Genomic DNA, 57,671 nt, shown 5'->3' on the forward strand with positions numbered 1-57,671 from the left:
TTTTAAAGTAATACTTTTAAATCAAGCTAACAAAGTGTTGGGTGTACATAATTTGAGTTCTGGTGGTATAGATGGGACTTATGCAGACGTGAGACAAATTCTACAGATTGCAATTCTTAGTAATGCCGTCGGAATTATAATATCACATAACCATCCGTCTGGAAACACTTCTCCAAGCGTAAACGATAGGAAGTTAACTACTACGATTAAGCAAGCCTGTGATATTATGAATATTCGCCTGCTTGATCATATAATCGTGACTAAGGATGAAGGCTATTATTCATTTACAGATGAAGGAGAGCTACTATGAAGACTATATTATCTATTATACTTCCGTTTCTTATGGCAATACTGTTTATCTGTCCCCTTACATGGATTTACTTAGCATATAAAGTTCCTTATGACGAAAGAAGAAGAATTGAGCAAATGACGGGTAAGAAATAATAATCAAAGTTCATATAACATAGAGAATCGGTTCTTCGGAATCGGTTCTTTTTCATTCACTTACATAAGCTGAACGACCGTTGAGCATGTGTAACTAAACACCCGAATTCATTATGAAAATATACATATCATATCTAAGACAGTCCACGCAGAAGCAAGAAGCATCTGGTCTAGGGATAGAAGCACAAAAAGAGATTATTTGTAACCACATCAAAGAGGGAAGCATCCTAAAAGAGTATATAGAGACTGAAAGCGGAAAACGGAATGACAGACCGAAGCTACAGGAAGCATTGAAGATGTGTCGTAGGACTAATTCAATATTAATCGTGGCTAAGTTAGATAGGTTGAGCAGAAACGTTGCATTTACATCTAAATTGTTGGAATCGGATGTGGAGATTACTTTCTGTGACTTCCCAAGTGCTAACAGGCTGATATTACATATAATTTCATCTATTGCGGAATATGAAGCCGGATTAATCTCTACAAGAACAAAACAGTCTCTTCATGCAAAGAAAGCCAGAGGAATGCAACTTGGAAAGCCGGATAACTTAATGAAGAAGCATAAGCAAGCTATAGAAAACAGTTCTACCACTAATAGAGCGAAAGCAGAATCCAATCCGAATAACATGCGTGCGGTCGCTTTGCTTAGGTCTATGGTTAACGAGGGGAAATCACCCTCTGAAATGACTAAGTTGTTAAATGAGCAGGGATTTGTAACCTCTAAGGGTAATAAATTTCAAATAACGCAGGTCAACCGATTATTACAGCGTTATGGCATCGTGTAACGTAATATTTTGTTTAGGATTTTACTAATACGAACGCTTTTCTTAACTTTGCGTTGATTCTAATCTACTATAGTGTTGGAGATTGGATGTCTACATTGTTAATAAGAGCGTTTATAATATCATTCCAGTTCTCAAACTTCGCAACTTTGGATACCTCTTGGAATGGTGGCAATAAGCGCTCACCTAGATGATATATCGTTACCTTTGGGTAAGCAATATNNNGTTTAGCGTGAGTGGCTGTTGCTTATCTAAGAGGTGGGCAATGCGAAGGCCTGAGAACTAGATAAGTGATAAGTTCTCACGCTTTTTTATTGTTTAACCCAGCTAACTCACGTTAGCACTAACGCCATGCGATGAAATATTACATACTTAGTACTATCGAACGAATCAAACAGTATAGTGGACAGCTTGATGCAGAATCTATATTATACAATCGCTCATGGGAAGTTCTTAATGAGGAGAATAGCAAAGAAGTCTTCATATTCAGACCGAATAATGAGCTGTTATTGTCTATTAACGGGAAGGTTCAGAGAGGCAGATGGGAATTACTGCCAAATCGCAGCCTTTTGATAGATATTAATAATGAAACCTACCTGCTAAGACCACAGTTCGTTAATAATCAATACCTCTCTTTACAGTTAAGCGGAAATGAAGGCTCACTGATACTTATTGATGAAGATGTTAAAGAACAACTTCTACTTAATACTGTACAAGCTTTGGAACAGCACCTACTTTCAATATATCAAAAGGAAGAAGAGATGCCCGAGGAACAACCAGAAGACAAAGAGGAACATGCTGGAGAATATTTCATGGGCTGTTTAATTATTGTATCGGTATTTGTCATATTAGGATTTCTAATAATCACTCAAAGTTAACATAGCATGTGACCTTACGGGTGTTCCTTCGCATGCTTACATCTCAATATCTGTTACAGAGGAACTGGCAGAAGTAATAAATTTATTTACAAATGAAAACATTTAGATTATTAAGCTACCTACTGGTCGCTGTGTTAAGTTTTAGCTTCGTATCATGTTCAGACGATGATGACGATGTGAGTTATTCTACTTCAATCCTTGGTACATGGCAGATTTCTCATTCAAAAGGTTCGGAAGTCTATAATGGAAACGAGTATACTTGGGATGATGCAGAAGATGAAGACTTCTGGGTATTCAATTCTGATGGTACTGGTTACAACTATTATTCTAATGAAACTGGTAAGTATTATTTTGACTGGAGTATTAAAGGTGACGTGATGACATTCCAAGGAGACATAGATATGGATAAGTGCATTATTAAGCAGTTGACATCTGATAAGCTGGTCGTATTTCATACATGGAGCAGTGTAGAGTATGAAGGAGAAGGTGAATGTACAGATACTTATCGAAGGATAAAGTAGATTATTAATAATTGGCAGGCGGGTCATCCGCTTGCTACTTTGAAACTAAAATATCTTATGAAGAATATTGCAATATTAATTCTTTTATCGCTCACGATGTTGAGTTGCAGCAGCGATAAGAATGAAGAATCAGAAGTAAAAGAAACTCGTACAGTTATGGCAGTTTGCCAATATCAAGATGTATCCAAGAGTGAGATAATTGGAACTATAGGAATGAATATTCAGTGGACTACTATTAGTATTGAATATGTAAATGATGTACCAACCAGAACTATCGGAGTGGTTCCTGTATGGGATACGTCTAAATATTCTATTGAAAGTCTGTCAGATCCATACAAGGCATCTTCAAGCATGTATCGAGGTACACTATCAGAACTAATTTCTTATCAGGCTGATATACCTTCTGATATTAATAGGTTCGTCCCTCAATATGCGATTACAATAATGTACTATGGTGGGAATGGAGCGTATAGAATATATTTCTAAAGCAATGCAGCAAGTGAAGCGGTTCGTTTGCTGCCCTGTTAATTAAATGAGAGATTGATAATATTATTTACACTTGTTACACTCTTGGAGAGGTCACCGTACCGTAAACCGTCACTTGCACCCAAAAGAAAAAGGCACCCAGAAGTGGAAGCCTCCCAAATGCCTTATTCTATCTGAAGTAGCGGGACCGAGAATTGAACTCGGGACCTCATGATTATGAATCATGCGCTCTAACCGACTGAGCTATCCCGCCATCATTTCTGATTGCGGGTGCAAAGATATGTGTTTCTTCGAATATTCCAAAACATTTCGGGTGATTTTCTGTTTTTTCTTTCAGAGAAGTAGTTCACATATCCAATACCATCGTCGTTTACAGGCGTATGAATGTGGTAAAAAAATAAAGTATGGCAAATATGCTTGGTAGTTTGAAAAAAGTATTTATATTGCCAAACGTAATTTAAAACGAAAACAACTATGAAAAGGGAGAAAATACATTTGGAATACGCTCTGAATGCGACCTCCAAGAACATTATATGGTCGTCTATCAGTACCCCGGCGGGTTTGGAAGAGTGGTTTGCCGATAAAGTTCTGTCTAATGATAAAATTGTGACCTTTTTTTGGGGGAAAACCGAAAGCCGTGAAGCAGAGATCATCGCTATCCGTGCTTATGCCTACATACGCTTCCGCTGGTTGGACGACGAAAATGAAAGGGAATACTTTGAAATCAAAATGTCAAACAACGAACTAACCAACGATTTCGTTCTGGAAGTAACCGATTTTGCCGACGAAGACGAAGCCGACGATCAAAGAGATTTGTGGAACTCACAAATTGAACGCCTGAGGCGAGCCTTCGGCTTTTGAGGGTTTTTGAAACGCAGATTAACATAGATTATCACAGATTTAAGACCAATATTATCTGTGGTAATCTGTCTTAATCTGCGTTTCAAACTTAAAACTTCCTAAGTTTAGCAGGGAAATTATCTACTAATTCTTTTTTTGTACTACTTTTGCATCTTAATTACACAGACTAATTTAGATGCTTCGAATAAAAAAGCTAGATATATTTATTTTAAAGAGTTTCGGAACACTCTTTATCGGCACCTTTTTTATTTGCCTTTTCATCTTCATGCTGCAATTCTTATGGAGATATGTTGATGAACTGGTGGGTAAGGGGTTGGAGATGAGCGTACTTGCTCAATTCTTCTACTACTCCGCGTTAAGTCTGATCCCGGCATCTATGCCATTGGCCATTCTGCTGGCCGCTTTAATCACCTTTGGTAATTTTGGTGAGCGTTATGAACTCCTGGCGATGAAAGCTGCCGGTATCTCCCTGCTCAAAATTATGCGGCCGCTGATTGTGTTTGTTGTCATATTAAGTTGCACTTCATTCTTCTTCCAAAATGTAGTCGGTCCGCAGGCACAGGCCAAACTCTATACCCTGCTTTGGTCCATGCGGCAAAAATCTCCCGAGTTGGACATTCCCGAAGGTGCATTCTACGATGAAATCGACGGTTACAACCTATATGTGAAAAAGAAAGACCGGAAAACCGGCTGGCTATACGATGTAACCATCTATGAACTGTCTAATGGCTTCGAAAATGCCCGTATCATTACGGCCGACTCGGGACGTTTGGAGATGACGGCAGACAAACAGCACCTTTACCTGCATTTATATAGCGGCCATCTCTTCGAGAATCTGAGATCGCAGAATGCAAACGACAAAAACGTACCGTATCGGCGGGAGTCGTTCCGTGAAAAACATTCCCTGATCGATTTTAACTCCGACTTCAATCTGATGGATGCCAGCTTTATGAGCAATCAGTCCAACAGTAAAAACCTGCGAATGCTGCAAGCATCCATCGACTCGATGACTGTAATGAATGACAGTATCGGGCGGAGATATTATACAGATGCCAAAGCCGGGGTGTTCCAGAATATTACAGGCTTGTCCAAGGAAGATACGGTGAAGATAGAAACCGCCAATATGGCCAGCTATAATGTAGATAGCCTCTTCGACCGTTCGACTCTTGCCCAGAAACAGAAAATCATAACGTCGGCAGTAAACCGGACGGATAATCAAAAAAGTGATTGGAACTTCAAAAGCCTGACCATTGGCTCGAACGACCAGAACATCCGTAGGCACCGAACAGAATGGCACCAGAAGTTTACGCTGGCCCTGTCCTGCCTGTTCTTCTTCTTTATCGGCGCCCCATTGGGAGCCATCATCCGTAAAGGAGGGTTGGGAATGCCCGTCGTTATATCCGTCTTGATCTTCATCGTTTATTATGTAATCAACAACATGGGGTACAAAATGGCGCGCGATGGCAAGTGGATTATGTTCATGGGAATGTGGTTAAGCTCCGCTATACTCGGGCCATTGGGCGCCTTCCTTACCTATAAGTCCAATAGAGACTCTGTGGTGCTGAATGCCGATGCCTATATCGGCTGGTTTAAGCGTGTATTGGGTATCCGTAGTGTGCGTAATATCGCTCGTAAGGACGTTATTATTCATGACCCCGATTATGCAGCGCTTCCAAAAGAACTGGATGCTCTTGTTTACGAATGTGAAGCATACATTAAAACACACCAGTTGACCAAAGCCCCGAATTATTATCAACTGTGGATGAATGAAGGCGTTGATCAGGAAATGGTGCAAATAAACGATCATCTGGAAGGTCTGGTAGAACAAATGTCCAATACAAAGTCCTTCAAACTACTGAATGCCTTGAATAATTATCCGATTATACCCGTTGCCGCACATTCCCGCCCATTCAATATTCATTGGTTGAATGTGCTGTTTGGGGCGCTTTTCCCCATAGGATTATTCTTTTATTTCCGGATATGGATCTTTAGAATCCGACTGCAAAAAGACCTGGAACGTGTCATCACTACAAGTAAAGACATACAGGTGTTACTCAACGATAAAATAGATTAATTATGGAAGAAATAAAACTCAATACCATTGATGAGGCGATTGCCGACTTTAAAGAAGGAAAATTTCTGATTGTGGTAGATGATGAGGATCGTGAGAACGAGGGAGACTTCATCATTGCCGCCGAGAAAATAACCCCGGAAGCCGTAAACTTCATGATTACAAACGGTCGTGGCGTTTTGTGCGCTCCGATTACCGAAGAACGTTGTGCCGAACTGGAACTGGAGATGCAAACCTCTGCCAATACCTCTATATACGAAACCCCATTTACTGTAACCGTCGACCTATTGCCGGGTTGCACCACCGGAGTTTCTATGCACGACCGCGCCGCTACCATTCGTGCACTGGCCGATCCGGGTACAAAACCTACAGATCTGGGACGCCCCGGACACCTGAGTCCTCTTCGTGCCCGTTCGCGAGGCGTACTGCGCCGTGCCGGACATACGGAGGCAACGATAGACCTTGCCCGCTTGTCGGGACTTTATCCGGCGGGTGCTCTGATTGAAATAATCAATGAAGACGGTACAATGGCCCGTTTGCCACAACTGATGGAAGTATCGAAGAAGTACGACATCAAGATTATCTCCATTAAAGACCTGATCGCTTACCGGTTGAATATGGAATCTATCGTAGAAAGAGGCGTTGAGGTAGATATGCCAACCGAATACGGACATTTCCACCTGATTCCTTTCCGTCAGAAATCCAATGGCTTGGAACATATCGCCCTGATTAAAGGCGAATGGAAGAAAGACGAACCGATACTTGTGCGTGTTCACTCCTCTTGTATGACCGGAGATATATTCGGTTCCTGTCGTTGCGACTGTGGTGAACAACTGCATAAAGCCATGCAAATGGTACAGGAAGCCGGCAAAGGCGTTATTGTTTATATGAACCAGGAAGGGCGTGGCATTGGGCTGATGAACAAAATGGCGGCTTACAAACTTCAGGAAGAAGGGCTGGATACAGTAGATGCTAATCTGCATTTAGGTTTTGCTGCCGATGAGCGCGACTATGGCGTTGGTGCTCAAATCTTACGTTCGGTAGGGGTGACCAAGATGAAGCTAATGTCCAATAATCCGGTGAAGCGCGTTGGCCTGGAAGCCTATGGATTGGAGATTACAGACACCGTGCCTATTGAGATTGCACCGAATCAATACAATGAACGTTACCTGAAAACAAAGAAAGAAAGAATGGGGCATACGTTGCATTTTAATAAGTAAAATGCATAGTTTGCTTTCATAATTCAAATATAATCGCTTATTTTGCAGCTAAATTTGAGAAACAACCCTAAAAGTATAAACAAAATGAATCAGTTATCAGATCGTTTGAACAGTTTGTCTCCTTCCGAGACGCTTGCGATGTCGCAAAAAAGCAATGAGTTGAAAGCTCAAGGTATTGATGTCATTAACCTCAGTGTAGGTGAACCAGACTTTAATACACCTGACCACATTAAGGAAGCTGCAAAGAAAGCCGTAGACGATAATTATTCTCGTTACTCTCCGGTTCCGGGATATCCTGCGTTGCGTGAAGCGATTGTGAAAAAGCTGAAAGCTGAAAACGATCTTGATTTTAGCGCTGCTCAAATCCTTTGCTCAAACGGTGCAAAGCAATCGGTATGTAATGTGCTGATGGCGCTTATCAACCCGGGCGATGAAGTGATTATTCCTGCTCCATATTGGGTAAGTTACCCTGAAATGGTGAAGTTGGCCGAAGGAACAAGTGTTATTGTACCTGCTGGTATCGAACAGGATTTTAAAATCACTCCTGCGCAATTGGAAGCAGCCATTACACCGAAAACAAAGGCAATCATTCTTTGCTCTCCATCTAACCCGACGGGTTCTGTATATACAAAAGAAGAGCTGGCTGGTTTGGCTGCTGTGTTGGCAAAACATCCGCAGGTGATCATCATTGCCGATGAAATCTACGAACATATCAACTACATTGGCAAGCACCAGAGCATCGCTCAATTCCCGGAAGTACGCGACCGTGTTGTGATCGTAAACGGAGTATCTAAAGCCTATGCAATGACAGGATGGAGAATTGGTTTCATCGCTGGTCCGCAATGGATCGTATCTGCATGTAACAAACTTCAGGGACAATACACCTCAGGTCCTTGCTCTGTATCGCAGAAAGCTGCTGAGGCTGCTTATGTCGGAACGCAGGAACCTGTTGCGGAAATGCGTAAAGCATTTGAGCGTCGTCGCGACCTGATCGTAAAACTGGCGAAGGAAATCCCCGGATTTGAAGTAAACGTACCACAAGGTGCATTCTACCTTTTCCCTAAATGCGACTCTCATTATGGCAAATCTTTTGGTGATCGTAAGATCAATGATGCCGGCGATCTGGCTATGTATCTGTTGGAAGAAGGCCACGTTGCCTGTGTAGGTGGTACTGCATTCGGTGCACCCGACTGCATTCGTATGAGCTACGCTACTTCGGACGAGAATATCGTTGAAGCTATGCGCCGGATTAAGGAAGCGCTAGCTAAATTAAAGTAGTATAAAAAAAGCTGTCTAAAAGTAAATAATTCCCGTAGAGTTGGTTTAAACCAACTCTACGGGAATTGCTTTTTATAGAGCGAACTTCACTCCCTGAACCCTATTCCAATTCCCACGCGTGAAATCCGGAATTTCAACAGGTGCGGAGTTATTATCAAGCGATATTTCTGTTAATGGTATCAGGCAACACCATTCGGCCAGATCATACACATCCATATCAAGTGCAAGACCTTTCTGCAAACAATAAACCAAGCGATAATCCATAATAAAGTCCATACCTCCGTGACCGCCTACTTGTTTGGCTTGTTCTTCTATATCTTTTACAATAGGATGTTTGTACTCTTCCATTAGTGCTTTACGTATATTCTCCGGAATAAACTGATGCGCATTCAGGTCTTCATGGTTTTTGGTCAATGAAGCATCTAAATTTTCACTACTCAAAGCGTAACCCTCTACGGGATATTTATTGGCAAAACCCTTTTCTCCTGTAAGTTGGTACATGCGACTATACGGACGGGGAGAAGTAACATTATGCTCAATAAGTATGGATTTACCATTCTCGGTACTGATAAGTGTATTGGTATGATCCCCGTTACGGAAATTATCGACTTCCTGGCCGTCTCTTTTCTTCAAGAAAGCAGGATTGCCGATTGCCTTAGTATCAACGGATACCAGATAATTCATTTTATCACCGCGGTGTATATTCATTGCCTGACATACCGGGCCAAGTCCATGGGTAGGATAAACGTCGCCACGATGTGTCTTATTAAAATCCATACGCCAATCCTTCCAGTATTCATCCCAGTAGGGTTGAAGACCATGTATGTAAGCGCCTTCTCCATGAATTATTTCTCCTAACAAGCCTTGCTGAACCATGTTCAATGTCGTTAACTCAAAGAAATCATATACACAATTTTCAAGTTGCATACAATGTTTACGCGTTCGCTCTGAAGTATTGATCAACGCCCATATTTCATCCATTGTCATAGCTGCCGGTACTTCTATAGCTACATGTTTGCCGTCATTCATTGCTTGTACACCGATTTTGGCGTGGCTTTTCCAGTCGGTAGCCACATAAATAAGGTCTACATTGGGCAACGCAGTAACCTTGCGCCACACCGAGGTATCTCCATAAAACTCCTGCGCTTTGGGAAGCCCTCTTTCTTCAAGCATTTTATTGACCTTCTCTGTGTTTTTCTGCTCCACATCACACAACGCAATGATTTCTACTCCCGGTATGTGTGTTATGCGGTTTACTGCTCCCGGACCACGCATGCCCAACCCAATAAAAGCAACACGGACTACGGGTAGCGGTTCTGCTCTTAACTCCAATACATCGGTTTGACCAGCAGGGCGTTCAAGAACAGGAGTTTTGATCAGGAAAGACTGTTCTTTATTTGAGGAATTGTTACAACCGAGTAGCAATAAACATGCAGAGAATAATAGAATAAATTTCTTCATAATATAATTACTGTATATTATACTTTTAAAAATATTTTATGCTTATACATAAACCTTATCATTAAGAACAATAGAATAAACTGTCCCAGGGATACAATGAATGGAAACAGGTCTCCCAGGTATTGTTCGGTTCCTCGTAGCAAAAGAGCAGAAACCAGATCAAGCCCCATTACGGTATATAACAAATAAGCAGCAATAGCATTCAGTCCCAAATACCTAAGGGATTTGGTCCACCATGAATTTATCTTAAGCATATCCGTAATCCAATAGAAAAATGCCAGAAGGAGCGTACAAATACCACTGCTAAAGAACACCATTGAAGGCGACCATATTTTTTTAATAATCGGTATTTGCAGGCTTAGCAATAAACCGGCTACGATTAATCCGGCGCCAAGAAGTAACAATATTTTAAGTTTTTGCATAGGATGCATAGGTTTACCCATCAGGTAGCCAACACCATAGCCGGAGAATACGGTTGCACCAAATCCCAAGCTACTTAGTACCCATGTGTATTGAGTGCCATCTCTGAAAGTCCCTAAAAGTAGTGTGTCGATATACATAGACAGATTTCCTTCGGGAGTGAAAACACCACTTCCATAACCGGGAACGGGAACAAATGTAAGCAACCCCCAATACAGTACCAATAGTCCGCAACCCCAATGCATTTGGGTGGATAGTTTATCTGTGTTAAGTACAATGAGTGCCGTTATCAGGTACCCTACGGCAATGGCATGAAGCGTATTGCAATATACATGGAATACATCCGGATTCAAATCGAGCAAATTTCCCTGAACAATCCATCCCAAAAAGAACAGAATGAAAAAGCGCCTGAGCACTTTCTTGTGTAATTGCAGTGTTGTTAATCCTTTCGACCTCTGCTTATCGAAAGAAAAAGACATGGATAAGCCGGATGTAAAAAGGAATAAAGGCATGATAATATCCCATGCGGTGAATCCAATCCATTCTGCATGTTCAAGTTGGTACATTATATAATGAGTAGCATCCGAATCAATGGTTCCCAATAGCCGGCGCAATATATCGCCTACACCTACCAGAAAAAACATATCAAATCCTCTTAGAACGTCTAGTGAAAGTAAACGTTCCTGTTTTATTTCTTGTTTCATCTTTTCTGAATTAATGATTAAAGAATATACTTATCGCCCTGTGCACAAGAGCTTTTTAGTGACTATTTGATCTTTTCAAACCAAGGTAAACGTTCCAACGGAACGTTATTGAAGGTGTACCGTTTTCCTCCCTTATATTTTTTGCCTTCATCATCGCGCCATTGACCTTTTGGCAATTTGACGCTCCGGGAGTTTTCACTAGTCAAAACGGGAGCAACTAAGTATTTGTCGCCTAACATAAACTGGTCCTTACAGTCTTCAAACCCTTCATCAGGGAAAGAATACTCCATATAGCGCACGATTGGCTCGCCTGTTTCGGATGCTTTCTTCGCATAAGAAAGGATATACTCGCCCAACATTTCATGATGTTTTGCAAACTTAACGCAAATATCCAGATGCTTCTTATCTAATATCCTCCAAGGCGCTACAGAGAACTGCATCATTGGCATCATCGCATGAATCTGGCATGAACGGACAATTAATTGCTGATCGAAGCTATTGGAGTCAATATTTAAAAAGCTGGAATATTCTCCTCCACCAATCATATCAGGACAAGCGTACGCATGTCCTAATAAACCGGCGGCAAGCATATCAGGAATCAACAGTTGCATATCTTCCCATGAATAAGATTTATCATGCAAGCGCTGTACAAGTGCTTGTCCGCCCATTTTCCAGCATGCACGATATTCATTGTAGGGAAACTCAGAACCAAGTTTTGCCCATAATTCACTTTGGTAAGCGCCATAAGACTTTCCATCATACACATCTATCTCTTCTTCTCTATACATTTTGGCGTCTCCGGCGTCGAGCTTGAAACCATCTACTTTATACTCTTCGCAAAGCTTCTTTAATGTTGAAAGTAAATAGCCGTAAGCTTTCGGGTTACTTAAATCATAACAGGCGCTGTGACCATTCCACCATTGTATCATAGCCGGTTCGTCGGAACCCTTTCTTTTAATTAAATATCCTTTGCTTTTCAAAGAGCGAAACTCCCGGCTATCCGGACTCACAAAAGGAGATATCCATAGCATTACTTTAAAGCCCATCGTATGAAGTTCGTCTATAAGGTTCTTTGGATCAGGGAAAGTTACTTTCTTGAAATCAAAATTACCGTAGTAATTCTGCCAGTTATCGTCTATCATCAAAACACCCGGAGGCAGTCCGTTCTTTATGATGTTCCTGGCGTATTCGAGCACGCCGGCCTGGCTTTGGTCATACATAAGTTCTATCCAGGTATTGTATTGAGGCTTGCTGAAGAAAATACCGGGAGGCAATTCTCCCGACGGAGGAAAGAAAGCTTTACTGGCTGCCAGATAGGCTTCCTTCAAGGTGCTTCCTGCAACATTGACCTTAACCTGTTCTTCCGGTGAGGTAATATATATGTTATTGTCTTTAAACTGATAAGAAAAAGGAGAATCACTCCAGATATAACGTCCTTTATTGGAAACCAGAAAAGGAGAAGTCTGGTTGTCGAAGTTGTCATACCGCAGGTCGATAACAGGACTTATGGTATAGGGCATATTGCTTCCCCATTTGGTTGCCCCTCCCCACCATTTCTCGTTGGCTAATACCTCAATATTCGAAGTGTATTGGGCTTTCAGATTTACGGATAAAAGAATTAAGATAAAAAAGAGAATTTTCTTCATGGTTATAGTCTTTATTAATTATACTTATTTTTGAAACTCGAAGGCGATATGCCAAACTGAGTCTTGAATGCCCTCGTAAAATAAGAGGGACTTTCTATTCCAACATTGAAGACTACTTCCGTAACCGTCATATTGGTAGTGCTTAGGAGATTGGCCGCTCGCTCAAGGCGTAATTTCAGGATGTACTGTCCCAAAGTCATTTCGGTTATATCCTTAATTGTGCTATATAATTTCGTCCGGTTCAATCCCATCTCCGCACTCAGAAAATCAACAGAAAAATCCGGGTTCGAAAGGTTTCGCTCAACCAGATCCACAAACTTTGCAAACAGATCGCATGTTTCTTTATCTTTTAGTTTTTGCTTTATCCCTTGTTGGAAATGTGTGTTGTCTTTGCTTAGTTCCTGTATCTGCTCCGCCTTTTTGATCAGGTTTCTCACTGTTGCTTTTATAATCCTTAAGTCGAAAGGCTTTGAAATATAGGCATCTGCTCCGCTTTCTATCCCTTCTATCTGGTTTTCTACCATCGCTTTTGCAGTGAGCATCACAACAGGGATCAGGCAAGTCTGCAAGTTGTTTTTTAACCTGGAACATAACTCAACTCCATCCATTCGTGGCATCATCACATCGGTAATGATAAGACTAGGGTAGTGAGAGTTGGATATAAATAAGGCTTCTTCACCATCCTGAGCCGTAAGGATGTTATACTCACTATTCAATGCTGATTTAAGCGCCATAAGTATATCCTTGTTGTCATCTACAAGTAGTATGGTAGGCTTATTATCATCGACAATATCTGTTTCGTCCCTGTTACCGGATTCTTCATATTCGAGTGCAACATTGCACAAATACTCTTCCAGATTAAACCGGCTCATTTCGGACTTATCTACCTCTTTAAGATAAGAATCATCTAGCGGGATTCCTATTATAAATTCAGTTCCCTTATCCGGTTCACTACTTATAATCAAACCTCCACAGTGTACCCGAATGATAGATCTTACCAACGCCAATCCTATGCCGGAACCTCTATCTGCTTGATTGCTAATCCGAAAGAAACGATCGAAAATTAAAGGGAGAAACCGTGCTTCTATTCCTACTCCGTTGTCGCGAACTTTAATGATCAGATGTTTATCTCCATACAAACTTTCGAGATACGAATACGAGTGTTTGAAGTAAGTATCCGCCTTCTTTAGATTGCCTGCCGAAACAGCGATGTTTATCTCAGGTTCTTCCTGCTTTGAGTTCTTTATACTATTTGATATTATATTGGAAATCACCTTACTTAAATGTTCTTCATCCAACCACACATTGATATTGTCCTGAAGGAACTGCGTTTCCATCCTGATTCCTTTCAAATGCGCCCAACCCGAGAACTCGTCAAACAATTGATTGAAATAATCTGTTGCCGATACGTTGGTTGCATTCAATCTGATTCCTTTAATATCAAACCGGTGAAAGTCTAACAATTCATTTATGAGCTTCAATAGTTTATTCGTATTCTTTTTGATCAGCCCAAAGAATTTATCCTCTTTTACCTCTGTATCCGATTCCTCTATCTCGTTAACCCCGGTATTAATCAGAGTCAGAGGCGTTCTGAATTCATGGGCTACATCTGTGAAGAAATCTATTTTCATTTGCATGATCTCTTCGTTTTGCTCTTCACGCTTTTTCTGGATAGCAATAGTCTGTTTCATCTGCAACCATTTGATTAAAGACCTGCTTATGAAATAGACCATCGTGGTGAGAAGAATACAATATATGGTGATAGCCCACCAGGACAACCAAAACGGAGGAAGTATGGTGATACGAATAACAGACCTCTCTTCGTCCCAATCTTCCCATCCCCGCGAATTAACAACGAGTGTATATTTCCCATAAGGCACTTTATGATAAGAGACTTTCAACTCTTCTCCCATTTCTATGTATCGCCAATCCTGGTCGTATCCTTCCAGTTGATATCGATACCTTATATGCTTTCCTTGCTTATAAAGCAGGGGAGAGAAATCGATGGAGAAGTTATTGTTATTGTGCTTCAGAACTACATTTGAAGCATACTCAATGTCGGAGTCGGTCAACTTGCCATTTATGTATATTCTTGAGAAAGAGACAGAAGGGCGAATGGTTTCTTCAATCCGATTTTGCGGAGTAAAGTAATTCATTCCTTCGGCTCCTCCAAAGTATAGATTCGAATCCATATCCTTGCACGAAGAGGATGTGGCGAACATATAGCTTTGAAGCCCATCGCTCATGTCGAACGTATTGAATCTTCTCGAATTCGGGTTAAAACATGTAAGCGAGTACCCTCCACACCATATATTCCCATATTTGTCTATTTCTATACTTTCTATATCGTCGGAAGGTGCTCCGGATTCCATTCCAAAGCATTCGGCATTGTAATCGTAATTCCCATCCGAATCCCTGAATGTCACTTTGTTTAATCCACTTCCCAGTGATCCTACCCAATATACAGAATCGTTCTCTTTGTCAATCGGCCACAGATAATCGCTACTTAAACTACCTTTCCTCCCTTGTTCGGACTTATAATGAACGATGTCTTTTATATCGCCCGATTCGTTGAATAATACCCTGTTGATTCCCGATGCCGAAGTAATGATTAACTCGTTTTTCTTTAGGTCGGAATAGATGCCATGCAAGAGATTCGTAGATAACGGAAGTGGTGATGAGGTTGTAACTGACCATAGTTTCTTATAACCATTACCAACAGGAATAAAGCAATCAAGTCCTTCGGCAGTAGCCGCCCATATACGGTTGTATTTATCAAAAGTTAGGCAGAAGATATAGTTCGAAGCTAACATCTTATGTTCTATCCTTTTGCTCCTTTTATTGATAGTAACTATGTTACTGGAAACGGCGGCATATATGTTTTGATTGTCTGATATAATGCTTGTAACCGAAGGCATTAGTTCTTTTTCATATACGAAAAGCTCTACGTCTTTTGTTCTTATATTGAACCTACTGATACCACCATGCTTGCTTCCTATGTAAACATGGCCGTCGTTGTAATGAAGGGAACTGATAAATTTCGATTTCAATTTACTTGCCGCAGTCTCCGGATCATACTTTACAATTTTGAAATAGTTTATTTCGTTGTTGGTATATGACAGTCCGCTATCCCAGCTGGGCGCCCATATATTTTTATTATTATCAATGTAGATGTTGTTTATGTCGTTACTGATTGAGTTCTTATCCCATGGGATGTTGCTGTATCTTACATAATTGGTACTTTCCCCTTCTTTTTGTACTCTCAGCAATGCATCATTGGTAACTATCCAAACAAACTCCTTGTCTATGCAAAACATTGAGATGGTATATTCGTTAAATGAGATTTCTCTTTCCAGAACAAGATCCAGATCGCTACGCAAGGCATATTTTTGTAACTTATCCGAGGTGCAGACCCATATCTTATTATTATCCATCACCATATTTTGAATCCATAGATCCAGGTCGGCAATTACATAACCCCCAAATACGATTTCTCCCATGCTATTATCAAAATAGTATGAAAGTTTTTCTTTACCGAAGAGGTAGATGTTCCCTTTCTCATCATATACGAATCTGGGTTTTCCTATTTGAGATTTAAACTCAATATCTTCGCCTATCTTTTTAGGTTTTAACAACAAGGTTTCCTGATCCTCACAAACTTCTACAACTCTCACCGCGTTCTGTCGTGAAATCAACCACAATCTGTTTTTATGGTCGGTCTTTATATCATCTACTTGCGAATAAAAGGCCAATTCATTATCCGCCGATTTATAATCGAGAAACTTTTTAGAACAGATGTCGAAGCAAACAAGGCCGGCTTCGGTTGCCATGAACAATATATTCCTGACTATCTCCATAGAATATATCCGGTTCTTATAAACCGAATTTATGTCGCTGGGAGCGTACCTGTACGCATCAATTTTGTATCCATCATACCGGTTGAGGCCACGATGGGTTCCTATCCAGACATAACCCAACGAATCTTGCCTGACACTTGTCACATTATTATGTAACAAACCGTCGTTTCGTGTGAGATGAACGAATGATAGGTCCGAATTATTCTGACTTAGAATAATTCCGGAGAACAATAATGACGCTAGTATAAGTACGTATTTTCTCATGGCATGTTCTTTTATCTAAGAGGATGCCTAAATATAAGCATCCTCTTAAACAAAAAGCTAAAATTCTTTCAATATATCAGATGAATAAGCATTTCCTTTGGAACCGGATACGGTAACCGTATGTATTTTGTTGTACCCTGTGGCGCTATCCCACATATCAAGATTGGCCAACTGGATGCTGAATTGAGGGTTATCTGCTAATGTACCTTTAGGGTCCGGAAGATTTAAATACACATTATACTCACCGTGTGGCATATCGGAAGGAATTCCAAACTTAGTACTGACTTCCTGCTCTTCCTGCGGGTACCATAAACGGGGATCGGCATCTATAGCAACTTTATATCTTTTGCCGTTATCCGATTTGGAGATAAATATAACTTCTACATTACGGGAGTTGACAGGCGAAGCCCAACCTCTGTTTGTAAGTTTCAGGTTCATTTCAAACGCATCACCTGCTCCCACTTGATTTGTATATTGTCCTGAGATAAGAACCAGCCTGTAGCCCAATCGCTTTTTAATTTCAGTCATACAACCATCTACAATCCAGTTGTTTATTACGCTCTGATGATAGTCTATATTGATATAAGACCAATGGTACTTCTCAAACTCCTCCAACGCGTTGAAGCATTCCGAATAAGTAGAAGGTTGGCAGGTTTCACCTCCCATTGATAGGTAGCGGGTTTCATACTGCCAGAAACGTTTGTAGTCTCTGTTGGCTCCGTTGTATGTTCCCCGGTCGTCATTGTCGGCCAGGAAGCAATCGTTATGTCCACCCAGGCGCGACAATTTACTTCCGTTGAATGCCGTGGCCACTGTCACTGTGTCGGCAATAGAAAGTCCGTATGATTTAATCTTTGCTCCCGGGGTGCGGATGGCAACCATTCTTTCCTGGGGAAGTGCATCCAACAATGCTTCCAATACATTCTTACGGGGGAGATAATCTTCCTCTGTTTCGGGTTGGAATATATAATTATCGGTATAATACCATTCGCCCCAAGCTCCAACCAGACCTGCCTGAAGAACATAAATCACATCAACGTATTCGCGGAGAATGGGTTTTAGTTGTTCGATATGTTTCTTCGTCAACTCCCACGGAGCATCCAGCGCCGCACTATTCTGATTGTCCGAGTAGGCAAAGCGTAAAACGGCTTTGCAGCCTCCTGCCCTTAATGCTTCCATATTGGTTTTCACCACTTGCAGATAATCATCCGAGATCAACTTATCTACAAAGTCGGGCATATAATAAACCGTGTATATGAGGCTATACCCTTCGTTGTAGACATTTCTCACAGACTCTGCCGTAAGTGGGGCGGCTCTGCCCGATACAAATTCACGATAGGTATAGAACCCCCTTTCGGGATTCATGATCGCACTACCGTTTTCGATATAATACTTCTCAACGCTTTGTTCTTCCTGAGCATTATTGTCCGACTCATCGCTACACGAACATGCGAAAAACAACAGGAAAGAAAGAATTAAATAACCTATCTGTTTCATACTCATAGCATTATTATTAGGGTAGTTTCACTGTCAAAGGATTGTTTAGGGAACCGTCTTCCAGTTTGGAAGGAAGCAAACCCGATGCACTCCAATCGGAACCTACCAGTGCAACTCCCATTTTAACCGTTCTGCCCAACTCCGGAATATAAGAACGTATGATGCGTCCTTCTACTTCGACTATATCATTTTCTCCTTCTATGAATTCGGATATCTCTATAGTTTTCGCTGCGGGTGCATGGCGCTCTATCCAGCTCCAGTTTGTTCCACCATTTCCATTTTCGTCGTCATATTCGAAGACTGTAGGTGCAAGACCATCATCTTTGGCACCTTCGAGCAGGAATTCAGATCCGATGCCGCTCCAATACCATCCCAGGAACCCGGTATCTGCATCGTTGTTCTTGTCAATATAGAATTGAGCCACCATGAACTTCGTTTTATCGGCCTTCATATAGAAGAACACATAGTCGTCGTTTCCACAAAGTTTCAACTCTTTCAGTGCCACGAGGTCTGTTACATGCGCAGCGATAGTAGAAGTTGCCAGCATAGAAGCAGGAACCTCCAGCCAATCGTTGAACTTACCATCGAGCGTTATGTTCACATCTTCCGGATCGGTAGAGCTACCATCCGACAGGTCAATGGTGACTTTCTTCGAGCTTGTCTTTCCTCTTTCTCCCCTGATGGTGAGCTCAGCCGAATACTTCTTATTTCCTTTATAGAAATGGGTAGGGTTCTGTTCTGTCGAGGTTTCGCCATCTCCAAAGGTCCAGTAGTAGCTGTCAGCGTTTTCAGATTTATCTGTAAATACAACTTTCTTTTCGAAGGCTTCGTACGAGAAGTTAGCCACAGGTAGATACAGCGCTATTTGCACCGGATCATCATCCGAACAGGAAAATAATATGAATGACGTGATGGTCAATAAAATCAGCTTTGATAATGAATTGATATTTTTCATATTTCAATTGTTTTTTAAAAGATTGATATTAAGGATTCTGGGGTATTCCGCTGGTCGTGATCTCATCCAGGGGAATTAAATATTGCAACCTATTGTCTGTATGCTCTACTACTTCCCAGGTTTGTACTCCCGAAAATCTTCTGTCCAGTGAGCGTTTGTTGCGATAAATGTCAAAAGCACGATGCCCTTCGAAGGCTAGTTCAAGTCTCCGTTCATCCAGGACAATATCCAACACATCGGTATACCCCAGCATATTCGTTTTACTGAAAAGCTGATTGCCCGACAAACCGGCACGCATACGGATAGTATTCACATCTTCAAGCGCCTTATCGGTGTTGTTTGTTCTTGCATACGCCTCGGCTCTGTTCAGGATAACCTCGGCCCACCTGAGCATAACCGGCGAACTGAGCATCGGGTCGCCATCCTGATACGAGAACTTTGTTACAAAGTACTTGGGCCACCCGTAGCGATTCTCCATTTTCAAAGAAAGTCTTACCCGTAGCTTCTCTCCATTGAGATTAATATAACTCTGTTCATACCCATTGATTGTTTCTTTTTCTACGAATACCTTAGAAGTGCCTTCCATAAAAAAGTATTTATCTGCACCCGCATCGAACTCAACATCTCTCAGCTCGTTCTGATAAAAGTCATCATCACTGGGGATGGCCCAACGTACCATATATGCTGTTTCGGATATATTCTTTGGCTTAATGAATGAATTCCGTAAATCGTTTTTGTTCCTTTCAAGCAGGTCCAGCATCGGGTCGGATGCATAAATCTCTCCCCAGCCTTGCCCGTCAGTCAGATACATGGAACCGATGGAAGAAGAACCACGCGATTCCCTAGTCGTATGTGCTATAGCCCAAAGTGTTTCTACCGAGTTTAGTGCATTGGCGAAATACATCGGATAGCTGCTTGAGGGTTCCAGCTTTGAGTCAGGAGAGGCTCCTGCCAACATTTCATTCACAAGGGTAATCACCTTGTCGTCTTCTCCCATATACAGGTACACCCGGCTAAGCAGCCCCTGAGCAGCTTCTTTGGAGATGTATCCGGCGTTTCCGCGGCGTGTTCCCTGACTCATTAACCTGATGGCATTTTCGAGGTCGGACACGACCAGATCATACACTTCGCCCACTGTTGCGCGTTTGGTTTCTGTATTGCTCGAACTTTCCCTGAGCACGATACCCATATTGTCGCGACCAAGCGAATAGTGCTTGGACCACAGTGTAGAGAAGTGGAAGTGAACTATCGCACGGATAAAGTAGTTCTCACCCTTTAAGTAATCGGCTTCTGCACTGACGCCATCCTGAACGGACTCGATAACGGAGTTAGTTCCATTAATAATTTTGTATCCGCACCACCACAGATAACTGATATTGTAGAGGTTGGGTGCCCGTTTGTAGGTCAAGGCTTCATACAGGGGGTCGCTGGTGCGTCCGGCAAGGCACGCATTATCGCCTATAAACTCCGACATCTGTAAATAGTGCCGAACGTATGTATTGCCCGAGTATAGCTGACCCATATATTCCATTTGGTCTTTAAACATGGAATAGTTTCCCTCGGTAACATATTCTGCGCTCGCAGGGTCTTGTCCCACTTGTTCGTTGGTTAATTTATCGTTAGGCAAATAATCCATTTCGCATGAGACCATCAATAATGCTATCGCTATTGTGGGTATAATTCTTTTTCTCATAACTGTATTATTCTTTGTTTTTAAAAATTAATATCAACACCAAATATAAACTGGCGACTTGTTGGATAGCTTTCCGTATAAATGCCCGGCAGGCTCCATGTTCCCATTCGCATGTTCACTTCGGGATCTGTTCCCGAGAATTTGGTGAAGGTGAAGGGATTGTCTACCGAAACGAATAGCTTGCACGATTGCATTTTCAGCCTTTCAATCCAGTTCTTTTGCAGGTCGTAGGATAGTGTTATGTTCCTGATCCGTAAGAAACTTCCATCTTCAAGATAGCGCGATGAGGTTTTGTTAGAGTTCTTGTTGCCGTTCATCACCAGCTTGGGGTGTGTGGCAACATCTCCCGGTTTCTCCCAACGGTTCCAGTCCGATTTCAGGCTCATCATGTTGTATCCCAGGTATGCTCCATCCGAGTCATACTTCTCGCGGGTATAATTATACACGTCGTTTCCATACACATAGTTGGCCGTAACACGCAGGCCGATGCCTTTGTATTGGAGGGTGTTAACGAATCCGCCGGTGAACTTCGGGCTGGCTTTACCTACTACTTGCAGGTCGGCCTGGGCATAGTCGTTTGTACCTTCGGCTCCTGTTACGTTTCCGTTTTCATCTCTTATGAGCTTCTCCCAAACCGGGTCTCCGTTTACATAGTCAACTCCAATCCATTTGGGCATGTACCAACTGAAAATATCTTGTCCGTTCTTTACCTGATGAGCTACGGATGTACTTCCGTATTTCTGAAGGAAGCTTTCATTGTCGGGTAGTGACAGCACTTTGTTCCTGTTGAATCCGATATTGAATGAGGTGCTCCACAAGAAATCTTTTGTTTTGATGTTGTCCGAACTTATCTGTATTTCCACTCCCCGGTTGCGTACGCTTCCGGCGTTCTCTAATCTTTCGTAAAAGCCTGTACTTGTGGGTTTGGGCACATTGAGCAGCAAGTCTTTGTTCTCGATATTATATAGGTCGAGGTTTATATGCAATCTTTTCCACAGACTGATGTCTAGTCCAACGCCCGACATATGGGCCTCTTCCCAAGATAAGTTGGGATTCGCCAGACGGTCGGCCACAGCACCCACTTTGTCCTGATAGCTTGAGTTGAGGGTATATATGGCCATTGTCCTGAACATCTCGATATTGGAGTTTCCCGTTACCCCGTAGCTTGCCCTGAGTTTCAGGAAGGAGATAACGTTGTTGGTAGACTGCATGAACTTCTCGTTGCTTATCAGCCAGGATGCCGCAACAGAAGGGAAGTATCCCGTCCGGGTGTCTTTTCCGAACTTCGAATTGGTATCGGCTCTGAACGAGGCTGTAAGAAAATATCTGTCATTATAGCTATATTGAGCTTGGCCGAAGGCCGACCACGAAGCTTCTCTGTACTGATAGCCATCGACAGAGTAGGGAGTAGTTGCGCCCAGTCCGTCCATGCCTCCGGGCATACCTGTTCCGGCTGCTCCGGTGAAACTGCTGGTACCCCGTCCAAACTCAAGTCCCAACATGCCCGAAAGGGAATGGTTGCCAAAGCCGTGATTGGCTTTCAGTAAGTTGGTGGAGCCCCATGACGAGAACATGCCGATGTTGCTGAGTGAGTATCCGTTGGCAAATTCGGGATCTACCGTGCGGGGATCTACGTATCTTGAATACTTATAGTTGCTTCGCGATGCGCGGTTGGATGTGGAGAATGATAGCCAGCTTAGTATGTTCCAATTCAACTGTAGGTCGGCAACGAAGTCTTGCGACTTATTCCTTGCGTAGTTATACTGTTCGTTGTAAAGGAAATTGCGCTTGTCTTGCGTGTACCAGGGCTGATTGTTGTCGGGGCGAGTATCTCCGTTGATCTTTACCAGATTGCCAAGCTCGTCGTACGGGTTATCCCACGGCATGCTGCCATACGCTCCTTCGAGGTTGATGTAGCTTGAGGCTTCGCGACTGTGGTTCTCGGTATAATTGATGCGGATGTTCATCTCGACATTGTCAAATAGTTTGCTATTCAGGTTGAGACGCATGGAGACTTTGTCGAAGTTGGTATTCTTCAGTGTCCCGTCTTCTTTATAGTAGTCGGTACTGGCAAAATACCCTATTTTCCCGGTGCTTCCGGCCACGGAGAGGTAGTAATTCTGTATGGCTCCGGTTTGAAACGCGGCGTCGAGCCAGTCGAAGTTCCGGTCTCTTAGTTCTTCGGGGCGTTGGCTCAGCAAGGTCGATTCGGGGAAGAGCTGTGCATGCACATCGTATATCTCTGCTCCGTTCATCATGCTGAAGTTGCCTTGCAGTGCGTTCTTAAATCCAATGTTTGTTTTGAAGTTTATTTTAGTTGGTTGATTTTGTGACGCTTTTTTTGTTGTAACTACAATCACTCCTCCGGCGGCAGCCGAGCCATATAAGGCGGTTGCTCCGGCATCTTTCAGTACGGTGAGGGTTTCGATGTCGTTCGGATTAAATGATCCGCCCGGTATTCCATCTACCACAAACAGAGGATCGGGGGTGGCCGTGATTGAGCCGGTTCCTCTTATTTGTATCACAGCAGCCGAGCCAGGTTGTCCCGAGGAGTTGGATATCATTACTCCCGCGACTTTTCCCTGTAGCATGTTTCCTACGTCGGACGTTGTAATGTCGGTTACGGCCTCGCCGCTTAACGATACTACGGCACTCGAAAGTTCTGCTTTCTTCATGCTCGAGTATCCCATAACCACTACATCGTCCAGTACATTCGTTTCCGAGACAAGAGCTACGTTGATCCGTTCTCTTCCGCCTACGGCTACTTCCATGCCTTTGAAACTTACATAAGAATAAATTAAGGTTGCTTTCGCATCTGCATCGATAACATAGTTGCCGTCTATGTCCGAAACTGCAAAAACGCTTGTTCCCTTAACGTTTACGGTAGCCCCGATCAGGGGTTCTCTGTCTCCTTCCGAGGTGATCTGGCCTTTGACCTTGATCGTTTGGGCTAGAGACAAAAGAGGTAAACAAGTAAAAAATAAAACCAGTGTTAAATTTTTCATAGAACTGTGTTTTAATATTAGATTAATCAATTAACTGAATGCCAACCCGGGATTGACCTTACTGGTGGACAAAGATAATATCGGAAGTATAACCTGCCTTGCCTTATTATAACTTTTACTTGCTATATTGTACGGCAGCAAGGCACTACGCCTAAGTATACATACGTTTTTCAAAAATATGCAAAAAGTAGCACTCGTTTCGTTCGAACCCTTTATTCATTGGCTGTAGAAGGATGGTACTTACCTCTTTTCGTGCTAGCACTCTGTTAGCACTTGACCAGCACTCGCGCCCAATGCAATTGGATATACTTTTTGCTGATGATTTCTCTGGTTTTGATTACTTGTTTCACATTGTTCTCTCCACCTAGGTGGGGAGGCCTGTCCGACCTAGGTGGGGAAGAGTCGAACACCTAGGTGGGGAAACTGAAATGAAACCGGCAATTAAAATCTCCACAAACAGAACTTCAAACCCGGGCAAACTTCTATCCGATAATCAGATGCTAGCAAGTGCTATATGAGTGCTAGCACGAAAAGTGGTAAGTCTCATCCTTCTACAGCCGATGAATAAGGGCTTCGGTCGAAACGAGTGCTACTTTTTACCCGTTTTTTAATTTTCTATAGGGGCGACTAAATAAAGATCATTCCTTTTTATACTTATCCCCTGGGCTAAACGCAATAAAGGCTGTCTTTTCATTGAAAAGACAGCCTTTATTATTTCTGTTTTGATGTATTATTCGCCTGGGTGAATTGCTTCAGAAGGACAAACATCTGCGCAAGTTCCGCAGTCTGTACATACATCAGCGTTGATTGAATAGATATCGCCTTCAGAGATTGCTTCTACCGGACATTCGTCGATACAAGAACCACAAGCGATACAATCATCTGTAATTACGTAAGCCATTTTCTTAAGTTTTAATCGTTAGTATTACTCTTTGTAACGCAAATGTAAGGGTTTTGTTGAGATTTCATGTGCTTATTCGGCTAAAATAACTTAATTTGTAACCCTTCTAAATAAGGGATTCGTAGCTTTTTAATTCAGTTTCAATCTTTTAAACTATTTCTATAACGGCTTTTTTGCTAATTTTGCAAAGAGAAAGAAATTTATAATAGAAGTTCCTCCCCCTGCCCCCCTCCAAAGGGGGATACGATGCCGCACAGAATCAACGGTCAGCGTAAGCTAAAATTAGGGTACAGCACCTCGATGCCGCAGGGTATCCCCCTTCGGAGGGGGCAGGGGGAGGAGTTTTAAGAAAGAGATTCTATAATATTATGCCTTTAAATTTACCCGATAAGCTTCCGGCGATAGAACTTCTGAAAGAAGAAAATATCTTTGTGATCGACAATTCGCGTGCTACACAGCAGGACATCCGTCCGTTGAAGATTGTGATCCTGAACCTGATGCCGTTGAAGATTACAACAGAAACAGACCTGATCCGTTTGTTGTCCAACACCCCGTTGCAGTTGGAGATCTCGTTTATGAAGATCAAGAGTCATACATCCAAGAACACGCCCGTTGAACATATGCAGGCATTCTATACGGATTTTGAGGATATGCGCAACGAGAAGTATGACGGTATGATTATTACCGGGGCGCCTGTGGAGCAGATGGAGTATGAAGAGGTGACTTACTGGAGTGAGATGATGGAAATCTTCGACTGGTCGCGTACCCATGTCACATCAACGCTTTATATCTGTTGGGCTGCCTTTGCCGGACTATACCATCATTACGGCATACCGAAATATCCGTTGGATAAAAAGAAGTTCGGTGTATTCGAGCATATGGTTTTAGATCCTCTTGCCCAGATCTTTCGTGGGTTCGACGATATATTCTATGTTCCGCACAGCCGCCACACAGAGATACGGAAGGAAGATATCCTGAAACGTCCTGAGCTTACCTTGCTTTCTGAATCGGAAGAGGCGGGTGTTTATCTGGCTATGGCGCGTAATGGGCGCGAGTTCTTTGTGACGGGGCATTCCGAGTATTCACCGTTAACATTGGACACCGAGTATCGCCGTGATGTTGATAAAGGATTGCCAATCGAAGTCCCCAAGAACTATTACAAAGATAATGATCCGGATAAAGGTCCGTTGGTGCGTTGGCGTGGACATGCCAACCTGCTGTTCTCCAACTGGCTGAACTATTACGTTTATCAGGAAACCCCATACAACATCGAAGATATTAAATGATAAGACAGCGCAAGATAGAACTGTTGGCGCCTGCTAAGAACTTGGAATGTGCCATTGCAGCAGTAGATCATGGTGCTGATGCCGTATATATCGGTGCGCCGAAGTTTGGTGCGCGGGCGGCGGCAATAAACTCTTTGGAGGACATTGCAGAGCTGGTAAACTATGCACATCTATATAATGTACGCATCTATGTAACCGTCAACACCATTCTGAAGGAAGAAGAACTGGAAGAAACAGAAAAGCTGATCTGGGAGCTGTATCGCGTGGGAGTTGATGCGCTAATCATACAAGATATGGGAATTCTGGAGCTGAATCTTCCGCCCATCCCCCTGCATGCCAGCACCCAGATGGATAACCGTACCCCGGAGCGGGTTAAGTTTCTGGCCGATGCCGGTTTGCGGCAAGTTGTATTGGCGCGTGAACTCTCTCTGCCCGAAATCCGTAGGATACATGAAGCCACTCCGGTTCCCTTAGAGGTATTTGTTCATGGTGCGTTGTGTGTGAGCTACAGTGGACAATGCTATATCAGCCAGGCTTGCTTCGGACGGAGTGCAAACCGGGGTGAATGTGCGCAGTTTTGTCGTTTAGCTTTCACCATGTTGGATGCCGATGGAAAGATCATCGCTAATAATAAACACTTACTTTCCCTTAAAGACCTCAATCAAAGCGAGGAGTTGGAGCATCTTCTTGATGCAGGTGTATCCTCCTTTAAAATAGAGGGTCGGCTGAAAGATGTGACCTATGTAAAGAACGTAACTGCGGCTTACCGGCAGAAGTTGGATGCGATCTTTGCCCGCCGTTCCGAATATACCCGTGCCTCATCTGGTACGTGCCATTATGAGTTTACTCCCCAACTGGATAAAAGTTTCAGCCGTGGATTCACGAACTATTTCCTGAAAGGGCGCGCCGAAGATATCCACTCGTTTGATACCCCGAAATCATTGGGAGAAGAAATGGGGCGCATGAAAGAAATACGTGGCAATTACCTGACGGTTGCCGGCGTCAAGTCATTCAATAATGGCGATGGCGTTTGTTTTATTGATGAACAGGGACGTTTGCAAGGATTCCGCATCAATAGGGTAGATGGCAATAAGCTATATCCACAGGAGATGCCACGCATCAAACCCCGTACAGTTCTGTACCGTAACTTCGACCAGGAGTTCGAACGCATCCTTTCGCGGAAATCCGCCGACCGGGAGATCGAAGTATCCATGCTGCTTTCGGAGAATAGCTTTGGATTCTTCCTGACGTTGACAGATGAAGATGATAATAGTGTTACGCTGGCTCTGAACCGTGAGAAAGAACAGGCGCGTACTCCGCAGATTGACAATATAAAGAATCAGCTCGGCAAACTGGGCAATACTCCTTTTGAAGCCAAGCGGATTGATGTGGAATTCGCTGATAGCTGGTTCTTACCGGCATCTGTTTTAGCCGATTTCCGCCGGCAGGCCATAGAGAAATTGATCACGGCAAGGAAAATAACCTATCGCCGGGAGTTGGCAGTACTTCGGCCTACTGCACATCCTTATCCTCAAACGGAGTTGACTTACTTAGGTAATGTATACAACGCCCGGGCGGCGTCTTTTTATCATCGTCACGGGGTGAATTCGGTTGCACCTGCATACGAAAAAGAGAAAGCTCCGGATGCGGCACTTATGTTTTGTAAGCACTGCCTGAAATACAGTATGGGATGGTGTAATGTGCATCAGAAAGGGCATTCGCCTTATAACGAGCCTTTCTACTTGCAGGCTACAGATGGAAAACGTTTCCGTCTTTCGTTCGATTGCAAGAACTGTCAAATGAAGGTCTATGCCGTATGAAACATCTGGCCTCACTGCTGTTGCTCCTTATCGGATTGATGTCATGTCATTATCCCCGTCCCGAAGCGGGAGAGGAGGCTTATACTGTTGTTCGGAAGAATGCAAACCTGGAATTGTATGCCGACTCGGCTGTATTGGAGTTGCTGCCGATAAAGGATACGTATATTTCTTTATATAAAGGGGCGCAGGTGGTGGTGGCCGAGTTTGCTATTCATGCCGAAGATAGCGTAGACTCGGTATGGGTTAAGGTTGCACATAGTCAGAAGGCACAAGGGTGGCTGCGGCAAAGTGAGCTGACTTCTTCTTTTGTACCAATAGATGGCATATCGCAGGCTATTTATTTGTTTAGTAATACGCATGTATCTTACTTCATTGTTATTGTAGCTCTTTTTATTGCTGCGTATTTGTTTCGTGCTTTCCGCAAGAAGCAAATCCGGATGGTTTATTTTAATGATATCGATAGCGTTTACCCTTTGTTGCTTTGCCTGCTGATGGCTATTAGCGCTACGCTTTACGAGTCGATACAGCTCTTTGCACCCGAAACCTGGCAACAGTATTTTTATAATCCTACACTTTCGCCGTTTAAGGTTCCCCCGGTTCTTTCGGCTTTTCTAATTAGCCTTTGGCTGATTGTATTGGTTATGCTGGCTGCTTTTGATGATGTATTCGGTCAGCTAACATCATCGGAGGCCTTTTTCTATGTGTTGGGACTGTTGTCTGCTTGCATCTTCTGCTATTTCTTCTTTATTCAGACTACCCGTTACTATGTTGGGTATCCCTTTCTTGGAGTGGCCATTGTTTTGTTTATACTGAAAGCCCGGAGAATCAATGTCTACGTATATCGCTGTGGAAATTGTAAAGGGAAGCTGAAAAGTAAAGGAACGTGTCCGCACTGCGGTGCGGAGAACAAATAGTTGTAGGAGAAGCGGCTCCGGGATAGGAGATACTATCAATAACAAAGTATGATAATGCTATTTACAAGCTGTTGTAACGTCGTTTACAAGCAGTCGTAACGCTGTTTACAAGCAGTTGTAATGCGCTTTACAAGTAGTCGTAAAGGCTTTTACAACATGGTGTGAATGGTGTGTAAATGTAACGTCTTGATAAATAGCTTGATATCCCTGTTTTACTTGTCTGTAAAAAAGCAATTTCCTCCCCTTATTCTTATATTAATTAAGAGATCTCAAAATAGAATAACCCTGCCATTCAGAACGTAGTGAAGGATCTGTAACATGACCATAGAATGGTTTTGGAACAGATCCATAGACAAAATATGCCCGCTAGAAGTTGCAGCGCAGGTCAATACCTATTTGTATGGGACGTCCTTTCTGCATGAATCCGTTGCCCATACTTTCGAAGTAGAACGTAGCATACTTCTTATTTAATGTGTTACGGCTCCAAAGAGCGATCTGACCATTCCCTTTGTTGAAAGCCACACGCGCATTCAATGTCCCATAGAATGGTTGACTGGCATTGTTTTGCTCTGTCCAGTAAATGCGGGCTGCACCATTGTAGTTGGCATCGATCTGGATTTGATCGAGCCAGCAGCGCGAAGCCATGTTGAAAAGGTATTGTGCCCCGAGGTTGAAGGTATGCATTGGAGTAAACGGTACGTAGTTATCTTTGTAGTTCACCGCAACATTATTATTGTCGATGGTTTCATAATCCTTGAACGTAGCATGGGTATAACCGTAAGATGCATTGAGGGTGAGCGCTTTGGTGAGGCTTGCTCTTAATGCGGCTTCTGCACCATAGCTACGACTTTTCCCGGCATTGACGGTGATGCGGCCTGCACCTGATTCCACGAAATGCGAAACTTGTTGATCCCGGGTGTCCATATAGAAAAGGGAAAGGTCGGCTAGAAGTCTGCCATCGAATAGGGTGAGGTGGGAACCTACTTCGTAATTCCAGGTGTATTCGGGTTTGTACATGGATTCTCCTTTGACGTCAATTACTTGAATCTGCTTTTCGACTAACTCCGTGATTGTAGGTAGCATATTGGCCGGAATTTCCTCTCTAGCCAATAATGAATTGATCATTGAGTTTTGAAGCTCTGCACGTACAAGGTCGGAGAACATTTGTACATTATATCCTCCCGAACGGTATCCACGCGAAACTGTAGCATATACGCTATTATTCTTTTTCCATTCATATTGAAGCGCAAACTTAGGAAGAAGCTGGACATAATCATGATCCAGTTTGCCCGTAAGACTTGCCGGAGATGAAATGTTAGGAATAGCTATACCTGGGATCGGTCTTCCCGGAAAAGCTATATTGAAATCATAATCTATACTGCTATTGCAATCGTATTTTATACTGTTCTTTTCATAATCCAGACGTAGTCCGACGGTGAATGATAAACCCTTTGTCAGAATATTGTTGAATGTAGATTGGTGGTATATAGCGCCGTTTAACGTGGGTGTATCCATCCTATCATTAACAAGAAGCGGGTTGTTATTTACAGCCATACCCATCTGCGGAAATGGTATACCGGCAAAGATATTATTTACATTATTCTCAATCATTTGCTCTATTCCATCTCTTTTAAATGTAACCGGTGCATCAGTTTTCAGCCATTGATAAAACCCGAAGGCTCCTGTGGCCCATTGCCAGTTTCTGCCGGGCTTAGATTTGAATACAATCTCCTCTGAGATCGTATTGAGCTTCTGTTTTTGTTCAATATTAAATAAGTCCAGTTCGGTGAAGTCCTGGTCCAGGAACATGCGGTCTTTCATATGCTGATATCCGGTTACGGCACTTAGAATGAAGCTGTTTGCCTGGTATTCAATGTTCAAACCCGTATTCAACAGGTTGCGACGGTAGTTACTGTTGTCCTTGATAGATATCTTGCCGATATATTCAGAACGTTCTTCTTTCGCAGGGTCAACCGTTCCTGTATAAAAGTACGGATATCCGCCTTGGTCACTATATTCGTAGTTTACTGTGAGGTCGATTTTCAGATTCTCAGTAGGGAAGTAGATGGCCCGCATACGTCCGCCTGCTTCATTCACATCGTCTATCTTCTTATTGTTGAAGCTGTTCTTGAAGAATCCACCCGAATAGCCATAGAACCCTCCGGCAGAAAAAGCAAACTTATCGGAAATACGATGGTAGCGAGTCAGTGATGCAGAATACTGATTGTGTGTTCCGGCACTCAACCTTACGTCCGTACCCTGATAACTGAATGGCGATTTGGTGTGTACACGTATTAATCCTGCCATTGTGTTACGTCCGTAAAGCGTTCCTTGCGGTCCACGGAGTACTTCAATACGCTCAATATCTGCATAATTGAAATCGAAAGCAGATTTGTCTATGTAGGGAACATTGTCTACATACAAACCTACCGATGGGGTATTGATACGCGAACCGATTCCACGAATATAGATAGCGGAGGTTAATTTGGAACCATAGTCTGGAATAAATATGTTGGGAACCAAACCGGTCAGGCTTTTGATGGAAGTTACCTGATTGGCTTGCATGTCCTGTTGCGACAACAACGTAACGGCTGTGGGCTGCTCGCGCAGTTTGCGGTTCTCTTTAGGACTGGCAATCACAACAATTTCTTCCACATCGACCACTCGTAGTGTGTCTTTAAGGAGTTCATCTGCTTGTACGTTGCTGGTTAGCAATAATAATGATAAGGCGATTAGGATGCTGTTCTTTTTCATTTGCTTTTGATTATTTAATCGCTGCAAAGTAACGGTAAATGAGGAAAATATGCAATCCTAATTTATGAGGATATGGTAGAATTATATTCTGTCGGCTTCTACATATCCGTTCATTACAGCATACATTGTGAGTCCTGATACGGATTTGATTCCTAGTTTCTCTGTAATATTCTTGCGATGAGTGATAACAGTTGTCAGGCTGATATTGAGTTTATCTGCGATTTCTTTGTTGATATATCCTTTGCTTACGAGTACGAGTACTTCAATTTCGCGGGTAGAGAGGTCTCGGCCTTCTTCCGGAGTAGGAAGAGGTGAGTTGCCGGATAGGAATTTAATCAGTTCTGCTTTTAGCTTTTTCTCAGGCAGAAAGATATTGAGAATATGATTGCTTGCCGGTAGTGCAGTACCACCGACGCCGTGCATCAAGATAACCGTCTTCTCTTTGCGAGGCAGAAAGAAAGCATTATACAGAACATAGGTTTGTGAAGAAACAAAGTACCAGGTATACATATCGGGTGTATCATCGGCAAATGTTCCGAAGTCGGGAAATGTACGGACTGTATTGTTGGGGCCAAGTTCTTTAAGAAGCTCTCTTATTCCTACGGCAGATAGGGTGTCGGGAGTGATTATTGCAATTTCCATAGATATATTTATACGTTTGATTCCATATAAGCGGCCACTGCTTCGGCACACCGTTCGCCATCCATACCAGCCGAGACAATACCTCCTGCATAACCGGCACCCTCTCCGCAGGGAAATAATCCTTTGATAGTGATATGTTGCAACGTCTCCCGGTCGCGTATAATCCGTATCGGGGCCGAAGTGCGGGTTTCCACACCGATCATAACAGCTTCATTCGTAAGAAAACCGTGACTTGTTTTGCCAAACTGCTGGAGTCCGGCAGATAAACGTTTCGTAATAAACTCCGGCATCCAAAAGTGTAGCGGAGAAGATATTAGTCCTGGGCTGTACGAACTGTCCGGTAGGTCGAAACTCAATTTCTTACGTGTAAAGTCGGCCATACGTTGCGCCGGGGCAATCTGCTTCATACCTCCTTGTTGCCAGCAAGATCGTTCAAGTTCTTCCTGGAATTCCAGAACGGAAAGAACTGAAGGATTGTCACTAATATCTTCGGGATGTATCTCCACAACCATGCCGGAGTTGCTCCAACGTGATCCCCGGTTGGATGGAGACATGCCATTGACCACAACCTGTTCGGGCCCACTGGCAGCAGGAACAATAAATCCACCGGGGCACATGCAGAAACTATACACCCCTCTGCCTTCCACCTGAGTGACGAAACTATACTCGGCAGCAGGAAGATACTTACCTCTACCATTCTTATTATGATATTGTATCTGATCAATGATTTCCGCCGGATGCTCCAGGCGAACTCCTATGGCAATGCCTTTGGCTTCTACCTCTACCTGGCTGCTGACTAACCAGCGATAAACATCACGTGCGGAATGTCCGGTAGCAAGAATAACCGGGCCAAAGAAAGTCTTTCCGGTATTCGTTTCAATCCCTTTAACTTCTTTATCTTCGATGATAAGTGCATCCATACGTGTCTCGAAGTGCACCTCTCCACCACATTCTATAATGGTATTACGTATGTTTTCTATCACCCGCGGAAGCTTGTCTGTTCCGATATGCGGATGGGCATCAACCAATATACTTGGTGAAGCGCCATGCTGACAAAACACGTTTAGTATTTTATCGACATTTCCTCTTTTCTTGCTACGGGTGTAGAGTTTTCCATCGGAATAAGCGCCTGCTCCTCCTTCTCCAAAACTATAGTTCGATTCAGGGTTAACCGTATGTTCCCTACTGATAAGTGCAAGGTCTTTCCTGCGGTCACGAACATTCCTGCCACGTTCAACAACTATAGGGCGAAGCCCTAACTCAATGAGCCGTAGCGCAGCAAAAAGTCCCCCAGGTCCAGCACCAACCACAATAACTTGCGGCTTATTCTCAACACTTTTATATACCGTATATTGATACTCATCTTTCTCAGGCATCTCGTTCTGATATACCCGAACCTTCAGATTAATATATATGGTACGCTGACGCGCATCAATACTACGCTTTAAAATGCGTATAGCTGTTATCTCATTAAGACCAATACCCTTCTCACGAGAAATGTACTGTTTGATAGATTGCTCATTGGCTGCCTGCTCGGGCAGAATACGTAATTGGAGTTCTTGTATCATAGCTTATGGTGAATCATCCGAACATAGCCCGGAATGCTTCTTCTACTTTCCTCACCGGTATCAGTTCTATTTTTAGTTTCTTTGTATCTATCCCTTGCAGATTATATTTGGGCATGATAAACTGTTTAAACCCAAGCTTTTCAGCTTCGCCTATGCGTTGCTCAATACGGTTGACCGGGCGAATCTCTCCGGATAATCCGATTTCACCTGCCATACAAACTCCCGGTTCAATCGCTACATCCATATTAGATGAGAGTATAGCACTGATCACAGCCAGGTCTATTGCCGGGTCATTTACCCTTAATCCTCCGGCGATGTTCAGGAACACATCCTTCTGTGCCAGTTTGAATCCCACCCTTTTTTCAAGAACAGCTAATAGCATATTCATCCGGCGAATATCAAAACCTGTTGATGAACGTTGTGGATTACCATACACGGCTGAACTTACCAAAGCCTGCGTTTCTATCAAGAATGGACGTACACCTTCTATTGCCGATGCAATAGCAACACCACTCATACCTTCATGATCTTGCGAAAGTAGTAATTCCGATGGATTACTCACCTGTCGTAAACCATCTTGCCGCATTTCGTATATACCTAATTCTGCCGTACTCCCAAAACGATTCTTGATGCTACGCAGAATACGATACATATAATGCTGATCGCCTTCGAATTGAAGTACCGTATCTACAATATGCTCCAGCACTTTAGGACCTGCTATGCTTCCCTCCTTATTTATATGCCCGATAAGCAATACCGGGGTGTGAGTCTCTTTGGCAAATCGCAGAATAGATGCCGAGCACTCTCGCACCTGCGATATACTGCCCGGCGAAGATTCAATGCTTTCTGTCGATATGGTCTGTATCGAATCTATAATAACTAAATCCGGCTGTGTATTCTTAATATGCACATAAATCTGTTCCAATGACGTTTCGCAAACAATAAGGCAATCGCTTGATTCTTTACTCAGCCGGTCGGCGCGTAGTTTGAGCTGGCGGGCACTTTCTTCGCCGGAAACATAAAGAATCCGTTTGTCCGGCATATGTAATATCGTCTGTAGTACTAATGTTGACTTACCTATTCCGGGTTCACCGCCAATCAAGACTAAAGATCCTGGTACCAACCCTCCTCCCAATACACGGTTTAACTCTTCGTCATGCATATCAATGCGAGGCTCATCTCCCGCTTCAATATCGCTGAGCACAAGAGGTCTGGCTTTGGGAGTCTCAATTCCTGATACCGGCCGTTTATTGGATGCTTCTTTCCGTATGATCTCTTCTACATAGGTATTCCATTCGCCACACGATGCACATTTACCCACCCATTTAGGAGAGTCCTGTCCACAGTTACTGCATACATATACGGTTTTCTCTTTAGCCATTTTGATCTTCTATTGTTTAAGATACAAAGATACATGAAAAAGTAACGACTTATAAGTGCATCGAATAAAAATAGTATCTTTGTGTTTAACTCATCAACAGTCCCCTTTTCCGTATTAAAACATATAAAAACCGACATTTTGACCTGTTTTGGGTTATTTATACAGTGAAATAGAATAATTTTTTCTCTTTTTTCGTTTTTGCATTATATTTCGCTTATATTTGTCGTGCTCTACTTATTCTTGCAATTAGATGAATGTTCAGTCTTTTTGGTAACATGATGATTTTGTTATGTCATGCAAAAGAAAGAGTGGATGTTATTCTAAAAAGAATGCAACTACAAATGTTGGTGTTCTGATTATCGTTGTATCTGGTTTTAGATCCAGGTACGGAAATATGATTGTCAGGAGCGTCTGCCAGGACGTGATAATATCGACAGATATCTCAAATGAAAGTATAGTGGTAATTGTTGCCGTCCGGCTATTGTGTCACGGGAGTGAACTGTATCCGGGTGTGAAGCTTAGTGAACTGTGTTTAAATAGTTCATTTAGGCAGTGGAGCAATTTGCGCGATACTTTAATGTGTCATGCAGTTTTTACGGTTTAAACAATATTTGCAGTAGATCGGTAAAACTGTATGATGATTAACTATATTGTAAAACAGTACGAACGAGAAATGAAAAAAGTATTTTTAACTCAATTTATGGAGAGATTGATTGAGGGACTTGTTCGCGAACAACGTGATGGCACAGCCCACGTTTATCGGAGCACCCTCAATAGGCTCAGCAGTTTTATGGAAGGAAGGGATATAACTTTCCACCAGATGACTCCTGAGTGGTTGATGAGATTTGAGAAAAGACTTCTTGCTGATCAGTTGACGTGGAACACCATTTCAACTTACATGCGAACGCTACGGTCTGTCTACAATCAGGCAATAGATTACGATGTGGCCCCATATGTACCTCGTCTATTTAATAAGGTATATACGGGCGTTGACAGCAAGGTGAAACGTGCCGTTAAGCCTGAAACCATGCGTAAGCTAATGATGGAAGACACCTCATTAGATTCTAAACAGGCTTTCAGTCGTGACATGTTTGTGTTGCTATTCCTTTTCAGGGGTATGTCGTTTGTCGATCTGGCTTATTTGCGGCGGTGTGATTTACAGGGGAATGTAATAACGTACCGCCGTCATAAGACTGGTCGTAGACTCACGGTTGCTGTAAGTAAAGAGGCAATGGAAATCATCCGGCGTAATGAAAATGCAGACCCGGAGTCCCCTTTTCTTTTTCCGATAATTAAACAGCCGGGTAGGGGAGAGTACAAGCAGTATGCAAATATGTTGCGTTCTCTTAATTACCGGTTATCGCAGGTAGCACGCACTCTGAAGCTTAAGGAGCGTATTAGTACGTATGTGGCCCGACATACATGGGCGACTACGGCAGTTAGACAAAATTTCAATCCCAGTCTGATTTGTGATGCGATGGGACATTCATCCGTGAAGGTTACAGAAACCTATTTTAAGTCTTCTAGAGAGGAGGATATAAATAGGATGAATCGTAAGATTGTATCGTTTATTCGGTCTGCGGAAGAGTAAGGTTAAAGAAGTATTCGGTGATGCTAATTCATTGAAAATGAGTGGAAAAACACGTAGTTACTTTGTAAGTAACAGAAGTGATTATTTTGTCGCAAATATAAATATATTTTTTAATGTGCACAATATAAAATCACTTTTTTTACGCTAACGCCCCCAAAAACGCTGTTAGTACCACTAAAACCTAGCGAAAAGATATAAAAAAATCCACATCCCCATGTCTCTTATGAGATGTGGGGAAAACTTCTATTGTCCCAACCGGGCGGTCAGGAACATCCTTTTTTCTTATAAAATGTGCGGAAAGACGCTTCCTTCCCCTCTGATTGACCTTTTCCGTTACTTACAAAGTAACGGGGGAGATACAATGTTTATTTAATGCTATGGCTGACATTCTATCTGATTCAATTATAAGTAAGAGAGAACTATTTATTTAATGGAAAACTAAAACAATGATTTTATGAGAAAAAAAAGTGCTTATGTATGGTCCTTGGTTGCTGCATTGATGATGACGGCCTGTTCCTCGGATCAGAACGATGACGCAGCGAATGTTTCCGGTAAGACGGGAACGTTTGAACTGAGTATTAGATTTGATGACTCAAGCAAGGGAACCAGAGCACCATCTACTGCTATTCCTTCAACAAGCTGGAGTAATATCAAACAAATCCAGTTCTTTTTGTATGATAACACTGGTAAGATTGCCTGGTCGGCAATAGAAGTTCCGGGTAATGGTGCGGAAGCAACAAGAAAATATACTTATGCTACTGTTCCTGCTGCCACTTATACACTTGTTGCTGTGGCTAATGCTCAAAGTGATAATGATGCTGTATTTACAACTACATCAGAAGGACTGAAAAATTGGTCTGTAGCCAATGTGTATCAACAAAATGTTGCAAACCTGGCTATCAAGCATGCAACTGGAAGTTGGACTCCTGCTGTTACAGCCGGTAGTAAAGCAGAGACTGACCTTGCAGGTCTTACTCCACACACACAACCTTCGGAAGTGTTTATGGGTTATCAAACAGGTGTTGTTATAGCTTCTAATGCACCTGCTACTGCCACTTTAGACTTAAAACGCGAAGTATCAATGATGCGTGTACGTCTGGATCAGAAGAGTTATCCCGATGTGGTCGGAAACGTTGATTTCTCTGATGCAAAAGCAGCCGTTATGCTTTACAATCTGCCCGAACAAATGAGTATTCGTGAAGGTGACACTGGAGGTGTTAAAACCAGCGGCGGAAATCCTAATACAGTGGTTTCAATATCTACTAATGCTCTTTCTGTTGTAGGTGCTTATTCGAACGTATCTAATAACAATGATTATCTGAGTGGTAATTATGGATGGTGGAAAGACGTGATTGTATATCCTAACAATGATGGTCGTGCAACTAATGCTACCACTGGGGCTAAGGCTTCTAAACCATATTTCATCGTTATTTGTGGTATTGCGAAAGCTGGTCATCACTATGTTGGTGGTGCTGCAGCTGCTGTTGGCGCTCCTGTATTCTGGTATGGACAGATTAATGAAGTGTTTACTCCGAATAACATTCGTGAAGTTGACGTGATACTTCAAACTGGTGGTCTGCCAGAGCCTCCTCCAGTAATTATAGAGTATGGTGGATTGGAAATCACTGTTAATACTCCTAAGCCTTGGGGACAAAATATTCTGACTTCAGATCCTATTGAACTGTAAGCTACTTAAGTCCTGAATAATTTTCACTTTCCCGGCACTCGGGCAGGTTGTTTTATCTGCCCGGGCACCGGAAAGCTTAATACTAATGAAATAAATTGAAGCATGAGAAAACAATGGCTTCTCATAGTGTTTTTTACAGCATGCATTGCGAGTATATTTTCGTATACAGCATGTACTTATGATTATTTCGTAGACGAAACCAACTATATAGTTTATATTCCAGAAGTAAAAGATAAGACTATTGATGGTTGCCGGGTGATGGTATACGATAAATCGGGTCTGTTGGTGGGCGATAAATCGACCTCAACCTCAACGCATGATACCAAAATTCCCTTAGGTCTTTTTACTTTCCGTCTTCCTGTAGGTGATTATAAAGTATACTGCTATGCAAATACCGATGGGGTTGCATTTTCGGACGAAAATTCATATGAAACTTCTGCTTTTAGTTTGCTTAGTCATGAAACAGGAGACTCCTATTCGCAGCCGTCGGACGTCTTTTTCGATATCCTCGAACATACGGTTAAGCATCCGGGAATTCTGGTTTCCGATACGGCAGCTATCGAACGATATGTGGGGCGGATAACCGTACGTTTTAAGAACTTCCCATTCGATATAACCAATCTTGCAAGTATAGACCTGCTTGCCGAAGGAGTCGCTACCAAACAGTATCTTAAACACGATACGCTGACGACATATATTGCAGAGGGAGACGTTATGAAACATACAAATGATTTGAGCACCATATCCCTTGCGGGAGGAGTGCTGGAAGTGGATCATCGTTATTTCCCTTCAGTAGAAAATAGCTACAAGACCTTGAACTTTATGTTCTTTGATTCAGGCGGAACGCAGATCGCAAGAATACCAGTTGGTGTTGCCGATCCGGACACATATATTCCTTATCGTCTGTATTATGGTAAGCGTCTTATTATTGAAGTAGACCGGTATCTTATTACTACCATTCAGCTTGTAGGCTGGGATGAAGATATTAAGACTGGCGGAGAAGTAGGCGTGTGGTAAAATATAAAAAATAAAGAGAAGTATGAAAATAAAGACAGTCATAAGATATATACTAGGTGTAGCCGTGTTGAGCGCTATGACAACCATAGTCTCAGCTCAAAGCATAAAGATAAATACCCCGTTATGGCTTACCGGTTCTCCTAATGTCGGTTTCGAGTATACACTGACTCGTCAGGTAACCTTAAATGCTGATGTGCTATGGATGCCTTATCTGTTTAAAAAGAACGAAGAGGTGTTTCGTATATTCCAAGGTACTATCGAGGCGCGCTATTATTTAGATCCTCGCAACTACTATACCAACGATTCCTGGGATGGATTCTATGTAGGTCCTTATGCCATGTATGGTAATTTCAACATCGGGTTGCTGAAAAATGACGATATGGCACAAAGTACCCGCCGTAAAGGATGGGGTGTTTCCGGAGGTGTATCAACCGGTTATAAATTTGCTTTTGGAACCCGTTGGGCTTTAGACCTGAATATTGGTTTGGGATATGCTCATCTTCAATACGATAAATACCCTTTGGGTGGAGAGTACGTAAACTATCCTTTAGAGCAGAAGAAAACCCGTAAGTGGATTGGGCCAACGAAATTCGGTGTGCACCTTGTGTACAACATATTCCGTTAATGTTACGAATAAAAATTGCTGAAATGACAAAGAAGAAAACACAGATTTTCCTGTCTGCTATTGCGTTTCTTTTCTTACTCGTGGGAACCATTCCTGCGGTAGCCCAGGAAAGGAACACCAGCCACACCGAAAGGCGGGCGGACCGGAACTTTATCAGGCAGAAGTTTGATAAGGCAATGTCGCAGTATGAAACAGCTATTAAACGTGAAGAGAGCGAGTTGAACAGAGCATCCATGCACATGAAGACCGCACGTTTATATTTCATGCTACGCAATTATGCCAGCTCATCCGAGCACTATGAAAAAGCGTTAGAGATAAACGACGACCTGTTCTCGGTAGACGATTTGTGCAACTATGTAGATGCGCTACGGTTTATCGGAGAAGATAAAAAGGCCGAAGGCATTTGCCTCAACAATGCATATAAGAATATTTATAGCCATTACCAGCGCTATCAAAATACACTGGACGCCCTCGCAATGCGACACGCTATCGTTGAAGATCCGGGATATATTGCAAAGAAACTATCCATCAATGGCCCTAAGTCGGAATTCTGGGTAGGGAATTATGGGAATAAGCCTTTCTATGCAATGAGCTTTAGTGATTTTAATGATCCCGGCAAACTATTCTTCCACCGCACCCACTATTATGCGCTGGATGAAACTGATGAGGAAGAGATGGAAGATGCTGACTCCAAACCGAAAAAGGGTAAAACTCCTCGTTATTATGAATATTTCCGCCGTATACCTGTCGACCTGCAGAACGGGCCTCTTTCTTTCTCGCCCGATATGCGCATGATGGTCACTACAGTACTTGAATATGGCAAGACTAAAACAACTGTTGATGTAGCTGACAAGGCAACACGTCCTTTCCGGACACAACTACTTTACTCGACATTGAAGCATAGAGGAAACAGATACTCTAAGTATCAACCTATTTTCCCACAGGAATCCGGGTTCTCTTATGCTCATCCATATCTTTACAATGATGGTAATTCATTGTTGTTTGCATCCGATATGCCAGGTGGTTACGGAGGGTTCGACCTTTATGTAACTCACTATGATGGATATGCCGGCGAATGGAGTACTCCTGTAAACCTAGGTCCACAGGTAAATACCGAAGGCGATGAGATTTTTCCGGTACTATATGATGACCGTTTAATCTTCTCATCCAACGGACTGCCGGGCTACGGAGGGTACGATTTATTTAGTACGTTCTACGATAAAGATGGAGTTGTTCCTGGGGGAGTGATTCATTTCCCTTATCCGGTGAACTCGGTTTTTAACGATTATTATATGTGCCCGTTAACTCTGCACACTGCCTACTTTGTTTCCGATCGCGACCCTTTATCGCGCGATGATATCTATTTCTTACGCACAATCGAAGAGTTGGGTGCAGAACAAGGCCAACCTTTCTATGGAATGAGCGAAGAGGCAGCGGTAATGGGTGGACAACTATTACTTAGCGGTATGACAGAAACCGTTGTGCCCGAGTCGGTAACGTTGCAAGAACATGCTCCGAAAGGACTGTTGTTGACCCTTTATTTCGATTTTGATTCTTATGTATTGTCTCCTGAATCTATAGATCGTTTAAATCACTTCATCAGTGAAATGGGACACTACGCATTCAACGAACTGGTATTCGATGGCTATGCCGATGAAATCGGTAGCGAGCAATACAACTATCAGTTGTCCGAGCGCAGGGCAATGGCCGTATCCGACTATTTGCGCCAGCACAAAGTAATGGTTCCATTTAGTGTTACCGGTCATGGGCGACTTAAACTCTCCGAAAAGGAAGTGAACGAAGAAATGTCTCGTTATCCCTGGACCGAAGGTGGTGTTGATTGGGTGCGTGTAAACCGCCGTGCCCGCCGTGTTGAAATATATAATAAGTAACAGAATATAATAAAACAATATATGAAAAGGACAAATATTCATAGAGCTTTAGCAGTGTTTGTATTAGGTCTGGTGGCTACGGCACAGGTTTACGCTCAGTATATGCCTGTGGTTTTCGACAAAAAGTATGGAGATAACAATAAGATAGAACATGTATGTCCATTAGTCGGCGATGAAGTAGCTATGGTAGGTAAGGAAGGCCAGAAGTTTAACCTCACCTGGGTTGACCGTGAAGGTGAAGTGGTTTTCTCTATGCCTTTAACAGGATTCGCTTCGGTGAATCAGTTGACCGAATTGGATGATAATCGCTTGTTGATCGTAGGCCAGTCGGCTGTAGTAAATAAAGTAAAGGACAAAAAAGATATAACACTCTGCGGCCGGGTTGTTATCATGAACCGTTCAGGTAATACTGTTACGAATGTGTATGCAGGTTCGCAGGGTAGTGAAATTATGAAAGGCGCTTTGTTAAGAAGTGGCGCGCTGTTAGTATCCGGTTCCGAACCTAAAGCATCGGGCAGACAAGGCTTTATTATGAAAGTTGATAAAGACGGTAAAGTACTATATCAATATAGAAATGTGGAGAGTGGATACTGTGCTCATTTTGAGGTGCTTGGTAATACTACCGAGTATGTATGTGCTGTATTCTCTTCGTCAAAAGATAAGGAAAAATCGGCTATCGTCCGTTTAGATGATAGAGGAAAACCTTACTATATCACTCCGCTTCCCGCTGTTCGTTTTGAGGCTACCGCATTGAGCGCTAATATCAACGATGGTTCTGTTGTGTTGACGGGTAACTCACCTATTGATGGTGGCGTAGTTTATAAAATACGTCCCGAAGGTGATGTCGTTTTCGGTAAAACACTAATCCCTGCTACTGAGAATGCCAAACTTAACCATTTAAATGTGGCCCGTAACGGTAATATCCTTCTGGGTGGAACGGGTAACAAAGGATATTATGCACTGTTGCGTACAGACGGTACCGCCTTATATTCGGGTGTTGGTGCCGGTGTGGTATCAGGCGTAGGCATGAATGCCAGTACAGGAGAGTCTGTTGTGACTACTTACGACCTAAACGCCCGTCGCGGTTCGTTCGTTCGTATCTCCTCTACCGGGAAAGCTGAATTTACCCGCACCATAGAAGGAAACTTCGATAATGTTAAGGTATCCAACAATGGTGAGATCTTGCTTCTTTCTTCTGCCGAAGGGCGTGTAAGCATGTACTCGGCTACCGGAAATAAAGAATTCGATAGATTCATTACAGATAATAAACCAACTATGTATCGTGAGGCGCTGTCGGCTGCATCGGGCGAAGTACTCTTCCTTGGTGCAGGCAGCCGTCTCGTTAAGTTAGGCCACGGTCTTTATGTATCAGATGTAAAAATAACCAAACCTGTTAATGGAATAGCTACGGCAATATTTACTGTAACCCTGACTGGTTACGCCACGACAAAAGAAGGAGCGCCGATTCCTGTAAGTGTAGATTATAAGACAAGAGAAGTATCCGCCACAACAACAAACAATTTCACTCCGGTACAAGGTAAGTTATCGTTTACACCATCTCGTGGAACAGCAGATCGTTATTTAATTAAACAAGATATTGAAGTGGCAGTTAAGGCCAACAACCTGGTCGAAGGAATTAAAGAATTTGATCTGGCTCTTTCGGGTGTTCAACAAAGCTATCTGGTTAAGCCTGTGGGCAAAGCCATTATCGAAGATCACCAGGCTATCGTAAAACTGGTACGTACCGAAAGCGGTATTGAAGGTTCGAAAGACATATTGTATGAATTGGGACTATTCAAAACAGACGGTACTCCTCTGACCAACTCTACAGGTGCTAATATCATTGTTGACGGTACTTATGGTGAGGGTACGGCCGATGCGCTTGACTTCGACATGGGGCTGACTCCCCGTGCCATCTTTACCAACAGTCAGCAGAGGGCTACCTTTAGCGCGAAGACGTTGGAAGATACCCGCTATGAATTGCCCAAAACTGTTGTAATCAATTTCAATAAGATACACAACCTTAGCGGTTCTAATCTTGCATTCGATGGAGATTTGTTAAGTTGTAGTGGCATCGTTGTGGATCAGCCTGCTAAGGTTGCTATAACTTCGTTGGGCGATCATCGTATTAATAACAGTGCGGTATCCGGATTCTTCACCGTTTCGTTGCTTCGTGCGTCGGATGGTGCATTGCAAACCAACGTAACAGGAAATGATATTGTTGTGAATTGTGCCGTAATGCCCGATGCAAGCGCTAAAGAAGGTAAGGACTTTGTCTTTACTAACATCCACGACTTGCGTATCAGTGGTGACGGAAACCACAGTTCGGCCAATATAAATGGTGTGGTACTATATAGTACGGACGCAGTAGAAAAACTGGTTAAGTTGCAGGTGAAATCGGTTAATCACCCTGCTAAGGCGCAACCAATTACTGTTTCGGAAACAGAACGCGTTGCTGAATTTACTATACGGAAATAATGAGACCGGGTCTTCTTCCGGCGTTGTCACACTAGGGTGGTGCGCCGGAGGTAGATCAAATTAATGGGGATAATCGCTGACAATTGTTTGATTATGGCATATTCATCACGTCATTGGCAATCTTCCCGGGTGAAAACAGTGGAAGAGTTGGAATGGGAACGCAAAGAAAGTAGGAAACGTCGTTTACGTCGTTTTGGATTAGTCTTTCTATATACTCTGCTCATTGTCTCTTTTTTCGTGTGATCGGGATAGTGTGATAAGAACCCAAATAGAAAGATAAAAGAAATGAGTGTATCAAAGCTGGCTGATATTCCGGTGATTGAGAGCGTCTATGATCCTCTGAGTCAAAAACGTGATGGAACGATTACACCTTGTGCGCCGGTATTGATTTTCGGACACAACCTGTTGTGCTGGCCCAAAGATCAGGTAGAGTTTTTCTTATGCCCGGCAGAAAAGCCGGAGAGTATGATTCCCGTACTTGAGGTATATAAACATACGGAGAAACAAATACTGATCACACTGCCCGATGTAGAGCGGGGGCATTACTGCCTGGCGTTACAGTTAAAGGAAGAATCCGACGAAGAGCAAGTGTACCGTTTCCCTGTACTATGGCAAGTGAAAGCAATGACTCTGATGGATATATATTGTGAGAGGCGCAACATACCCTCTCCGAGATCATAAACCTATACTTATAACTAGATTGTTACACAAAAAAATAAACTTATGTTTAGAGGCATATACATAAAATTGATTAGTCCGGTTGTGTTTGTGGCATGTTGTATGTCGCTACTATCGTCATGCAGTGATAATGCCGACGGACCCGCAGACCCAAGGCTTGTAACCCTTAAAGTTACATTACCCCAGGATGAGGTATATGATATGAATTCTCCGGCTTCAAGAACGGGCAGCCCTGTTGGTGGTATAGGCGATGAGTCTAAAATAGAATCGGTGAAGTTCTTTATTTATAATGCAGACAACTCGGATCAGTTCGAAGTATATGCTACAAGCGAAAACAATTCGATGTGGGATGATGCCACTAAAACACTTCGTATCACAGTAGCTCAAGGGAATAAAAAGATTTATTGTATAGCCAACTGGGCAGACGACGCTGCCAAGGGAATGGCTGCCATCGCCGGTAATATGACGATTGCAAGTCTGACAAGTAAAACGCGTACGCATACGAATCTCGTTTTAAGTAATCCTCCGGTAATGGCGGGGTCGCTTTCTGTTAATATATTGGGTAGTGAAACAACTCCCTTCGTCATTCCGTTAAGGCGCCAGATTGCGCGGGTGGAACTGGCATTCAAACTGTCTGATGTATTGAGCATTGATAATACGGCAGATATTAAGATTACGGGGGTTAAGTTCCTGAAACTGCCTTCGGCTTCGTATGTTTTTCCTCAGTCGTCCATAGCTTGCCCTAGTGGAACAACGCTTTGGCCTCAAACTACTTTTACAGGTACAACATCGGCTAAATTAACCGGAACTAAGGTTGATTATGCTACGAAGTATTACATTCCGGAGAATGCTCCGGCTGCGGCAAACGCTACGACTATGGTTATAGGTGCTACCTACAATGGAGTTCCGACGTATTATAGTATTGCGATAAATCCGCGTTATAGTACGAATTATCCGCATACGCCGGATTATGTCATTGAGCGTAACCACACCTATCAGTATACCATTACGATAGAGGGCCGGGGTGCTGATACTGCGCCGGCAACGCGTAGTGATGTATCGGATAGTACAAACATTACATACAAACTAGAGATTAAGTAAAAACTACGATATGAGACAATATGTAACAGGAAAAACCGGTTTGGCCAGGTTGTTGACTGTAGCGTTGACTACATCCTTACTTACCGTATTATCGTGTTCGGATGAATTCGAAAAGACTGATGATACGCACAACCTGTCTATGGCCTTCTCGACGCGTGCGGGCGAAACGGCAGCCGAGCAGATACCGACAATGCGATTGTTCACTTTTCATGATGATTTCGGCGGAACTGACGATAAGAAGTTCTATAAAGAGATTCTGAATATGAAGCGTACAACGGATAAGATTACTGCTCAGGTAGAGGCTGGTCATAAATGGAATATGGCTTTGGTGTCTACACCAAACGGTGGAACTATCATTGCACCTGAAGTAGGTAAGCATATATCCGAAATGCCGTTGTATAAATATGAACCAACCTATCCGGTGGGCGGCAAGAGTTCGGATGCGCATGAAATGTATCTGGATAATCAATTAACTCCGACTATATCGGCAAACGCATTGGTCACTATGCCGGCTCAACTTAACCGTACGGTGGCAAAAGTGAATTTGATTATCAAGCAAACAACGCCCAACTTCAAGCTGTCGTCGGCTAAGCATAAGATAAAGCTGCATTACGTTCCGTCGACCATCAGTTATACCGGCGATTTGTTGCCAAGTGCAGCTAATCCCGATACACTGTCCAAAGGCTTGGAAGCACCTGTTACATTGGAGGTTGCCAATAGTACGTCTTATAAAGGAACGGAAGTGATTTCGTTTATCATACCTGCTCACCGGGGAGATGCTTATACATCGGCTACTCCGACTGACCTTGTGGGGGTGAAGATGGGGGTTGAAGTGATCCTTGAACGTACCGGAGGCACAATGTTCGATAAACAAGAAGAGATCTCGATTGTAGCTCAGTGTAATAAAGTACTGGAAGTTGAGATTACTGTGAATGATGGTTTGGAGTTCAAAACAAGCGTTCTGAACTGGGAAGGTGTAGGCATGGAGTCGACCGTTGGTGCAGGATATCAAAACTGGCTATATGTGAAGAAGGATGCTACAGGTAATGGCTTGTCGTGGAGTGATCCGCTTCCTAATATTAATGCAGCGATAACGAAAGCCGGATTGTTGAAAACTGCCGGCAAAACGGTGAATGGTATCCTTGTGGCTGGTGGATCGAGCTTGGTGTACAGTGAAAGTCTGGACATACCTGCCAATATAAAGATATATGGTGGATGGAAAGGCGAAAAAGGAACAGAACTTGCTGCTAGCGATGCAGTTAGTGCAGTTTATGCATCAGCAGGCCGGGATTTGTCGACCTATAAAACACGTCTTACTGTTGGTACGGGAAATGTCAAATTAACTAAAGAGAATACCGTCCTTGATGGATTTATAGTAAGTGGTACCGGAAGTGCAAGCGATGCCCTGGTTGCTGTTTCACACTCTACTGCATGGCTTAATGCGGTTGAAATTGATCAGCAGACATCGTTGGCTGCAACTTATGCATTGTCCGTATCTAATGGAGTTGCTACCAATGTATTGGCTAGTCGTAATAATAAAGGTGTTGCGGTTACTGCTACAGGGAAACTGGTCAATGCAACTATTGCTAATAATACGGCTACAGCTTCTTCTGTATTCTCTGGAACGTTACTTAATAGTATTTACTGGGGTAATGCCGGTAGTGTTTCCACGGCGGGAACGGTTAATTACTGTGCTTTCCAGGGAGCTACTGCTCCTACCGGAACAAACTATCCGTTGAATGCCACAAATAATGCGTGGTTTACAAACGCTACTATTTCTGTTCCGGGACCGCATTTTAATCAAACGACAAATGCTGCTGTGCCTTATTATTCTGTGAATACGTCGACTCCGAATCGTGCTCCCCAGCTGGCTCGTGGTGATCAGGCGTCTTTTGATAATGTTACGCCAGCTATGCTTGCTGTCAATAAACAGGATATCTATGGAAATCCACGTCACCATAACGGTACTGATATTGGGTGTTATGAAAGTACAGGTACACAAAAGGGATTTGAGTTCCGTTGGAATATGACAGATATTTATATTTCTCCAAAAGTATTGATTGAAAGTGACCACTTGGCTCTGCTGTTCGATAACTCGGAAGGTGCGTATGTACAGTGGGAAGCTACTGATTTCGTAATAATCAGCAGTCGTTATTCTGTTGTGGCAGGTACCACTTCCGGTAGTGGAAATACAGTGAATCTGGGTTCTTTCAAATTGAAGTCAAGTGCTACGAAAAACTCGGGTAATGGAGATTTAAACTGTGGCTCGTTAGTCTTTAAATGCAAGAATATAGATAAGTCATATTTCCCTGATGTGCCGATGACGGTTTATCAATCTCCGGCTGAACCCGCGGTTTGGAATGAAGGATATGCAGGATCATTCCATAGGTGGAACGAAACTGAGCCAAGATACATCTTTGGTGAGCATCTTGCCGGTGAAGAGTGGACTGCTCGTATTATTAGTGGTCATGACTGGATTAAGATTGATGGAAAACCACGGCCTGCCAATCCGAATAGTGATACGGAAGTTGAAGAAACTTTTGGAGGTGTGGTAACGGGCACCGGTAATGTTATCTTCCGGATTGGAATGAAGAGCACCTTAGCCAGTGCTTCCAGCCAGCCTCGATATGGGCTGATCTCTATAACTAAGCGTATTAAGGACTATAATAATAATACCTGGACTGCCAACAGGGGTTCTGCTTTGTTCTTCGTTCGTCAGGGTGAGGCTGCCGACTATTTGTATGGACCTGATGATGATAGGGCACTGGGTACCCGTACCGGTGCGGTTAAATTCTCGCCATACAATTTGACGGAGCCTAATGGTGGCTTTAATACCGCTGGAATATCTTTGGGTAAGAATGGAGGGCGCTTTGTCGATTATCCATCGAAAACCGGTTACTTCTTTAAGTGGAACAGCTTTATTGCTTACTATCCGGATAATTCTAAAACAGGAACTTCTATGGGCACTGGTTATAAATCGGGCAATTGGGATGATGCCAATGAACCATGTCCTAGTGGATATTTTACACCTACCGATGAGCAGTTTGTACATAGCTATTTCCTTAACCGTTCGCCGGCAAACAGTGGTTCTGGTAGTGCTGTTGGTACAACCTTTGTGTGGGGACGCCTGGCCGATGGTTATTACGATAAATTAGCAACAATAGGTGTGCGGACGGTAGGATCAGGTCCCGACCGGGCTACCGAAGGATTGTTGATGTATAATGATTATACCAATGCATCTGTATTCTTCCCAATGGCAGGTTACCGATCGACTACGTCTTTCAGTGGCGATTATATTGAATGGACTCAAACAAGTTCGCCAAGAGCTACTAGCACTATGTGGCATACACATAGCTATGGAAGTGGAAATACCGGACATTTAGGTATGTCATGTACAGGAAGACAACGTTATGATGGATTGTCGGTACGTTGTGTGAAAAAATAGTTCATTTAAAGACATTCTCCTCCGGCGCTTTGTCCCTCTTTGCGCCGGAGAGAATTAGACTCCACTATATATGAAACTTCTGCCATCTGATAAGGCAGATGGTTGTCGTGTTAGCATATGAAACATCCATGATGTGATATCACGATGTTTCTAAAAAAGTTGTTTTGTTGCTCCCCGGGAGGGGTCAGGCGTGGCCTGTACCGGGGATTTTTTTCGACAACACGGTAGGGAAGTTTGCATATGATGGGTCGGAGCCGTTAGTCATGAGAGGATATAAGTTATATAAAGATATTTATGGAAGGAACGTAAAAATGTTATTTGTTTTTTTAAGTCATCATTGAAATTAGACTCCACTATATGAAACTACTGCCTGTTATGGGCAGATGGTTGTCGTGTTAGCATAGTGAACATCCATGATGTGATATTATTGATGTCTCCAAAGTTGTTTTGTTGCTCCCCGGGACACCGAGCGAGGTTCATCCCGGGGTTTTTTAAGAAATACATTTATATACAATATATAATAGAAAAAGGCTATTAAAATAGCTTAGTAAACATCCATGATGTGAATCACGATGTTTTCTAAATCTAAATTCCGTTCATATGGTTTTTTCGTCCCAAAAGTATCATTAGTTACACAGAGACGTTAAGTCGCTGATTATTAAGACGGTTTTCTGTACGATTGATGTGTAGAAGTGACAAGCTAATGTCATAAGTATCATTGTGACGCACTTTCATCACTCCTGAAACCTATTCGATGAGATCTTATAAGACGGTTTATTTCGTTTAATCATCTACTTTATTGACTATAAATACACCCGGGTCTTTCACCTCAGAACACCCGGGTCTTTTAGTGTGATACACCCGGGTGTTCCGAGGTGAAAGACCCGGGTGTTTTGGTGCTTATGAAACTTTATGATTGAAGTTCTTCTATAATAGGCAGTTACGAGAAGCGTTTTATCTTGAAACCAGCGCCTATGGCATTAAAGATATTCTGAATAACAACGCGGTGCTCAGCTTTTTGGGGCAATCCGAAAGTCAGGTTGAATTAGTATAGTTTTATTAAAGTTCTGGCGTATTACAGGATGGGAAGGTATGGATTATTGTAGGGGCGGTTCGCGAACCGCCCCTACAGTTAATCATTTACATCAAAACCCTACAAAAAGGAATCAAACCGTATGTAGGATAATCGTTCTACTATTATTAACAACCTGTTTTTCTGTTTGACCCCTATAATACCATCCGCGAAAATATAATAGCCAAACTCAATCGGTTTATTTTCACAAACCTCACTTGTATAGTAAAGGAAGAAAAGTTCTGTATCTTTGGACACCCTTCGGATATATGTGTGTATATCGGAAAACGCTCGGATGGGATGTATACCTATATGCTGGTGCGAAGTGATTTAACGTTCCAGTCCCATCTTTAATTTGTGAGTTCCCCTACCAACGGTTTCTCCATGAGTTGCCTCACCTTTTCCGGTGGAAAACCATGACCTAGTAGAAACATCAACTTTGTTACAGCAGCCTCCGTTGTGCAGTCATATCCGCAAACCACCCCGGCTTGCAGCAATTGGTAGCCGTTGCCGTAGCGTTCCATCTCCACACTGCCCGCACTACATTGGGTTACGTTGACGGTGATAATCCCTTTTTCGGTGGCTTCGCACAAATGGCGGATGAACCACTCCTTTCGCGGTGCATTGCCCGAACCATAGGTTTCGAGCACAACCGCCTTCAACCCTTCGATTCCGAAGACAGCTTTTACAATGTTCTCTTCAATGCCCGGGAAAATCTTCAATATAGCCACATGCGTATCCAACAGGTAATGAGGTTTCAGCACTGCATCTTTCTTGGGACGAAGATGAATGTTTTGGTTGTATTTTATATGTATGCCGGCAGTGGCCAGTACCGGACAGTTGAATGAGCGGAAAGCATTAAAGTTTTCGGCATTCATTTTCGTGGTGCGGTTACCTCGCATCAGGTGGTTCTCGAAGAAGATACATACTTCCGGAATCAACGGGTCGCCATGTTCATCCCGGGCAGCGGCAATCTCAATGCTCGTCATCAGGTTTTCCTTTCCATCCGTGCGCAGCACACCGATAGGCAACTGCGAACCGGTCAGGATAACAGGCTTGTTCAGCCCTTCGAGCATAAAACTCAAAGCCGATGCGGTAAACGCCATCGTGTCGGTTCCATGCAGAATGACAAATCCATTGTAATTATCGTAATTGTTGCTGATGATTTTGACCAGGCTGCGCCATGCCTCCGGGTCCATGTCCGAAGAGTCGCGGGGCGGGTCGAACTGATAAGAGTCGATACGGAAGGCAAAACGGCGCAGTTCGGGTACGTACTTCTGTAGCTGCTCGAAATTAAAATTCTCGAGGGCTCCCGTTTCCGGATTCTCAATCATACCTATGGTTCCGCCTGTGTATATTAACAAAACGGAAGTTGCTCCTGGACTCATACCTAACAATTAAGTGATCTTCTACCGCAAAGATAATAATATATTCCATAATCGCTATCAAAATGATATTTAAACTGCTGTCTTTATTTGTCTTGAATGATTTCGTGTTGACAATCTGTCTTCCGCATAAAACCGGAAAGGCGTTAATTATATGCAAAAAAAATGTCTCAATTGATCAATTGAGATAAGAACGCTGCACCAAGCTTATATATTTGCTTCATTGCATTACTATGTCGTGTTTTAGTGTATAATGGAGTGGGAATGAGTGATTTACTGTAGGGGCGGTTCGCGAACCGCCCAATGCCCAGAATACACAGGAAACCATTTTCGGGCGGTTCGCGAACCGCCCCTACAGCTAATCATTTACACTCATAACTGGATGGAAATGAAGTAAAACTGTGTAGAAACCCTCATAACTAACATCAGTTAAATAAGGGATTTACCCAATCCCTGTTGAACTAAATAAATTAATTCATTAGAAATTAACGTGAGTTCTATATAAGAGATAAAGTAAAAAGATGTATCTTACAGGCTTTCGGCCTTACAGATAGATTCAAATGATGGCTTTTCATATTGAAACTATTTATCCAGATAATGTAAAATAGAGTAAAATGGTGTAAAGTGGTATATGATTGCCTAAACGTTTTAGATAAAACCCTTTTACGGCGGCTCATCCGAGGCCGCCGTTTCGTTTTAATAGGCGTATAAAGAGTTTGTAAGTAGCGCCTTTTTTCTTAAATGCCTCTTTTTATCACAATTTCTTAAGAAAAAGTGATAGATTGCAGATTTTATTATTATTTTTGCAGCACTTATCAAAATAAAGAGAACGAAATAGAAACGATGGTAGAATACTATTCACATATTGTAACGACGACATCTATGTGTACAACCATGACCCCTTGGGGTTAAGGATAGTATTGTGTTTCTACGTGAACCACGCTTATGGAAAGTAAGCAAAATCATTTCAAATCAGAATTTAGAATCTAGTAGTTAGTAGTTAGGCGTTAAAGTTCCATATCGTTTGGTAACTTTCAACTTTCAACTTTCAACTTTCAACTCCAAAACAATATGAAAGTAATGAAATTCGGCGGAACATCCGTAGGTTCCGTGAACAGCATTTTAAGCGTAAAGAAAATCGTAGAGTCGGTCGAAGAACCGGTAATTGTAGTCGTATCCGCTTTGGGAGGCATCACAGACAAACTGATCTATACCTCAAAGATGGCAGCAGCCGGAGACTCCAACTACGAAAATGAATTCCGTGAGATCGTTTACCGTCATGTAGAAATGATAAAAGAAGTTGTGCCCGCCGGTGAGGCGCAAGTGGCACTACAAAAACAAATCGGCGAACTGTTGAATGAACTGAAAGATATATTCCAGGGAATCTATCTGATCAAAGACCTGTCGCCTAAAACCTCGGATACCATTGTTAGTTACGGCGAACGCCTGTCGTCGATCATCGTGGCAGAGGTGATAGAGGATGCCGTATGGTACGACTCGCGCAACTTTATGAAGACCGAAAGGAAATACTCAAAACATATTCTGGATACCGACCTGACCAATCAACTGATAAAGGAAACTTTCAACGAAATTCCACAGGTATCTGTTGTAGGTGGTTTCATCTCTTCCGACAAAGTAAGCGGAAATGTAACCAATCTGGGACGTGGCGGATCGGACTATACTGCCTCTGTTATTGCTGCTGCACTGGATGCTTCCGTATTGGAAATCTGGACCGACGTAGACGGATTTATGACTGCCGATCCCAAAGTTATCTCATCTGCCTATACCATCGAAGAACTAAGCTATGTAGAAGCGATGGAACTTTGCAACTTCGGTGCCAAAGTGGTGTATCCGCCAACCATCTATCCGGTTTGCCATAAAAATATTCCTATTCTGATAAAGAATACCTTCAACCCCGATGCCAAAGGAACGATCATCATCCAGCGGAATGGAGTTGGCGAAGGTAAAGCCATTAAAGGAATCTCTTCCATCAATGATACCAGCCTTATCACCGTACAAGGTTTGGGTATGGTAGGGGTGATCGGGGTAAACTACCGCATCTTCCGCACATTGGCGAAGAGTGGAATCAGTGTATTCCTTGTATCACAGGCTTCATCCGAGAACAGCACCTCAATTGGCGTACGTAACGCCGACGCCGATCTGGCCTGCCTGGTGTTGAACGAAGAATTCTCGAAAGAAATTGAAATGGGCGAGATCACCGAAATCTCGGCAGAAAAAGACCTGGCTACCATTGCCATCGTAGGCGAGAACATGAAACACACCCCGGGTATTGCCGGAAAGCTGTTCGGCACGCTGGGACGTAATGGTATCAGCGTAATTGCTTGTGCCCAGGGAGCATCGGAAACCAATATTTCGTTTGTAGTCGAATCAAAGTTCCTGCGCAAATCGCTGAACGTAATCCACGATTCATTCTTCCTGTCCGAGTATCAGGTATTGAACCTCTTTATCTGCGGAACAGGTACGGTGGGGGGTAGCCTGATCGACCAAATCCGTACGCAACGTCAGAAACTAATGAATGAAAACGGACTGAAACTGAACGTAGTAGGTATTGCCGATAATATAAAAGGACTCTTTACCCGCGAAGGTGTCGATCTGGATAATTATCAGGAAGACCTTTACGCCAAAGGCATTGATAGTACGCCGCAGATATTATGTGATGAGGTAATCGGCATGAATATCTTTAACTCCGTATTTGTGGATTGTACCGCCAGTCCGGATATTGCCGGTCTATACAAAGACCTGTTGTCGCACAATATCTCTGTCGTAGCCGCCAACAAGATCGCCGCATCGTCTGAATACGACAATTACCGTGAACTGAAACAGATTGCCCGCCGCCGTGGTGTGAAATACTTGTTCGAAACCAACGTAGGAGCCGGATTGCCTATCATTAAAACGATCAATGACCTGAGCAACAGTGGCGATAAAGTTCTGAAGATTGAAGCCGTGCTTTCGGGAACATTGAACTATATTTTTAATAAAATCAGCGCAGATATCCCATTCAGCCGCACCATCAAGATGGCACAGGAAGAACGTTACTCGGAACCCGATCCACGTATCGACCTGAGCGGAAAAGACGTAATCCGCAAGTTGGTAATCCTGGCCCGTGAAGCTGGCTATCAGCTTGAACAGGAAGACGTGGAAAAGAACCTTTTCGTTCCCGATTCATTCTTCGAAGGTACACTGGACGACTTTTGGAAACAAGTACCTACGCTGGACGCCGATTTCGAAGCACGCCGCAAGGTACTCGAAAGCGAAAACAAACACTGGCGCTTTGTAGCCAAGCTGGAGAATGGTAAAGGCTCCGTAGGCTTGCAGGAAGTAGACTCTACCCATCCGTTCTACGGACTGGAAGGTAGCAACAACATCATCCTGCTGACCACCGAGCGCTACAAAGAGTATCCGATGATGATTCAGGGATACGGTGCAGGAGCCAGCGTAACTGCCGCCGGTGTATTTGCGGATATCATGAGTATAGCGAACGTTTAATTTAGTTGAAAATTGAAAGTTGAAAGTTGAAAGTTGCCATGCGGTATAACTGGTTCAATTCCTAACTTTTAGCTAGTGCAACTCTTAACTCTTAACTTTCAACTGTCAACTCTCAACTGTCAACTTTAAAAATGAAATTTTTAATAATCTTGGGAGATGGGATGGCCGATTGGCCGGTAAAATCTCTTCAAAACAAAACATTGCTCCAACATGCCAACATTCCATATATGGATATGTTGGCACGGATGGGCAAAAATGGTCTTCTGGCAACAGTGCCCGATGGCTTTCACCCGGGAAGCGAGGTGGCCAATATGTCTGTCCTCGGCTATAACCTTCCGAAAGTTTACGAGGGCCGCGGTCCATTGGAAGCCGCCAGCATTGGCGTTGATCTGAAACCCGGCGAAATGGGAATGCGTTGTAATATCATCTGCATTCAGGGCGATAATATAAAGAACCACTCTGCCGGGCATATCTCCTCCGAAGAAGCCGAAGAATTAATACGGTTTCTGGACGAGAAACTCGGAAATGATCAGGTAAAGTTCTATCCCGGAGTATCCTACCGCCATCTGTTGGTTATTAAGGACGGCAATAAGAACCTCGATTGCACTCCGCCACATGACGTTCCGCTAAAACCTTTCCGCCCATTGATGGTGAAAGCACAGGAACCCGCAGCAGAAGAAACCTCTCAACTTATCAATGACCTCATCCTGAAATCTCAGGAACTCCTCAAAGATCACCCCGTTAATCTGAAACGTATAGCCGAAGGCAAAGACCCGGCAAATAGCATCTGGCCATGGTCGCCGGGCTATCGTCCGCAAATGGAACCGCTTTCCGAGACTTATCCGCAAATAAAAAGCGGGTCGGTAATCTCGGCGGTCGATCTTATTAATGGAATTGGTTATTATGCCGGACTGCGCCGCATTGACGTAGAAGGGGCCACCGGACTATACGATACGAACTATGAAAACAAAGTGGCCGCAGCACTGGAAGCGCTTAAAACCGACGACTTTGTTTATCTGCATATCGAAGCCAGTGACGAGGCCGGGCATGAAGGCGACGTCAACCTGAAACTGAAAACCATAGAAAACCTCGACAGTCGTGCTGTCGGTCCTATCTATGAAGCGGTAAAGAACTGGGATGAACCGGTGGCCATAGCTGTGCTCCCCGATCATCCAACCCCTTGCGAACTGCGTACACATACCAACGAACCTATTCCTTTCCTGATCTGGTATCCCGGTATTGAAGCCGATGCCGTGCAAGTTTATGATGAGGAAGCAGCAAAGGATGGAGAGTATGGAGTACTCAAAGAGGATGAATTTATGAAAACCTTTATGCGGCAAGGTACCGCTGCCAAGTTTCATTCAGATAAATATTAAAATTATGAAAAGAAGTCTTTTCCTTTCCTTGTTTCTGATTAGCGTACTGGCACTTTCGGCAAAGGATCGTGTCATTGAGAACCCACACTTTAGTGTAAGTACACATGGCAATGTTATCGTTACCAAAATCACGCTTGCTAAAGATGCAACCTTGCTCAATATGGAAATAGGGCATAGTCCACGCTCCTGGATTCGTATAGATTCGAAGACCTATATTCAGGTGGATGATAAGAAGTACATAGTCGACTCGGCAGAAGGCATTGAACTGGATAAAGAAGTCTTTTCGGACGAAACCAATAAAACATCTTTTGTACTAAAGTTTCCAGCCATTGACCCGAAAGCAAAGACACTGGATTTTATAGAGTCCGATTGTGAGAGTTGTTTTAAGATATGGGGATTGAATCTGGACCCCAAAACACCATCCGTTTTTGATGAGGTTCCTGAGAGTATTAAGAATCTTGCAGTAATAAAAGATGATGGGAAATCATTGGAAACACCCATATTAAAG

General features: G+C 43.0%; 38 protein-coding genes and 1 tRNA gene (1 of these 39 cut by a window edge). 24 read left to right on the forward strand and 15 right to left on the reverse strand.

Annotated features, from left to right (window positions below):
* The 5 genes from D0T87_RS19000 to D0T87_RS19020 all read left to right on the forward strand — a co-directional run.
* A partial coding sequence (locus tag D0T87_RS19000) for a JAB domain-containing protein (RefSeq protein ID WP_163177005.1) occupies positions 1-310 on the forward strand: 310 nt, incomplete at its 5' end.
* A 247-nt stretch (positions 311-557) separates the two neighbouring features.
* A complete protein-coding gene (locus tag D0T87_RS19005; RefSeq protein ID WP_163177007.1) occupies positions 558-1,229 on the forward strand; it encodes a recombinase family protein in 672 nt (223 codons plus the stop codon).
* A 353-nt stretch (positions 1,230-1,582) separates the two neighbouring features.
* The gene (locus D0T87_RS19010; RefSeq protein WP_163177009.1) at positions 1,583-2,104 is read left to right on the forward strand and encodes a hypothetical protein; all 522 of its coding nucleotides are present in this window, start codon (positions 1,583-1,585) and stop codon (positions 2,102-2,104) included.
* A 92-nt stretch (positions 2,105-2,196) separates the two neighbouring features.
* Positions 2,197-2,625 (forward strand): lipocalin family protein, encoded by a 429-nt coding sequence (locus D0T87_RS19015; protein WP_163177012.1) that lies wholly within the window; start codon positions 2,197-2,199, stop codon positions 2,623-2,625.
* 57 nt (positions 2,626-2,682) lie between these two features.
* Positions 2,683-3,111, forward strand: a complete 429-nt coding sequence (locus tag D0T87_RS19020) for a hypothetical protein (protein ID WP_163177014.1) — start codon at positions 2,683-2,685, stop codon at positions 3,109-3,111.
* 179 nt (positions 3,112-3,290) lie between these two features.
* Here D0T87_RS19020 and D0T87_RS19025 read toward each other — a convergent pair.
* A tRNA-Met gene (locus D0T87_RS19025) sits at positions 3,291-3,364 on the reverse strand.
* Positions 3,365-3,585: 221 nt separating this feature from the next.
* Here D0T87_RS19025 and D0T87_RS19030 point away from each other — a divergent pair.
* The 4 genes from D0T87_RS19030 to D0T87_RS19045 all read left to right on the forward strand — a co-directional run bounded on the left by D0T87_RS19030 (position 3,586) and on the right by D0T87_RS19045 (position 8,541).
* Positions 3,586-3,972 (forward strand): START-like domain-containing protein, encoded by a 387-nt coding sequence (locus D0T87_RS19030; protein ID WP_163177016.1) that lies wholly within the window; start codon positions 3,586-3,588, stop codon positions 3,970-3,972.
* Positions 3,973-4,147: 175 nt separating this feature from the next.
* A complete protein-coding gene (locus tag D0T87_RS19035; RefSeq protein WP_163177018.1) occupies positions 4,148-6,046 on the forward strand; it encodes an LptF/LptG family permease in 1,899 nt (632 codons plus the stop codon).
* Between the two features lie 2 nt (positions 6,047-6,048).
* On the forward strand, positions 6,049-7,263 hold the full coding sequence (locus tag D0T87_RS19040; protein WP_163177020.1) for a bifunctional 3,4-dihydroxy-2-butanone-4-phosphate synthase/GTP cyclohydrolase II: 1,215 nt from the start codon (positions 6,049-6,051) through the stop codon (positions 7,261-7,263).
* A gap of 84 nt (positions 7,264-7,347) precedes the next feature.
* Entirely contained in the window at positions 7,348-8,541 is a 1,194-nt protein-coding gene (locus tag D0T87_RS19045; protein WP_163177022.1) for a pyridoxal phosphate-dependent aminotransferase, read from the forward strand.
* 72 nt (positions 8,542-8,613) lie between these two features.
* On the opposite strand, the gene D0T87_RS19050 is transcribed toward D0T87_RS19045, so the two are convergent.
* The 9 genes from D0T87_RS19050 to D0T87_RS19090 all read right to left on the reverse strand — a co-directional run bounded on the left by D0T87_RS19050 (position 8,614) and on the right by D0T87_RS19090 (position 24,944).
* The gene (locus tag D0T87_RS19050) at positions 8,614-10,002 is read right to left on the reverse strand and encodes a Gfo/Idh/MocA family protein (protein WP_163177024.1); all 1,389 of its coding nucleotides are present in this window, start codon (positions 10,000-10,002) and stop codon (positions 8,614-8,616) included.
* A 17-nt stretch (positions 10,003-10,019) separates the two neighbouring features.
* The gene (locus D0T87_RS19055; protein ID WP_163177026.1) at positions 10,020-11,126 is read right to left on the reverse strand and encodes an acyltransferase family protein; all 1,107 of its coding nucleotides are present in this window, start codon (positions 11,124-11,126) and stop codon (positions 10,020-10,022) included.
* Between the two features lie 62 nt (positions 11,127-11,188).
* Positions 11,189-12,772 (reverse strand): glycoside hydrolase family 31 protein, encoded by a 1,584-nt coding sequence (locus tag D0T87_RS19060; protein WP_163177028.1) that lies wholly within the window; start codon positions 12,770-12,772, stop codon positions 11,189-11,191.
* A gap of 14 nt (positions 12,773-12,786) precedes the next feature.
* On the reverse strand, positions 12,787-16,893 hold the full coding sequence (locus tag D0T87_RS19065; RefSeq protein WP_163177030.1) for a hybrid sensor histidine kinase/response regulator transcription factor: 4,107 nt from the start codon (positions 16,891-16,893) through the stop codon (positions 12,787-12,789).
* 57 nt (positions 16,894-16,950) lie between these two features.
* Complete coding sequence (locus D0T87_RS19070) at positions 16,951-18,390, reverse strand: DUF4832 domain-containing protein (RefSeq protein WP_163177033.1); 1,440 nt, start codon at positions 18,388-18,390, stop codon at positions 16,951-16,953.
* A gap of 16 nt (positions 18,391-18,406) precedes the next feature.
* A complete protein-coding gene (locus tag D0T87_RS19075; RefSeq protein ID WP_163177035.1) occupies positions 18,407-19,345 on the reverse strand; it encodes a PKD domain-containing protein in 939 nt (312 codons plus the stop codon).
* Between the two features lie 28 nt (positions 19,346-19,373).
* Positions 19,374-21,038, reverse strand: coding sequence for a RagB/SusD family nutrient uptake outer membrane protein (locus D0T87_RS19080; RefSeq protein ID WP_163177037.1), 1,665 nt, complete (start codon positions 21,036-21,038; stop codon positions 19,374-19,376).
* Between the two features lie 20 nt (positions 21,039-21,058).
* Positions 21,059-24,043 carry a TonB-dependent receptor gene (locus D0T87_RS19085; protein WP_163177039.1) on the reverse strand — a complete coding sequence of 995 codons (2,985 nt, stop codon included), beginning with the start codon at positions 24,041-24,043 and terminating at the stop codon, positions 21,059-21,061.
* A 730-nt stretch (positions 24,044-24,773) separates the two neighbouring features.
* Positions 24,774-24,944 carry a DUF362 domain-containing protein gene (locus tag D0T87_RS19090; protein WP_163177041.1) on the reverse strand — a complete coding sequence of 57 codons (171 nt, stop codon included), beginning with the start codon at positions 24,942-24,944 and terminating at the stop codon, positions 24,774-24,776.
* 368 nt (positions 24,945-25,312) lie between these two features.
* On the opposite strand from D0T87_RS19090, the gene metA reads away from it, so the two are divergent.
* The 3 genes from metA to D0T87_RS19105 are packed head-to-tail and all read left to right on the forward strand — an operon-like array spanning position 25,313 to position 28,964.
* The gene (metA, locus tag D0T87_RS19095; RefSeq protein WP_163177043.1) at positions 25,313-26,230 is read left to right on the forward strand and encodes a homoserine O-succinyltransferase; all 918 of its coding nucleotides are present in this window, start codon (positions 25,313-25,315) and stop codon (positions 26,228-26,230) included.
* On the forward strand, positions 26,227-28,050 hold the full coding sequence (locus D0T87_RS19100; protein ID WP_163177045.1) for a U32 family peptidase: 1,824 nt from the start codon (positions 26,227-26,229) through the stop codon (positions 28,048-28,050). Before metA ends, D0T87_RS19100 begins: the two co-directional genes overlap by 4 nt.
* The gene (locus D0T87_RS19105; protein ID WP_163177047.1) at positions 28,047-28,964 is read left to right on the forward strand and encodes a hypothetical protein; all 918 of its coding nucleotides are present in this window, start codon (positions 28,047-28,049) and stop codon (positions 28,962-28,964) included. Before D0T87_RS19100 ends, D0T87_RS19105 begins: the two co-directional genes overlap by 4 nt.
* Before the next feature lie 366 nt (positions 28,965-29,330).
* Here D0T87_RS19105 and D0T87_RS19110 read toward each other — a convergent pair whose 3' ends face one another.
* The 4 genes from D0T87_RS19110 to radA form a co-directional block, all read right to left on the reverse strand.
* Positions 29,331-31,718, reverse strand: a complete 2,388-nt coding sequence (locus D0T87_RS19110) for a TonB-dependent receptor (RefSeq protein WP_163177049.1) — start codon at positions 31,716-31,718, stop codon at positions 29,331-29,333.
* A gap of 81 nt (positions 31,719-31,799) precedes the next feature.
* Positions 31,800-32,372, reverse strand: a complete 573-nt coding sequence (locus D0T87_RS19115; protein ID WP_163177118.1) for a LuxR C-terminal-related transcriptional regulator — start codon at positions 32,370-32,372, stop codon at positions 31,800-31,802.
* Positions 32,369-33,928 (reverse strand): NAD(P)/FAD-dependent oxidoreductase, encoded by a 1,560-nt coding sequence (locus tag D0T87_RS19120; RefSeq protein ID WP_163177051.1) that lies wholly within the window; start codon positions 33,926-33,928, stop codon positions 32,369-32,371. Before D0T87_RS19120 ends, D0T87_RS19115 begins: the two co-directional genes overlap by 4 nt.
* A gap of 13 nt (positions 33,929-33,941) precedes the next feature.
* Positions 33,942-35,309 (reverse strand): DNA repair protein RadA, encoded by a 1,368-nt coding sequence (radA, locus tag D0T87_RS19125; protein ID WP_163177053.1) that lies wholly within the window; start codon positions 35,307-35,309, stop codon positions 33,942-33,944.
* 673 nt (positions 35,310-35,982) lie between these two features.
* Here radA and D0T87_RS19130 point away from each other — a divergent pair.
* The 9 genes from D0T87_RS19130 to D0T87_RS19170 all read left to right on the forward strand — a co-directional run bounded on the left by D0T87_RS19130 (position 35,983) and on the right by D0T87_RS19170 (position 49,823).
* A complete protein-coding gene (locus D0T87_RS19130; protein ID WP_163177120.1) occupies positions 35,983-36,900 on the forward strand; it encodes a site-specific integrase in 918 nt (305 codons plus the stop codon).
* 499 nt (positions 36,901-37,399) lie between these two features.
* Positions 37,400-38,587, forward strand: coding sequence for a FimB/Mfa2 family fimbrial subunit (locus D0T87_RS19135; RefSeq protein ID WP_163177056.1), 1,188 nt, complete (start codon positions 37,400-37,402; stop codon positions 38,585-38,587).
* Positions 38,588-38,689: 102 nt separating this feature from the next.
* Entirely contained in the window at positions 38,690-39,604 is a 915-nt protein-coding gene (locus D0T87_RS19140; RefSeq protein ID WP_163177058.1) for a FimB/Mfa2 family fimbrial subunit, read from the forward strand.
* A 28-nt stretch (positions 39,605-39,632) separates the two neighbouring features.
* Positions 39,633-40,229: a DUF3575 domain-containing protein gene (locus D0T87_RS19145; protein WP_163177122.1), complete on the forward strand. Its 597-nt coding sequence runs from the start codon at positions 39,633-39,635 to the stop codon at positions 40,227-40,229.
* A gap of 23 nt (positions 40,230-40,252) precedes the next feature.
* Complete coding sequence (locus tag D0T87_RS19150; protein ID WP_163177060.1) at positions 40,253-42,121, forward strand: OmpA family protein; 1,869 nt, start codon at positions 40,253-40,255, stop codon at positions 42,119-42,121.
* Between the two features lie 21 nt (positions 42,122-42,142).
* The gene (locus D0T87_RS19155) at positions 42,143-44,599 is read left to right on the forward strand and encodes a Calx-beta domain-containing protein (protein ID WP_163177062.1); all 2,457 of its coding nucleotides are present in this window, start codon (positions 42,143-42,145) and stop codon (positions 44,597-44,599) included.
* A gap of 285 nt (positions 44,600-44,884) precedes the next feature.
* On the forward strand, positions 44,885-45,280 hold the full coding sequence (locus tag D0T87_RS19160) for a DUF4469 domain-containing protein (protein ID WP_163177064.1): 396 nt from the start codon (positions 44,885-44,887) through the stop codon (positions 45,278-45,280).
* Between the two features lie 42 nt (positions 45,281-45,322).
* A complete protein-coding gene (locus tag D0T87_RS19165; RefSeq protein WP_163177066.1) occupies positions 45,323-46,378 on the forward strand; it encodes a fimbrial protein in 1,056 nt (351 codons plus the stop codon).
* A gap of 10 nt (positions 46,379-46,388) precedes the next feature.
* Positions 46,389-49,823: a hypothetical protein gene (locus tag D0T87_RS19170; protein WP_163177068.1), complete on the forward strand. Its 3,435-nt coding sequence runs from the start codon at positions 46,389-46,391 to the stop codon at positions 49,821-49,823.
* A gap of 1,422 nt (positions 49,824-51,245) precedes the next feature.
* On the opposite strand, the gene D0T87_RS19175 is transcribed toward D0T87_RS19170, so the two are convergent.
* Positions 51,246-52,283: an asparaginase gene (locus D0T87_RS19175; RefSeq protein WP_163177070.1), complete on the reverse strand. Its 1,038-nt coding sequence runs from the start codon at positions 52,281-52,283 to the stop codon at positions 51,246-51,248.
* 1,068 nt (positions 52,284-53,351) lie between these two features.
* Between D0T87_RS19175 and thrA the strand changes: the two genes are divergently transcribed.
* From thrA to D0T87_RS19190, 3 genes are all read left to right on the forward strand, one after another.
* Entirely contained in the window at positions 53,352-55,787 is a 2,436-nt protein-coding gene (gene thrA, locus D0T87_RS19180; RefSeq protein WP_163177072.1) for a bifunctional aspartate kinase/homoserine dehydrogenase I, read from the forward strand.
* A 131-nt stretch (positions 55,788-55,918) separates the two neighbouring features.
* A complete protein-coding gene (locus tag D0T87_RS19185) occupies positions 55,919-57,163 on the forward strand; it encodes a cofactor-independent phosphoglycerate mutase (RefSeq protein WP_163177074.1) in 1,245 nt (414 codons plus the stop codon).
* Positions 57,164-57,167: 4 nt separating this feature from the next.
* Positions 57,168-57,671, forward strand: the 5' end (the start) of a protein-coding gene (locus D0T87_RS19190; protein WP_163177076.1) for a TlpA disulfide reductase family protein. 1,887 nt of this gene lie beyond the right edge of the window; only the first 504 of its 2,391 coding nucleotides appear in the window; it begins with the start codon at positions 57,168-57,170; its stop codon lies off the right edge, out of view.

Source organism: Bacteroides sp. 51 (assembly GCF_010500965.1).
Lineage (GTDB): Bacteria > Bacteroidota > Bacteroidia > Bacteroidales > Bacteroidaceae > Bacteroides.

What these genes read in the sequence shown, in the direction of transcription:
- D0T87_RS19080 (WP_163177037.1), bottom strand. Translation starts at nt 21,038, where the DNA reads ATGAGAAAAAGAATTATACCCACAATAGCGATAGCATTATTGATGGTC.
- D0T87_RS19030 (WP_163177016.1), top strand. Translation starts at nt 3,586, where the DNA reads ATGAAAAGGGAGAAAATACATTTGGAATACGCTCTGAATGCGACCTCC.
- D0T87_RS19065 (WP_163177030.1), bottom strand. Translation starts at nt 16,893, where the DNA reads ATGAGAAAATACGTACTTATACTAGCGTCATTATTGTTCTCCGGAATT.
- D0T87_RS19085 (WP_163177039.1), bottom strand. Translation starts at nt 24,043, where the DNA reads ATGAAAAATTTAACACTGGTTTTATTTTTTACTTGTTTACCTCTTTTG.
- D0T87_RS19130 (WP_163177120.1), top strand. Translation starts at nt 35,983, where the DNA reads ATGAAAAAAGTATTTTTAACTCAATTTATGGAGAGATTGATTGAGGGA.
- D0T87_RS19185 (WP_163177074.1), top strand. Translation starts at nt 55,919, where the DNA reads ATGAAATTTTTAATAATCTTGGGAGATGGGATGGCCGATTGGCCGGTA.
- D0T87_RS19175 (WP_163177070.1), bottom strand. Translation starts at nt 52,283, where the DNA reads ATGAGTCCAGGAGCAACTTCCGTTTTGTTAATATACACAGGCGGAACC.
- D0T87_RS19045 (WP_163177022.1), top strand. Translation starts at nt 7,348, where the DNA reads ATGAATCAGTTATCAGATCGTTTGAACAGTTTGTCTCCTTCCGAGACG.
- D0T87_RS19005 (WP_163177007.1), top strand. Translation starts at nt 558, where the DNA reads ATGAAAATATACATATCATATCTAAGACAGTCCACGCAGAAGCAAGAA.
- D0T87_RS19010 (WP_163177009.1), top strand. Translation starts at nt 1,583, where the DNA reads ATGAAATATTACATACTTAGTACTATCGAACGAATCAAACAGTATAGT.
- D0T87_RS19040 (WP_163177020.1), top strand. Translation starts at nt 6,049, where the DNA reads ATGGAAGAAATAAAACTCAATACCATTGATGAGGCGATTGCCGACTTT.
- D0T87_RS19170 (WP_163177068.1), top strand. Translation starts at nt 46,389, where the DNA reads ATGAGACAATATGTAACAGGAAAAACCGGTTTGGCCAGGTTGTTGACT.
- D0T87_RS19160 (WP_163177064.1), top strand. Translation starts at nt 44,885, where the DNA reads ATGAGTGTATCAAAGCTGGCTGATATTCCGGTGATTGAGAGCGTCTAT.
- D0T87_RS19135 (WP_163177056.1), top strand. Translation starts at nt 37,400, where the DNA reads ATGATGACGGCCTGTTCCTCGGATCAGAACGATGACGCAGCGAATGTT.
- D0T87_RS19165 (WP_163177066.1), top strand. Translation starts at nt 45,323, where the DNA reads ATGTTTAGAGGCATATACATAAAATTGATTAGTCCGGTTGTGTTTGTG.
- D0T87_RS19035 (WP_163177018.1), top strand. Translation starts at nt 4,148, where the DNA reads ATGCTTCGAATAAAAAAGCTAGATATATTTATTTTAAAGAGTTTCGGA.
- D0T87_RS19020 (WP_163177014.1), top strand. Translation starts at nt 2,683, where the DNA reads ATGAAGAATATTGCAATATTAATTCTTTTATCGCTCACGATGTTGAGT.
- D0T87_RS19110 (WP_163177049.1), bottom strand. Translation starts at nt 31,718, where the DNA reads ATGAAAAAGAACAGCATCCTAATCGCCTTATCATTATTATTGCTAACC.
- D0T87_RS19090 (WP_163177041.1), bottom strand. Translation starts at nt 24,944, where the DNA reads ATGGCTTACGTAATTACAGATGATTGTATCGCTTGTGGTTCTTGTATC.
- D0T87_RS19100 (WP_163177045.1), top strand. Translation starts at nt 26,227, where the DNA reads ATGATAAGACAGCGCAAGATAGAACTGTTGGCGCCTGCTAAGAACTTG.
- radA (WP_163177053.1), bottom strand. Translation starts at nt 35,309, where the DNA reads ATGGCTAAAGAGAAAACCGTATATGTATGCAGTAACTGTGGACAGGAC.
- D0T87_RS19055 (WP_163177026.1), bottom strand. Translation starts at nt 11,126, where the DNA reads ATGAAACAAGAAATAAAACAGGAACGTTTACTTTCACTAGACGTTCTA.
- D0T87_RS19155 (WP_163177062.1), top strand. Translation starts at nt 42,143, where the DNA reads ATGAAAAGGACAAATATTCATAGAGCTTTAGCAGTGTTTGTATTAGGT.
- D0T87_RS19015 (WP_163177012.1), top strand. Translation starts at nt 2,197, where the DNA reads ATGAAAACATTTAGATTATTAAGCTACCTACTGGTCGCTGTGTTAAGT.
- thrA (WP_163177072.1), top strand. Translation starts at nt 53,352, where the DNA reads ATGAAAGTAATGAAATTCGGCGGAACATCCGTAGGTTCCGTGAACAGC.
- D0T87_RS19050 (WP_163177024.1), bottom strand. Translation starts at nt 10,002, where the DNA reads ATGAAGAAATTTATTCTATTATTCTCTGCATGTTTATTGCTACTCGGT.
- D0T87_RS19075 (WP_163177035.1), bottom strand. Translation starts at nt 19,345, where the DNA reads ATGAAAAATATCAATTCATTATCAAAGCTGATTTTATTGACCATCACG.
- D0T87_RS19105 (WP_163177047.1), top strand. Translation starts at nt 28,047, where the DNA reads ATGAAACATCTGGCCTCACTGCTGTTGCTCCTTATCGGATTGATGTCA.
- D0T87_RS19140 (WP_163177058.1), top strand. Translation starts at nt 38,690, where the DNA reads ATGAGAAAACAATGGCTTCTCATAGTGTTTTTTACAGCATGCATTGCG.
- D0T87_RS19070 (WP_163177033.1), bottom strand. Translation starts at nt 18,390, where the DNA reads ATGAAACAGATAGGTTATTTAATTCTTTCTTTCCTGTTGTTTTTCGCA.
- D0T87_RS19060 (WP_163177028.1), bottom strand. Translation starts at nt 12,772, where the DNA reads ATGAAGAAAATTCTCTTTTTTATCTTAATTCTTTTATCCGTAAATCTG.
- D0T87_RS19120 (WP_163177051.1), bottom strand. Translation starts at nt 33,928, where the DNA reads ATGATACAAGAACTCCAATTACGTATTCTGCCCGAGCAGGCAGCCAAT.
- metA (WP_163177043.1), top strand. Translation starts at nt 25,313, where the DNA reads ATGCCTTTAAATTTACCCGATAAGCTTCCGGCGATAGAACTTCTGAAA.
- D0T87_RS19150 (WP_163177060.1), top strand. Translation starts at nt 40,253, where the DNA reads ATGACAAAGAAGAAAACACAGATTTTCCTGTCTGCTATTGCGTTTCTT.